This is a genomic window from Prevotella sp. S7 MS 2 (assembly GCF_000762865.1).
GTDB lineage: Bacteria > Bacteroidota > Bacteroidia > Bacteroidales > Bacteroidaceae > Prevotella.
Map to the genome: position 1 here is coordinate 57,672 of NZ_JRPT01000002.1, position 57,671 is coordinate 115,342.

At 46.0% G+C, this 57,671-nt stretch carries 50 protein-coding genes and 1 tRNA gene (2 of these 51 cut by a window edge); 27 read left to right on the plus strand and 24 right to left on the minus strand.

Translation table 11 applies throughout. The features are described 5' to 3' along the window. The 3 genes in view from HMPREF0671_RS00840 to HMPREF0671_RS00850 are tightly spaced (at most 13 nt apart) and all read right to left on the minus strand, a layout consistent with a single transcriptional unit that may run on beyond the window. Nucleotides 1-2,050 carry the 5' portion of a S41 family peptidase gene (locus tag HMPREF0671_RS00840; RefSeq protein WP_036896187.1) on the minus strand. The gene continues 1,136 nt to the left of window position 1, outside the view, so only the first 2,050 of its 3,186 coding nucleotides appear in the window; the start codon lies at nucleotides 2,048-2,050; its stop codon lies off the left edge, out of view. Between the two features lie 13 nt (nucleotides 2,051-2,063). Beyond that, entirely contained in the window at nucleotides 2,064-4,412 is a 2,349-nt protein-coding gene (locus HMPREF0671_RS00845; protein ID WP_036896076.1) for a beta-glucosidase, read from the minus strand. Next, on the minus strand, nucleotides 4,402-6,687 hold the full coding sequence (locus HMPREF0671_RS00850) for a GH92 family glycosyl hydrolase (protein WP_036896078.1): 2,286 nt from the start codon (nucleotides 6,685-6,687) through the stop codon (nucleotides 4,402-4,404). Before HMPREF0671_RS00850 ends, HMPREF0671_RS00845 begins: the two co-directional genes overlap by 11 nt. A 352-nt stretch (nucleotides 6,688-7,039) precedes the next feature. On the opposite strand from HMPREF0671_RS00850, the gene HMPREF0671_RS00855 reads away from it, so the two are divergent. Further along, on the plus strand, nucleotides 7,040-7,999 hold the full coding sequence (locus tag HMPREF0671_RS00855; protein ID WP_036896080.1) for a transporter: 960 nt from the start codon (nucleotides 7,040-7,042) through the stop codon (nucleotides 7,997-7,999). Nucleotides 8,000-8,040: 41 nt separating this feature from the next. On the opposite strand, the gene HMPREF0671_RS00860 is transcribed toward HMPREF0671_RS00855, so the two are convergent. From HMPREF0671_RS00860 to trpS, 6 genes are all read right to left on the minus strand, one after another. Next, entirely contained in the window at nucleotides 8,041-8,628 is a 588-nt protein-coding gene (locus HMPREF0671_RS00860; RefSeq protein ID WP_036896082.1) for an HAD family hydrolase, read from the minus strand. 133 nt (nucleotides 8,629-8,761) lie between these two features. Beyond that, on the minus strand, nucleotides 8,762-9,634 hold the full coding sequence (locus HMPREF0671_RS00865) for a decaprenyl-phosphate phosphoribosyltransferase (protein ID WP_036896083.1): 873 nt from the start codon (nucleotides 9,632-9,634) through the stop codon (nucleotides 8,762-8,764). A 4-nt stretch (nucleotides 9,635-9,638) separates the two neighbouring features. Beyond that, the gene (locus HMPREF0671_RS00870; RefSeq protein ID WP_052052724.1) at nucleotides 9,639-10,682 is read right to left on the minus strand and encodes an acyltransferase; all 1,044 of its coding nucleotides are present in this window, start codon (nucleotides 10,680-10,682) and stop codon (nucleotides 9,639-9,641) included. 4 nt (nucleotides 10,683-10,686) lie between these two features. Further along, nucleotides 10,687-11,739 carry an acyltransferase gene (locus tag HMPREF0671_RS00875; RefSeq protein ID WP_036896192.1) on the minus strand — a complete coding sequence of 351 codons (1,053 nt, stop codon included), beginning with the start codon at nucleotides 11,737-11,739 and terminating at the stop codon, nucleotides 10,687-10,689. A 12-nt stretch (nucleotides 11,740-11,751) separates the two neighbouring features. Continuing rightward, nucleotides 11,752-13,602, minus strand: coding sequence for a phosphoethanolamine transferase (locus HMPREF0671_RS00880; protein ID WP_036896086.1), 1,851 nt, complete (start codon nucleotides 13,600-13,602; stop codon nucleotides 11,752-11,754). A 57-nt stretch (nucleotides 13,603-13,659) separates the two neighbouring features. Further along, nucleotides 13,660-14,745, minus strand: a complete 1,086-nt coding sequence (trpS, locus tag HMPREF0671_RS00885; protein WP_036896088.1) for a tryptophan--tRNA ligase — start codon at nucleotides 14,743-14,745, stop codon at nucleotides 13,660-13,662. Between the two features lie 274 nt (nucleotides 14,746-15,019). Between trpS and HMPREF0671_RS00890 the strand changes: the two genes are divergently transcribed. Together HMPREF0671_RS00890 and HMPREF0671_RS00895 are read left to right on the plus strand one after the other, a co-directional pair. Further along, the gene (locus tag HMPREF0671_RS00890; RefSeq protein ID WP_036896090.1) at nucleotides 15,020-16,090 is read left to right on the plus strand and encodes a metallophosphoesterase; all 1,071 of its coding nucleotides are present in this window, start codon (nucleotides 15,020-15,022) and stop codon (nucleotides 16,088-16,090) included. Nucleotides 16,091-16,099: 9 nt separating this feature from the next. Beyond that, on the plus strand, nucleotides 16,100-16,423 hold the full coding sequence (locus tag HMPREF0671_RS00895) for an MGMT family protein (RefSeq protein WP_036896092.1): 324 nt from the start codon (nucleotides 16,100-16,102) through the stop codon (nucleotides 16,421-16,423). Between the two features lie 116 nt (nucleotides 16,424-16,539). Here the strand turns inward: HMPREF0671_RS00895 and HMPREF0671_RS00900 are convergent, their stop codons facing one another. Genes HMPREF0671_RS00900 through pta form a run of 3 tightly spaced genes read right to left on the minus strand, consistent with a single transcriptional unit; the run spans nucleotide 16,540 to nucleotide 18,968 of the window. Then, complete coding sequence (locus HMPREF0671_RS00900; RefSeq protein WP_156958346.1) at nucleotides 16,540-16,716, minus strand: hypothetical protein; 177 nt, start codon at nucleotides 16,714-16,716, stop codon at nucleotides 16,540-16,542. A 15-nt stretch (nucleotides 16,717-16,731) separates the two neighbouring features. Beyond that, a complete protein-coding gene (locus HMPREF0671_RS00905; RefSeq protein WP_036896096.1) occupies nucleotides 16,732-17,931 on the minus strand; it encodes an acetate/propionate family kinase in 1,200 nt (399 codons plus the stop codon). Between the two features lie 20 nt (nucleotides 17,932-17,951). Continuing rightward, nucleotides 17,952-18,968, minus strand: a complete 1,017-nt coding sequence (gene pta, locus HMPREF0671_RS00910; protein ID WP_036896098.1) for a phosphate acetyltransferase — start codon at nucleotides 18,966-18,968, stop codon at nucleotides 17,952-17,954. A gap of 163 nt (nucleotides 18,969-19,131) precedes the next feature. Between pta and HMPREF0671_RS00915 the strand changes: the two genes are divergently transcribed. Then, nucleotides 19,132-20,886 (plus strand): GNAT family N-acetyltransferase, encoded by a 1,755-nt coding sequence (locus HMPREF0671_RS00915; protein ID WP_036896100.1) that lies wholly within the window; start codon nucleotides 19,132-19,134, stop codon nucleotides 20,884-20,886. A 16-nt stretch (nucleotides 20,887-20,902) separates the two neighbouring features. Here HMPREF0671_RS00915 and cdaA read toward each other — a convergent pair whose 3' ends face one another. The 5 genes from cdaA to HMPREF0671_RS00940 form a co-directional block, all read right to left on the minus strand. After that, complete coding sequence (cdaA, locus tag HMPREF0671_RS00920) at nucleotides 20,903-21,667, minus strand: diadenylate cyclase CdaA (RefSeq protein WP_036896101.1); 765 nt, start codon at nucleotides 21,665-21,667, stop codon at nucleotides 20,903-20,905. Then, a complete protein-coding gene (gene folP / locus HMPREF0671_RS00925; RefSeq protein WP_036896102.1) occupies nucleotides 21,657-22,493 on the minus strand; it encodes a dihydropteroate synthase in 837 nt (278 codons plus the stop codon). Before folP ends, cdaA begins: the two co-directional genes overlap by 11 nt. Before the next feature lie 354 nt (nucleotides 22,494-22,847). Continuing rightward, nucleotides 22,848-23,354 carry a hypothetical protein gene (locus tag HMPREF0671_RS00930; RefSeq protein WP_036896104.1) on the minus strand — a complete coding sequence of 169 codons (507 nt, stop codon included), beginning with the start codon at nucleotides 23,352-23,354 and terminating at the stop codon, nucleotides 22,848-22,850. A 155-nt stretch (nucleotides 23,355-23,509) separates the two neighbouring features. Further along, nucleotides 23,510-24,502 carry a GNAT family N-acetyltransferase gene (locus tag HMPREF0671_RS00935; RefSeq protein WP_036896106.1) on the minus strand — a complete coding sequence of 331 codons (993 nt, stop codon included), beginning with the start codon at nucleotides 24,500-24,502 and terminating at the stop codon, nucleotides 23,510-23,512. A 20-nt stretch (nucleotides 24,503-24,522) separates the two neighbouring features. After that, on the minus strand, nucleotides 24,523-25,350 hold the full coding sequence (locus HMPREF0671_RS00940; RefSeq protein WP_036896108.1) for a glycerol acyltransferase: 828 nt from the start codon (nucleotides 25,348-25,350) through the stop codon (nucleotides 24,523-24,525). 323 nt (nucleotides 25,351-25,673) lie between these two features. Here HMPREF0671_RS00940 and mraZ point away from each other — a divergent pair, with 323 nt between their 5' ends. The 15 genes from mraZ (at nucleotide 25,674) to rhaD (ending at nucleotide 43,227) form a co-directional block, all read left to right on the plus strand. Further along, entirely contained in the window at nucleotides 25,674-26,120 is a 447-nt protein-coding gene (gene mraZ, locus HMPREF0671_RS00950; protein WP_036896112.1) for a division/cell wall cluster transcriptional repressor MraZ, read from the plus strand. A 79-nt stretch (nucleotides 26,121-26,199) separates the two neighbouring features. Continuing rightward, complete coding sequence (gene rsmH, locus HMPREF0671_RS00955; protein WP_084589694.1) at nucleotides 26,200-27,219, plus strand: 16S rRNA (cytosine(1402)-N(4))-methyltransferase RsmH; 1,020 nt, start codon at nucleotides 26,200-26,202, stop codon at nucleotides 27,217-27,219. Beyond that, nucleotides 27,216-27,665: an FtsL-like putative cell division protein gene (locus HMPREF0671_RS00960; RefSeq protein WP_156431012.1), complete on the plus strand. Its 450-nt coding sequence runs from the start codon at nucleotides 27,216-27,218 to the stop codon at nucleotides 27,663-27,665. The genes rsmH and HMPREF0671_RS00960 overlap by 4 nt, the downstream gene beginning before the upstream one ends. A gap of 7 nt (nucleotides 27,666-27,672) precedes the next feature. Then, complete coding sequence (locus HMPREF0671_RS00965) at nucleotides 27,673-29,829, plus strand: penicillin-binding protein (RefSeq protein ID WP_036896115.1); 2,157 nt, start codon at nucleotides 27,673-27,675, stop codon at nucleotides 29,827-29,829. A gap of 68 nt (nucleotides 29,830-29,897) precedes the next feature. After that, a complete protein-coding gene (locus HMPREF0671_RS00970; RefSeq protein ID WP_036896117.1) occupies nucleotides 29,898-31,349 on the plus strand; it encodes a UDP-N-acetylmuramoyl-L-alanyl-D-glutamate--2,6-diaminopimelate ligase in 1,452 nt (483 codons plus the stop codon). 61 nt (nucleotides 31,350-31,410) lie between these two features. After that, a complete protein-coding gene (gene mraY, locus HMPREF0671_RS00975) occupies nucleotides 31,411-32,679 on the plus strand; it encodes a phospho-N-acetylmuramoyl-pentapeptide-transferase (protein ID WP_036896119.1) in 1,269 nt (422 codons plus the stop codon). Between the two features lie 48 nt (nucleotides 32,680-32,727). Then, on the plus strand, nucleotides 32,728-34,059 hold the full coding sequence (gene murD, locus HMPREF0671_RS00980) for a UDP-N-acetylmuramoyl-L-alanine--D-glutamate ligase (RefSeq protein WP_036896121.1): 1,332 nt from the start codon (nucleotides 32,728-32,730) through the stop codon (nucleotides 34,057-34,059). Then, entirely contained in the window at nucleotides 34,060-35,340 is a 1,281-nt protein-coding gene (locus HMPREF0671_RS00985; RefSeq protein WP_036896123.1) for an FtsW/RodA/SpoVE family cell cycle protein, read from the plus strand. Nucleotides 35,341-35,769: 429 nt separating this feature from the next. Next, nucleotides 35,770-36,885: an undecaprenyldiphospho-muramoylpentapeptide beta-N-acetylglucosaminyltransferase gene (gene murG, locus HMPREF0671_RS00990; protein ID WP_036896125.1), complete on the plus strand. Its 1,116-nt coding sequence runs from the start codon at nucleotides 35,770-35,772 to the stop codon at nucleotides 36,883-36,885. Between the two features lie 35 nt (nucleotides 36,886-36,920). Then, nucleotides 36,921-38,294, plus strand: a complete 1,374-nt coding sequence (gene murC / locus HMPREF0671_RS00995; protein ID WP_036896127.1) for a UDP-N-acetylmuramate--L-alanine ligase — start codon at nucleotides 36,921-36,923, stop codon at nucleotides 38,292-38,294. Beyond that, nucleotides 38,291-39,085: a cell division protein FtsQ/DivIB gene (locus HMPREF0671_RS01000; protein WP_036896129.1), complete on the plus strand. Its 795-nt coding sequence runs from the start codon at nucleotides 38,291-38,293 to the stop codon at nucleotides 39,083-39,085. The genes murC and HMPREF0671_RS01000 overlap by 4 nt, the downstream gene beginning before the upstream one ends. A 15-nt stretch (nucleotides 39,086-39,100) precedes the next feature. Then, the gene (gene ftsA, locus HMPREF0671_RS01005) at nucleotides 39,101-40,564 is read left to right on the plus strand and encodes a cell division protein FtsA (RefSeq protein WP_036896131.1); all 1,464 of its coding nucleotides are present in this window, start codon (nucleotides 39,101-39,103) and stop codon (nucleotides 40,562-40,564) included. A gap of 31 nt (nucleotides 40,565-40,595) precedes the next feature. Then, complete coding sequence (ftsZ, locus tag HMPREF0671_RS01010) at nucleotides 40,596-41,909, plus strand: cell division protein FtsZ (protein WP_036896133.1); 1,314 nt, start codon at nucleotides 40,596-40,598, stop codon at nucleotides 41,907-41,909. A gap of 22 nt (nucleotides 41,910-41,931) precedes the next feature. Then, nucleotides 41,932-42,381, plus strand: a complete 450-nt coding sequence (locus tag HMPREF0671_RS01015; protein WP_036896134.1) for a GatB/YqeY domain-containing protein — start codon at nucleotides 41,932-41,934, stop codon at nucleotides 42,379-42,381. A gap of 36 nt (nucleotides 42,382-42,417) precedes the next feature. Continuing rightward, on the plus strand, nucleotides 42,418-43,227 hold the full coding sequence (rhaD, locus tag HMPREF0671_RS01020; protein WP_036896135.1) for a rhamnulose-1-phosphate aldolase: 810 nt from the start codon (nucleotides 42,418-42,420) through the stop codon (nucleotides 43,225-43,227). Nucleotides 43,228-43,536: 309 nt separating this feature from the next. Here the strand turns inward: rhaD and HMPREF0671_RS01025 are convergent, their stop codons facing one another. The 3 genes from HMPREF0671_RS01025 to fucI all read right to left on the minus strand — a co-directional run bounded on the left by HMPREF0671_RS01025 (nucleotide 43,537) and on the right by fucI (nucleotide 48,168). Beyond that, nucleotides 43,537-45,009: a rhamnulokinase family protein gene (locus HMPREF0671_RS01025; RefSeq protein WP_036896136.1), complete on the minus strand. Its 1,473-nt coding sequence runs from the start codon at nucleotides 45,007-45,009 to the stop codon at nucleotides 43,537-43,539. Continuing rightward, nucleotides 44,997-46,319 carry an L-fucose:H+ symporter permease gene (gene fucP / locus HMPREF0671_RS01030; protein WP_036896137.1) on the minus strand — a complete coding sequence of 441 codons (1,323 nt, stop codon included), beginning with the start codon at nucleotides 46,317-46,319 and terminating at the stop codon, nucleotides 44,997-44,999. Before fucP ends, HMPREF0671_RS01025 begins: the two co-directional genes overlap by 13 nt. Nucleotides 46,320-46,389: 70 nt before the next feature. After that, nucleotides 46,390-48,168, minus strand: a complete 1,779-nt coding sequence (fucI, locus tag HMPREF0671_RS01035; protein ID WP_036896138.1) for an L-fucose isomerase — start codon at nucleotides 48,166-48,168, stop codon at nucleotides 46,390-46,392. Nucleotides 48,169-48,447: 279 nt separating this feature from the next. Between fucI and HMPREF0671_RS01040 the strand changes: the two genes are divergently transcribed. Further along, on the plus strand, nucleotides 48,448-49,353 hold the full coding sequence (locus HMPREF0671_RS01040) for a YafY family protein (RefSeq protein WP_036896139.1): 906 nt from the start codon (nucleotides 48,448-48,450) through the stop codon (nucleotides 49,351-49,353). 24 nt (nucleotides 49,354-49,377) lie between these two features. Here the strand turns inward: HMPREF0671_RS01040 and HMPREF0671_RS01045 are convergent, their stop codons facing one another. Both HMPREF0671_RS01045 and HMPREF0671_RS01050 read right to left on the minus strand, forming a co-directional pair. Continuing rightward, nucleotides 49,378-50,193: an alpha/beta hydrolase-fold protein gene (locus HMPREF0671_RS01045; protein WP_036896140.1), complete on the minus strand. Its 816-nt coding sequence runs from the start codon at nucleotides 50,191-50,193 to the stop codon at nucleotides 49,378-49,380. Between the two features lie 310 nt (nucleotides 50,194-50,503). Then, nucleotides 50,504-51,232: a DNA repair protein RecO gene (locus HMPREF0671_RS01050; protein ID WP_036896141.1), complete on the minus strand. Its 729-nt coding sequence runs from the start codon at nucleotides 51,230-51,232 to the stop codon at nucleotides 50,504-50,506. A 118-nt stretch (nucleotides 51,233-51,350) separates the two neighbouring features. Between HMPREF0671_RS01050 and HMPREF0671_RS12155 the strand changes: the two genes are divergently transcribed. The 5 genes from HMPREF0671_RS12155 (at nucleotide 51,351) to HMPREF0671_RS01070 (ending at nucleotide 55,856) form a co-directional block, all read left to right on the plus strand. Further along, nucleotides 51,351-51,422: transfer RNA gene (locus HMPREF0671_RS12155), tRNA-Glu, on the plus strand. Nucleotides 51,423-51,449: 27 nt separating this feature from the next. Further along, nucleotides 51,450-51,704: a 30S ribosomal protein S20 gene (rpsT, locus tag HMPREF0671_RS01055; RefSeq protein ID WP_036896142.1), complete on the plus strand. Its 255-nt coding sequence runs from the start codon at nucleotides 51,450-51,452 to the stop codon at nucleotides 51,702-51,704. A gap of 126 nt (nucleotides 51,705-51,830) precedes the next feature. Further along, the gene (gene gyrB / locus HMPREF0671_RS01060; protein ID WP_036896144.1) at nucleotides 51,831-53,801 is read left to right on the plus strand and encodes a DNA topoisomerase (ATP-hydrolyzing) subunit B; all 1,971 of its coding nucleotides are present in this window, start codon (nucleotides 51,831-51,833) and stop codon (nucleotides 53,799-53,801) included. A 185-nt stretch (nucleotides 53,802-53,986) separates the two neighbouring features. Next, nucleotides 53,987-54,907, plus strand: a complete 921-nt coding sequence (locus tag HMPREF0671_RS01065; RefSeq protein ID WP_156431083.1) for an alpha-L-rhamnosidase N-terminal domain-containing protein — start codon at nucleotides 53,987-53,989, stop codon at nucleotides 54,905-54,907. A 70-nt stretch (nucleotides 54,908-54,977) separates the two neighbouring features. Then, nucleotides 54,978-55,856: a helix-turn-helix domain-containing protein gene (locus HMPREF0671_RS01070; protein WP_036896146.1), complete on the plus strand. Its 879-nt coding sequence runs from the start codon at nucleotides 54,978-54,980 to the stop codon at nucleotides 55,854-55,856. Here the strand turns inward: HMPREF0671_RS01070 and HMPREF0671_RS01075 are convergent. Further along, nucleotides 55,851-56,441 carry a DUF3109 family protein gene (locus tag HMPREF0671_RS01075; protein ID WP_036896198.1) on the minus strand — a complete coding sequence of 197 codons (591 nt, stop codon included), beginning with the start codon at nucleotides 56,439-56,441 and terminating at the stop codon, nucleotides 55,851-55,853. The two genes, HMPREF0671_RS01070 and HMPREF0671_RS01075, sit on opposite strands and share 6 nt — an antisense overlap. 5 nt (nucleotides 56,442-56,446) lie before the next feature. Beyond that, on the minus strand, nucleotides 56,447-57,112 hold the full coding sequence (gene ung / locus HMPREF0671_RS01080) for a uracil-DNA glycosylase (RefSeq protein ID WP_036896148.1): 666 nt from the start codon (nucleotides 57,110-57,112) through the stop codon (nucleotides 56,447-56,449). 84 nt (nucleotides 57,113-57,196) lie between these two features. On the opposite strand from ung, the gene HMPREF0671_RS01085 reads away from it, so the two are divergent. After that, nucleotides 57,197-57,445 carry a hypothetical protein gene (locus HMPREF0671_RS01085; protein ID WP_036896150.1) on the plus strand — a complete coding sequence of 83 codons (249 nt, stop codon included), beginning with the start codon at nucleotides 57,197-57,199 and terminating at the stop codon, nucleotides 57,443-57,445. A 151-nt stretch (nucleotides 57,446-57,596) separates the two neighbouring features. Beyond that, nucleotides 57,597-57,671 carry the start of a hypothetical protein gene (locus tag HMPREF0671_RS12610; protein WP_369793908.1) on the plus strand. 96 nt of this gene lie beyond the right edge of the window, so only the first 75 of its 171 coding nucleotides appear in the window; its start codon is at nucleotides 57,597-57,599; the stop codon falls past the right edge of the window.

Sequence of the window (57,671 nt, forward strand, 5' to 3'; positions counted from 1 at the left end):
CCTCAAAACCGATAGCAGAAGAACTCTTCTTTGCCACATCAAACTTCTTAATGGTAGAGTTGCACAGGTAGATATTCTTGAAATCTTTATCAGCTTGCATACCGCCACGGCCTATATTCTTCTCTACTATCTCTGTTTTACCATCACGGATCATATGACGCCACAGGTCGTAACCACCTTCAAAAGCGGCTTGATAGTACAACGTATCGCCACCGGGACTAAGAATTGCGTCACCCATGTGGGAAGAATTGACCGTCAATCTAACCACTCTGTCGCGACAATTATCAAGATCAAACTTCAAAGGTTCCACCTTCTTAGACTTCTTCTCGTCTTTCTTGGCATCGTCTTTTTTATCTTTCTTCTTCGCTTCATCAAAGAGTCCTTTCTCTTCTTTGGTCATCTTGAACTGCTCGTAAGCATCCAAATCGAAGAACATCAAGTAGGCATCCGACTCCGAACCCCAACTTCCATGGCTACGGAAACCGGCTCTATCACTCTGGAAGAGCATGGCTTTACCACCCAATACCCACTTGGCATCACCGTCGTTGTAACCGCTTTCGGTAATATCATGGATTTCTCCGGAACCTGAAGCTGCCACCAGTGCGATGTCACTGTTGTTCCATCCGCCGGTACCAATGTAACTACTGAGCAACCATTTACTATCCGGACTCCACTCAAACCACTGGTCGCCGTCACTATAAGAGTACATATACTTACCGTCCATGAGCGTACGCAGGGCGTGACTCTTCACATCTACCGCCCTCAATGTGGTGCGATTCTCCAGATAGGCCACCGATTTACCATCGGGACTATAGCGAGGTTGGAACGAAGTTTGGTCGCTCTTAACCAACTGTTCTTCCTCTATCTCGGTGGCATAAGTGAAGAGCTTCTCTTCCTTTTTCTTAATGGTAGACTGGTAAATCTGCCACAATCCACCACGCTCAGAGGCGTAAACAATGCTTCGACCGTCCGGTGCGAAGTCAATACTACGTTCCTGTTCAGGCGTATTGGTGATTTGTTTAGTCGTCTTATATTCCACAGAAGTGACGTATACATCGCCATGTAGCACGAAAGCAATTTCCTTTCCACCGGGCGAGACTGCTATTTCCGTCGCACCACGTGTCAAGGTCTGCCGGTCAAGATCGATGTCGTTACGGTCGGACACCACTGTTACAGCCACCTTTTTAGGCTGTTGTCCCTCACGAAGGGTGTAAATCTCACCGTCGTAACCATAGCACAACATGCCATCGTTGCTACGCGATAAGAATCTCACGGGGTTACCCCTATAACTTGTCAGTTGCTGTTTTCCACTGCCATCTAAATTCCGTCGGTACACATTAAAAGTTCCGCTCTCCTCACTTAAATAATAATAGGTGTCGCCACTACCCCATACAGGATTGCGGTCTTCACCATTAAAAGAGGTCAATTTGCTGTATTTACCCTCTCGCTTTACCCATATATCGCGCGTAATAGGCGATGTATGATGCTTTCTCCAAAGATCTTCATAGCCTTTTTGGTCATGATAAAGAACGTCGCCACGGCTATTGATGCTCACATCGCACATCGTTAGCTCGGAGAAGAGCGTCGGTCTAGCCATGCCTTCGGTACTCACTTGATATACTTGAGGGAATGAACCGCTTGCAAAGATAATAGATTTAGAGGTCGGCATCAAGCTTGTTGAGTACAATACATGCATACCATCGCTGAACGCCATCGGTATTTCGTCGCCGCTATTATAGGTCAATCGCGTCGGCACACCGCCGTCTTTACCCACTACATATACGTCAAGACTGCCCTCACGACTTGATGCAAAGGCTATTTTTTGGCCGTCCGGACTCCATACAGGGTATGAGTCGTAAGCCGAATTGGTTGTTATCTGACGTGCACTTCCACCCGTCGTGGGCACCGTAAAGATGTCGCCTTTATACGAGAACGCAATGGTTTGTCCATCAGGAGAGATACGACTATAACGCATCCACAATGGGTTGGTTTGAGCCGAAGCCCATAGCGATGAGGCCAAAGCCACAGCCAAGAATAGTTGTCTTTTCATATTTGCCATTTATTTATTCCTTCACTTCTATGCTACCTTTTAATAATATATTGTCAGAAGAGCTACCCACGAGCACATCGAAACGCCCCGGTTCCACACGATGCTGCATGTTTCGGTCTACAATAGAGAGGTCGTCTTGGTCTACAACGAAACAAAAATGCTTGGTCTCACCCTTCTTGATCATTGCACGTTCAAAGTGTTTGAGCTGCTTAATGGGCTGAACGGTCGACGCAACCTCATCATGTAAATAGAGCTGAGCCACTTCTTCACCGTCCCGACTACCTGTGTTGGTCACGTCAAAACTTACTTCAAATTGCTGATTTCCCATCGACTTAACAGCCAGATTGCTGTATTTGAAAGTGGTATAGCTCAATCCGTAGCCAAAAGCATAGAGCGGACGAGCCGACATTTCAACATAGTTATGGGTTTCAGGAGCCTTCTTATTATAATAAACCGGCAATTGTCCTACCGCAGCAGGAACGCTCACGGGAAGTCGACCGGCTGGATTGTAATCGCCAAAGAGCACATCGGCAATGGCACGACCGCCTTCTTGACCGGGATAATAAGCGGTCAATAGGGCATCGGCATGCTCTGCCGACCATGTCTTATCAAGCGGACGGCCTTCGATATATACCACTACTAGTGGCTTACCCGTGGCACGCAGTGCACTAAGCAACTCGTTTTGGCGTCCCAACAGCGATAAGGTAGCACGATCGAACCCTTCTCCACAGTCCATATCGCTTAGACTTTTGCTGTCGCTCACTGCTGCTCCGGTCTCTTTATAGCTTGTCTTAAAGTCGCGAGCACTAGACCCTCCGACCACAGCCACGACCACATCGGCACGCCGCGCAGCCGCCACCGCCTCGTCTATATGTACATCTACGGTGTCACGCACGCCACAACCTTTCACGTATTCCACTTTTCCGACACCTATTTTCTGTCTGATTCCATCGAGTACAGTCTTCACATTACCCTCAGCTTGCGGTGCCGTGTAGTCGCCCAACTGATTGTAATCATTATCCGCATTAGGCCCTACGACAGCCACACGCATGGTCTTCGACAGCGGCAACGTGTTGTGTTTATTCTCCAACAGTGTCACAGCAGCCTGCGCCACCCGATAAGCCACATCCATATTCTCGGCCGTCCTCACTTCCTTGGTAGCCTGTTTCGGATCTACATACGGATGTTCAAAGAGCCCCATCTCAAACTTCATGCGCAGCACTTGAGCCACAGCAGAGTCGATAAGAGCCTCATCTACCATCTTCTTTTGGCAAGCATCGACCAGTGGTTGATATGCCAACGCGCCTAAATCTACATCTACTCCGGCTTTCAAAGCCATGACTCCGGCTTCTTGACGAGTCTCCGCCACGTGGTGAGTCTGCCAAATACCATCGATACTATACAAGTCTGACACCACGAAACCGCGAAATTTCCAATCTTGTCGCAGCACTTTCTTCAAGAAATAATCGTTTGCCGTACAGGGAATACCATCGAGCGAGTTGTACGAAGTCATCACCGATAGGGCGCCGGCATCAATGGCTCTCTTGAATGGTGGGAGGAAATTCTCTTGTATCTCACGCATTCCGAGGAACGTAGGATTACCATTCTGCCCACCCTCTGTCGTTCCATAACCGATGAAATGCTTCAATGTTGCTAGCGTAGCATAGGGATTTGAAAGGTTTCCACCGCCCAGTCCGCGTACCATTGCAGCCCCTATTTCGCCCGAAAGCGTAGGGTCTTCGCCCATCGTTTCTTCCACTCTGCTCCATCGAGGGTCACGACTCAGGTCGAGCACAGGGCCATAACTGATGTGTCCACCCTGCAAACGTATCTCCTTGGCAATCACCTTTCCGGCTGCTTCTATGAGCATCGGACTCCACGTGGCAGCCATTCCAAAACCCGTAGGGAATACAGTCGTGCCGATAGCCATGTGTCCATGGGGAGCCTCTTCTGCCAAAAATAGTGGAATACCAAGCCGTGATTTCTCCATCACATACTTCTGCATGGCATTGCCGGCCTTGGCAGCCAACTCCGGATTCAAGCCGTTTGAGAGTGATTTACGAGTCCAAGGGTCGGCACGATAGGTACCCCACAGCATGCCCACATGCTCTTGTCCCACTTCTTTTTCAAACAAGGCTGAAGGCACAACCTTCTTGCCTTGTATATCATAATAGTTCCAAGCCAGCGTACAACGCAACTGCCCTACTTTCTCTTCGAGTGTCATGCGCGACAGCAAATCGCTCACACGCACACTGATAGGTAGATTAGCTTGTTGATAAGGGAATTTCTTTTGGGCAGCCATAGCGTTCCCTGCCATGCAGAGCGACACCACGGCACAAAGTAGTCTGTCTCTATTTTTCATTTTTGTTAGGTTTACTTACAGAGTACGGAGCGTCTACCTGTTGCGTTCCACGTTGCTTGTTAGGAGTAGCCGACATCGTGAATCGGATATTACCACCATTCATTAAGTCGGCATGGCGCAGGTAGTTATGTGTGTAATTTTGCCCATTCAACAGCATAGAATTGATATAAGGCTCATGACTGTCGGCCTGAATTCTCATCGTTTTTCCATTTTCTAGGTGCAGTGTCATATCGGTAAAGTAGGGTGTACCGAGCACATACTCGTTGCTACCGGGGCATACCGGATAGAAGCCCATGGCCGAGAAGACATACCAAGCAGACGTCTGACCGTTGTCTTCGTCGCCACAATAGCCATCGGGAGCTGCTGTATAGAGTTTGTCCATAGTCGTGCGTACCCACTTCTGAGCCTTCCATGGCTGCCCACTATAGTTGTAGAGGTAAATCATGTGTTGGATGGGCTGGTTGCCATGTGCATAGTTTCCCATGTTCATAATCTGCATTTCGCGAATCTCATGAATTACCTGACCGTAGTAACTATCATCGAACACGGGTGGAAGATTGAACACAGAGTCCATCATTTCATTGAATATCTGCTTGCCACCCATGAGATTAATAAGTCCTTGAGGGTCGTGGAATACCGACCAAGTGTAGTGCCAACTGTTGCCTTCTGTGAATGCATCGCCCCACTTCAGAGGGTTGAAAGGCGACTGAAACTTACCGTTCTGCAAACGCCCACGCATCAATCGGCTCTCTCGGTCAAACACATTCCGATAGTTCATAGCACGCTGTCGGTACACTTTCAACTCGCGTTCCGACTTACCTAAAGCCTTACCCAGCTGATAGATACACCAGTCATCGTAAGCATACTCCAACGTACGAGCCACGTTCTCATTGATTTTCACGTCGTAAGGCACGTAACCCAACTTGTTATAATATTCCCAACCGAGTCGGCCGGTAGACGATACGGTGGGATGAACAGCTTGTGTCCCGTGTACAACTGCTTCCCAAAGGGTCTCCACATCGTATCCACGAAGCCCTTTCAAGTAAGCATCAGCCACCACCGAAGCGGAGTTGTTGCCCACCATACAACCACGATGACCGGGGCTGGCCCATTCCGGTAAGAAACCACTTTCTTTATAAGCATTCACCAATCCGGCCTGCATCTTCGTGCTTTGTGACGGATACATCAGGTTCAGCAAGGGGAAAAGGCTACGGAAGGTATCCCAGAAACCGGTGTCGGTAAACATATATCCGGGCAACACCTTGCCGTTATAAGGACTGTAGTGCACTGGTTTTCCATCACCATCCAACTCGTAAAAACTGCGTGGGAAGAGCAACGAACGATACAAACAAGAATAGAATGTGCGCAGATGGTCGGTAGACGACTCATCGCCAACCTCTATCCTACCCAGCATATCATTCCACTGCTGACGACCTTGTGCTTTCAGTTGCGCCATATTCTTACCGTCCAACTCACGTAGATTACGCTCGGCCTGCTTTTCACTGATAAACGACGAAGCCACGCGTACGCCTACTTTCTCGCCTCGTTTGGTACTAAATGTGACGATAGCACCAGCATGATTACAGCTAGCTTCGGTCTCTCCGTTCAACAACTCGCCATCCTTAGCGATGAGATATTGACTGATAGGATGGTCAAACACCATCACAAAGTAGTTCTTGAAATTATCGGGCACACCGCCACTGTTGCGGGTTGAGTAGCCTACTATCTTATTCTCGCTCGGTATCACGCGCACCTTCGACCCCTTATCAAAGGCATCGATGACCACGTTTGCCTGATCGGTAGCAGGGAAAGTGAACTCCATCAAAGCTGCACGCTCTGTCGGTGACAATTCGGCCGTCACGTCGTAATCGGCCAAATACACCTTATAAGCATAGGGAGTGGCCTCTTCCGACTTATGAGAGAACCAACTGGCGCGTTTCTCTTCGTCGAATATGGGATTGCCAACGGTAGGCATCAACGAGAACTGGCCGTAATCATTGATCCACGGACTGGGCTGATGTGTCTGCTTCAAACCACGGATTTGGTATGCCGTATAGCTGTATTGCCATCCATCACCCATCTTTCCGGTCTGCGGAGTCCAAAAGTTCATACCCCAAGGCATGGCTATAGCAGGATATGTATTACCTGTAGAAAGTTTGAATTCTGATTGTGTACCCACAAGTACACTCACATAATCGACAGCATTTTTTACTCCTACCGCATGTGAAGCAAAAGTAAACAACGCCGCGAAAATCGCTGCGATTATTCGTTTCATCTAATATTTAGGTTTGATTGATAATTGTTACTTGCAAAGATAATCATAAAAAATGAGAGTAAAAACGAATAAAGCGAAAGAAAAACAAAGCAAAAACAAGGAATCGTAAGTGAAGAGATAAAGAAACTATCTTGGCTATCATAGATATACAACTCGTCTACTTGTCTGCTCGTTCACTTATCTGTCATCTGGCTGCAAAGGCTTGGCAGCGTCGCTGCCTCTGCCTTGCAACATTATTGTCTGCACTTTGCAGCATTGCTGTTTGGCTTTTGCAGCAAAACAGGCATGCTATATTTTGCCATGCCACAGGAATATATTACTTTTGTATAGTTACAATTTAACACGCCGATTTATGGCTTTTCTCGCTTTTATCAAGAAATGGACACTGCTCTGTGCCATCGTTTTTGGTTCTTTGGTCTACCTTTTGTTCTCCCAAGTTCCGATGCTCCAGCCCTTTGGGAACATCGTTGGACCACACTTGGTAGACGTCATGCCGATACTTATCTTCCTCATTCTGTACGTCACTTTCTGCAAGATAAGGATGGATGATTTTCGTCCTCACAAGTGGCATTTTTGGTTACAAGGCATCAGGACGGTCTTATCTGCATTGGTAGTATTGGCAATTCTCCACATCAAAGACCCAGAGCAAAAGATTTTATTCGAAGGAATTTTTATCTGCGTCATCTGTCCTACGGCCGCAGCTGCAGCCGTTATCACCGAGAAGCTAGGCGGTAGTATCGCTTCCATGACCGTTTATACCATCATAGCCAATTGCTTTACATCGGTTATTATACCGCTTTTCTTCCCTATGATAGAACGAGCTGCCAACATCACCTTTATGTTTGCCTTCTTCATGGTGCTGAAACGAGTGGTCATGGTACTTGTTGTTCCACTGTGTTTGGCACTGCTTACACGCCGATATTTGCCCAAAGTAGCCGGTTGGTTCAAACGTCGTAAGAACTTGGCTTTCTATATTTGGAGTATCAACCTATCCATATTGATGGGCTTCACGCTCAAGACGATGCTTCACGCACAACTCTCTACCCACATGCTTCTGCTCATGTTGATACTTCCGCTCTTCATCAGTCTGGCGCTCTTCGGTATCGGTAAGTTCGTCGGACACCAATATGGAGACAGCATCAGTGGCGGACAAGCACTCGGACAAAAGAACACTATCGTGGGAATATGGCTTACCATCACGTTCTTAAACCCCTTGGCGGTCATCGCACCATGTGCCTACATGATATGGCAGAACATCATCAACACGTGGCAACTGTGGTATAAAGAAAAATACGGAATACTAAAATGGTAGATTATACAGGTATAGTCGGTCGGCAAAGGCGGTGACAACGACTATACCAAATGGCCTTCATCGGCCCAAGCCAACATCTCTCGGTCGCCTCGGCTATCGCCATAAGCGGTAAGGTGAAAGGAGTTTCGGGCAGGCAACACGGCTTTCAGACGCTCTACTTTCTCTGCCCCGTAACAGTTTTTACTGCTAAAGAAGCCGGTCAACAGACCATCCTTAACCTCTATCTGCGTGCCTAATACCGTCACATCCAAGCCCTCTTCGGCCAAGAAAGGAGCTACCCAATTGTCCACACTCGCACTGACTACATACACATCGGCACCGTCTTGTAATGCCCGACGAAGGATATTAAGCATCGAAGGGCGCAAGACTTGACGGCGCTCATGGGCGTATCGACGGCAGAGGCGGTCGAACTCGTCTAGCAAAACACCTCGAAAAAAATGGGCAAACACCTTCTGTTTCGCTTTATAATTAGGGTATAGATGTAGCTTCATCAACACCAATAGCGGACTATAAAGCAAAAATCCTAGTAGGAAACGGCCTGTTCCACAGGTGAAACGTATAAAATCGATGAGCGTATCTCGTGTGGTCAAAGTGCCATCAAAGTCGAAAGCGAAGATATGTTTCATGATTTATTGATTTTTAGAAGGAGTTATAGAATTAACAGGAGTTATGGAGTTAAAGTAGTTAAGCCAATAGCAAATAAACATATGACATAACTCCGTTGAGCAACACGAAACATAACTCCCATTAACTCCATAACTCCTAATATATAATCACTAAGAAAAACAGTATCCATGCCACCACTATCAACTGCATGAAACGGTCGGCTAAAAGTATCTTTGTGGGGTCTCCACTCTTCTTATCGACCACCGTTACTTGAATATAGCGTAACAATCCCACCAATACGAGGATAGAAGTGAGATACAACGAGTCTGTTCCGAAACGCTCGGTAACTTCCGAACTCACTGTATACATGATGTAACAAACAAGTGTTACGGATGCTGTGATGGTGATAGCTTGGTTGATGAACGTGAGATTATAGCGACTGGTATTCTTGCGTGGAGCCTCTCCCGTCTCGTTCATACGCACGACATCGTCGCGCCGTTTAGCGAAACTCATGAACAAGGTGACCAAGAATGTCATCAAGACTATCCACTTACTCAACGCAACATCGGTAGCCATGCCACCGGCCAAAAGCCTCAATACGAAGCCAAAGGCCACGATGCACACATCAATGATGGCATATTGCTTGAGTCGGGCACAGTAGATGAGGTTCATCACCCAGTAAGCCAGCAACACACCACCAGTCTCGTAACGATGAGACGGGAGCAAAGCCACAAAGCCAAGACCAAGCAAAAACAGTATGCCCATAGTCATATAGGCCTGCGCGATAGACACTGCTCCCGACGCAATGGGGCGATGACACTTCACCGGATGGCGTCGGTCATCGGCCACATCATATATATCGTTGAAACAATAAATGGAAGAAGCGACCATACAATAAGCCAACACGGTGATAATACCGGGTATAAGGACATTTGGATGAAGCAGCTGACCACCGAAAAACAGGGGTAACAGCACGAAAAGGTTCTTCGTCCACTGCTTCGGACGTATTAGTTTGAGGAGTTGTTTCATGGGCTTATAATATCATTTTTTCCAATTGTCGGGCTATCCACATAACAAGTTTGGCAAACAACCAAGCCACCGGCAGGGTGATAACGACGCATACTAAGAACGTCGGCCAATAGCTCCAACGAGCCGGAATATACGCTAATACGAAATGTTGATGTACAAGATAGGCTTCCAAACTCAATGCTCCGACAAAGCTAAAGAAGCGATTGAACCACGCAGGAGTGCGTCGGAAGACACGATTCAACAGTAAAATCGATGTAATAGTGAGCGGAATATAGAGCATACGCTCAATAAAAAGAGGGAACTTTCCATGCAAGTTCTGCTCCATAAAGATACTAGAGAAGAGCGTCATAGCAAATGTCAGGAGTATCATCCAAATGGATGCACCGTCCATCGTATCCTTTCTTCGCACGCTTTCTCCCATATTGATGCCGATGAAATAGATGGGAATGCGACTCCAAAATATCTCTAAATGCCCCACAGTAGCATGAATGGGTGTCACATATTGTACCAATACACACCACAATATCATCAATACGGGCAACCAACGATAGATGGGATGGCGTCGAATCAATTCCATGTAAGAGGGCGTAAAAAGGTAAAGCATCATGATGGCAGGGATATACCAAAAGGTTAACTCGTCGTGTAACCAGAAGTCCCAATTGATGGTGATGTCGCCAATGAGGTCTATCCATGCCGCAACATCGCCTCCATGGAAGCGCGGAATATAGTAGAGCGAAGCCGCAATGAGCCATGCCGGATAAATACGGAGAAACCTTCGCACCATGAAATGACGTACCGAGGGAGTGCGAGTCCACGAAAACCACAGCCCAATTCCACTCAAAAAGAGAAACATATCGACTCCTACATTGCCCATTCTGCGCAATCCGAAGAACATATCCCAACGAGGTAACCCCACATGAAAGAGGATAATAAAGAGCATGGCAGCCCCCATCAGTTCACCACGGAATCGACTGATGTTTGAAAGTTCTATATCTTTGAAGAGATCGTCTTTCAATTTGGTCAATGAACCAAGTCTCTTTTCGCTCATAAGTTCAAGGATTTGGGATACGTTTCAAGAGTTCGCGGAAGAGCCAAGCCATGCAAATAGAAGCCACAACATAAAGAAGCAAGCCTGTATAGATGTCGCCTTGCCGGCTGATAGGAATCAATATCTTACGAGTCAACGGATGGCATATGAACAGAGCTGCGCTAATAGAGCCCACCCAAACAAAATGATTGAAGATTAGAGGGAAACGTCCCAACGACTTCACCAAACCGATACTGAAGCTGCAAATAAACACCGGGACGAAGTACCATAGCTGATAATTGTAGCTAAAAAAGACGATGCAAAGTGCCGAAACCACCATCATCATGTCGTAAGCACGGTTACTAAGCGCACGACCATAGCGAGAATAGAGCACTCCAAGGCCGAAAGGAAGCATTCCACCAATCATGTTATAACGCAAACGGTTGAGGGTTTCACCTCCCGAATCACAGAAAACCTGAAGCAACCAACACACCATGATGGCACCAACCGTCCATGTCCAAGGTCTGCGATAGATGACAAAGCGGTAGAATATGTACAATTGCAACATCAAACCAAAAAACCAATAGGGGCCCGGCCAGATGATTTTATCAGGCGACGGTAACAGATTGTTGAACATACCCAGTTGTGCCACCACATCCATGAAAGCATAATGATGCGCTCCGGGAGTGATTTGGTCTACCAAAATAAAAGCTACAAAGCCCACAATCATCATCTTGAAGAGCTTCAAGAAGTGGGTACGAACAAAGTCGTATGGTCTTCCTGCCTCCTTTACGGCATACTTCTGCTCTAGTCCGTAAGCACTCAAAAAGAGGAAAACGGGTACTCCGTAATGGCCGAAAAACGATAAAATATGCACAGGCAATAGCCCATCGGGATGCACAAGTACCCGACTCAACCAGTCTACATTATGTTGAAAATACTGATATTCATTCTCCTGTACGATGTGTCTAAGCCAATGTGAGTAGTTATGCATCACGATAGCGATAATGGCAAGGCCTCGTAATGCGGAACATTCTGCCCGCGAAAGGAGCGGCGGGGTGGCTTGTGGAGATGTCATAGGCATCACTTTTTATTTCTTTTGAAGATAGTTCAACCTCAACAAATCATAGTCGGCGGTGTTCTTGAGGATACGTTTCCGCCCCTCATCGTATTGAGGACTCAACACATTATAGGCCGCTTGATAATACGGTGTATGGATTCCAGCCAAGTAAAGCAACAAATGTGGTAGCGCATCGGTCATGTACTTACGATTGCGGGCAGCTACTATCTCCCTGTAAATCTCCGGATGTTGATGGGCATAACGGGGTGAACAATAAATCCAAAAAGGTATCTCGAATTCGTATTTTGCCAACGGATAGTCAATGGCAGAACTGTGATTACGGCATATAAAACCGCGAGTTTCCTCGTAGCACTCTTCTCCATGATCGGGCATATAAATCACAATGGCATCGCGATTTTCAAACCGTTGGATGATTTGATCGACCACCGAATCGTTGTATAGCACCGCATTATCGTAAAAACTCAGTATCTTTCGCCTGTTATCATTGAGTTCCGGACGCTTGTCTTCATAGCTGCTTGCATAGAATTTCGTTTGGTTTCGCGGGAAACGATCACGATAATTAACATGCTGTCCTAGCAAGTGAAAGATGGTCAAGTTATATTTTTTATCCTGTTGACGTAGTCTATCATAATCTCTTAACAAGTCTTCATCAAATCGATGGAGACTATCGTTGCGCGTATCAAACTGTGCTTTGCTCAACACTGGATTGTTTAAGAAGAAGCCACCACTAAAGTCGTAGACTGCCTCCTTGGCTTTCGGGAGGAACTGATTGGTGATAAACGTGACATGATAGCCGGCTTTTCTGAACAGTTCGGGGAAGAGTGGATAGTCGCACCACTCCCCTTTCTGCCCGATGACATGGGTAGAAAACACGTTCTTAAAGACGAAACTAGTGAGATTCCAACACGAGACAACATCGGTAAAAGGCACCAATCTGCCACTTTTCTCACGGGCAATCTGTCGCGGAGTGGTCGGCATGAAGTATCCATACTGCTGTGAATGATGTCTACCGAGGCTCTCACCGATAATCAACACGATCTCTGGAGAGCGATAAGAACAACTGTCCACCTGCACCTTATCAGCCGAAGCAATGAGCTTATCTATCTGTTGTGAGGCCAAAGAATTGGCATATACGCTAAAAACCAACCTCTGCATGGGGGTGAAAAGTACCGCGTGGTCTTTAGCCGTAAGTGTATGTTCCACATCACCGATGTTACTACCGGTCATCAATTCCACTGTAGCCACCTTGTTATGTGCACTCGTGATACCACCCCAAACTAGTAGAACGGTCGTCAATAAACCCATAACAGGGGCACCCCAAGGCATATTTGGCAATCCTTTAGCGGGATTATTAATGATTTCGCGAGTAAAAGTTTGCTTTACATAGCGACTCCACCACTTGCGACAAACCACCAAGATATGCACCAATATCAACAGCAATACCCACCCCACGCGACTAAACATCACGTCGGGAGAGAGTGTTGAAGTCAAGAATTCGCGTGCTTCGCGGCCGTTAGTCTCATCTACCAGCAACAGCATTGTGGGCGTAATGGTCGAGTCGTACTTCACAAAACAGTAGGTATCTACAAGAGTTACCGCATACATCACGACATAAAACACAGCCCTTGCCACCGCTCTGAACTTGCGAGGAAGCAGTGCCAACACCACACAAGCAGCATAAACTTCGAGCAACATTTCCAAATAGAGGTTATCATAGACCCTTGCCCAACTCGTATTAGGCAATGTGAGCCATGCGCTGAGAATTCCCAACGCATACATGAAAACAAAAAACAGCGCGTTCAAGCGAATCGGTAAGAAGACGACCTCAAACATTCGCCGTAGCAAGTTAACGATTTTCATCGGCTACCTATATTTAATATAGACATCTATTTGGATATTTCGAGTTTCTCGTCTCGTTTATTTGCGGAAACGTTCTGCTTGCTGACGTATCAGTTCGGCATCGTTGAAATAGTCTATACGCATAGCTTTACGCACCTCATCCATGGTCTTTGCTGCCACTTCACGAGCATCTTCCGAACCTTTTTTAAGGATGTCGTAGATGGCAGGAATATCTTGTTCAAACTCATGACGGCGCACCCGAATAGGCTCCAACATCTTATTGAGAATCTGATTCAAGAACTTCTTGCATTTCATATCTCCTAGTCCACCGCGTGTATAATGGTCTTTCAGTTCCTGAAGATTCTTATATTCCGGCCAAAACTCAGCGAAGTCATCATCGGTAGAAAATGCATCAAGATAAGTAAACACTGCATTTCCCTCCACTTTTCCAGGATCGTCGACACGTAAATGGTCAGGGTCAGTATACATCGAACGAATCTTCTGCCATACCGTGTCGGCATCATCGCTCAGATAGATACAGTTACCAAGGCTCTTACTCATCTTCTCTTTGCCGTCGGTACCGGGCAAACGGCGAGCCGTAGCATTCTCCGGCAGCATGATATTGGGTTCTACAAACACCTCAGAATAGGTCTGATTGAAGCGACGAGCAATCTCGCGGGTCACTTCCAACATCGGTTCTTGGTCTTCACCAGCAGGAATCGTCGTGGCATTGAAAGCCAAAATATCGGCTGCCTGACTCACGGGATAACAGAAAAAGCCCAATGGTATGTTGGCTTCAAAGTTGCGCATCTTAATCTCTGTCTTCACCGTAGGATTGCGCTGAACGCGAGATACCGTGATGAGATTCATCAAATAAGTAGTCAATTCGGCCAATTCAGGTATCTGACTTTGTACATAGAGTGTACACTTATCGGGCGACAAACCTGCTGACAAATAGTCCAATGCCACTTCAATCAAGTTCTGTCTAATCTTCTCCGGGTTATCGGCATTGTCCGTCAATGCCTGTACGTCGGCCATAAACACAAACATACGGTCGTAGTCTCCGGCCTCTTGAAGTTGCACACGACGACGCAATGAACCAATATAATGACCGAGGTGTAATTTTCCGGTGGGTCGGTCGCCCGTCAAAATAATTTTTCCCATTATCTATGCTTTATATTTTTCTCTTTGTCTATTCTGCAAAGATACGGCTAATTCAAATAAATCCCAAACATAACGAATAAAAAAGGGGCATACAAGATTCTACATCATCAGAATACATCTGAATCTTACAATTGCAATAGGAGCCCTTAATCCTAGCCCCATACCATATAAACTAACATAAGCTAGACTAATTATAAGTATCCACAAATTTGGTGAACATCTAGATTCTTTGTAACTTTGAGGCTCTTCATTTATAATCATATACCTATTTAACATGAAACATAGCTTATTACTTACGCTTTTATCAGCCTGTTTCCTTACAGGCATGGCGCAGCAACGAGCAGACCGCCAATCGCTCAACGACCCCAATTCATTCTCTTTCATACTCATGGGCGACCCGCAAGGATATACCAAGTACGATGTCAATCAGCCGCTGTTTGAGCTTTGTACAGCATGGTGTGCCGACAATATAGACCATCTCAACACAAAGGCTGTACTCCTGACCGGCGATTTGGTGGAACAAAACGAGAATTATGTGCCCATTCCAAGGATAAGCAACCAAACGAGTAAACAGATGTGGGAGTGGGCTTCGCACTGCATGAAGCGTCTTGACAACCGCGTTCCCTACATTATCTCTACCGGAAACCATGAATATGGTTACGTAAGAGGAGACGAAGGATTCACCCATTTCCCAGAATATTTCCCCATGGAACGCAATTCCAAATGGAAAAACTGCGTGGTTGCCACCTATCCCAATCGCGAAGGTAAGGTATCACTCGAAGATGCTGCGTATGCTTTCCACGAGAAAACATGGGGAGACATCTTAGTGATTGCCTTAGAATGGGCACCACGCGATGAGGTATTAGAGTGGGCTAAGAAACTTGCAGCAGACAAAAAATACAAGGATTACAAAGTATTTGTAATCACACATTCATTCTTGAAAGGACGAACAGCCGAGCGAACAGCTAACGAGAATTACAAAATCAAGCCGGCAAACTACGGCAAGGATATATGGGAGAAGTTGATTTTCCCCTCATCCAATATTCGTCTTGTTATCTGTGGACATACCGGTCAACCGGGGTCATTTGAAGATAATGTAGCCTACCGATGCGATAAAAACACTGCAAACAAGTCGGTTCACCAGATGATGTTCAACGTACAATGCCTTGGTGGTGGTTGGGAAGGAAACGGAGGAGATGGATGGCTCCGCATATTAGAGTTCAACCCCGATGGAAAGACTATCAGTGTTAGAACCTATTCTCCATTATTCGGCATCTCGTCTACTACCAAACAATTTGCTCATCGCAAAGGAAAATGCGATGAATTCGACATAAAGATAGACTAAAAACAGATAATGCCACGCCCTCAACACGATACTTTCTACAGCGACATATATAGTATGGTAACGCAAATACCGGCAGGACGTGTCGTCACTTACGGCGAACTGGCACGTCTAGCCGGTTGGCCTCAACATGCTCGCATGGTGGGACGAGCACTTAGAGAAGTCCCTCCAGCCCTGCATTTACCTTGTCACAGAGTTGTCAATGCGGCCGGTCGAACGGCTCCGGGATGGGTCGAACAGCCTCAACTCTTGCGTTCCGAAGGTGTCGCTTTCAAATCTAACGGATGCGTAGATATGCGAGTCTCGGCATGGAAACCATTGGAATCATTCGTCTGAAGCGCCTCAACTACGTGTCACTAAGAGGGTACCTGAAAGAACATCAATAGCAAAAAGGACTCTTATATATCATACAAAGAAAATAGCGGAGGGCGTTTAACGTTCTCCGCTATTAATTATTTGAGCAGATTCAACTTATGTTTAGGTTCCAGAATCTGATGTACTTTCACAGTGTTACCCTTTTGTTTGAGAGTAGCGCTATCTTTGATGTCGCGGCTGGAAGCACCCACCTTAAATGTATATACGCCCGAATCAGTTACCCAAGCATTTGGCTTCTCATTGAAAGAAGCCAACTCCAACTCACTTATTTACTTTCCTTGAACCAATGACATGGTATCGCGAGCAATCACAATCTCCTCGTCTGTCGGGATCACGCAGACTGTAACCTTACTGTCGGGGGCAGAGATGATAGCCTCTTTACCACGCACATTGTTGGCCTCGGCATCCATCTTAACACCCAAGAATTCCAAACCTGAGCAAGACTGCAAACGAGTTCCAACTTGGTTTTCACCTACACCGGCTGTCCAAACGATGATGTCGACACCACCCATTGCTGCTGCATAAGCACCGATATACTTCTTAATACGATAGTCGTACATCTTCAAAGCCAACTGAGCACGCTCGTTTCCTTCCTTGGCAGCGCTTTCTATTTCGCGCATATCGCTAGAGATACCGGTGATACCGAGTACTCCGCTCTCTTTGTTTAAGAAATCGGCCATCTCTTGCGGCTTCTTTCCGAGCTTGTCCATGAGATAAGTTACAGCCGACGGATCAATATCGCCGGAGCGCGAACCCATCATCACACCTGCCAAAGGAGTAAGTCCCATAGAGGTATCTACGCACTCGCCATACTTCACAGCAGTTACACTCGCACCGTTACCGATATGGCATGTAATGATTTTCTGGGTCTTGATGTCGCGTCCCAAATACTCACACACACGCTGAGAAACGTAGCGGTGGCTAGTTCCATGGAAACCATAACGACGTACATGGTACTTCTCGTAGAGCTCGTAAGGCACGCCATACAAGTAAGCGTAGTCGGGCATGGTAGAATGGAATGCGTTGTCGAAGACGCAAACCTGCGGAGTTCCGGGCATCAAAGCGTCTACAGCGCGGAGTCCACGTAGGTGTCCAGCGTTGTGAACAGGTGCCAAATCGCACAGTTCTTCGATTCCCTCTTCCACCTTTTCGTCTACGATGACGCTCTGGCAGAACTTATCTCCACCCTGCACGATGCGATGTCCGACAGCATCTATTTCCTTCAAATCCTTGATAGCACCTATTTCCGGGTCGAGCAAGCACTTGAATACGAAGTTCACGCCTTCCTTATGGTCGGGCATGTCATGCATAATCTTCTTCTTATCACCGCTAGGTAACGTTACTTTGATGAAAGCCTCGTCGAGACCGATACGCTCTACACCACCCTGAGCCAGCACGGCTTCGGTATCCATGTTGTACAACTTGTACTTGATAGAAGAGCTACCACAGTTCAATACTAAGATATTCATATATTCTACTTTTATTTGATTTAACGAGACTTTACGGCATCTTGTGCCTGACAAGCAGTGATGGCAACCATGTAATAAATGTCTTCTACAGAACAACCACGGCTCAAATCGTTCACCGGACGAGCAATACCTTGGAGGATTGGACCGATGGCGATGGCGTTACCCAAGCGCTGAACGAGTTTATAACCGATATTTCCAACTTCCAAGTTGGGCACTACGAGCACATTGGCATTGCCTGCAATAGCACTACCGGGAGCTTTCTTCTGACCTACGGAAGGTACCAAAGCAGCATCAGCCTGCAACTCTCCGTCGACTTTCAACTCCGGACAACGCTGCTTTACCAAGCGTGTTGCCTCAACCACCTTATCTACTACTTCGTGCTTAGCACTTCCCTTGGTAGAGAAACTCAGCATCGCTACACGTGCTTCTTCAAACCCTGCCACGCTTTGAGCGGTTGCTGCGGTACACACAGCTATCTGTGCGAGCTGGTCGGCATCGGGCATTGGCGTCACGGCCACATCTCCCATAACGATGACACCATCTTCTCCATACTGCTTCTGCTCTGTTACGAGTAGCATAGCACCACTGACACAGGTGATACCGGGAGCACATTTAATAATCTGTAGAGCCGGACGAAGGGTATCACCGGTCGTACTTAATGCACCGGAAATCTGTCCGTCGGCACCTTCGGTCTTGATAATCATACAGCCAAGATACAAAGGATTCTTCACCAACTCGCGTGCCTGCTCAATGGTCATACCTTTTTTCTTGCGTAGCTCTGCCAACTGTTCGGCATATTCTTCGCACTTGGGATTGTTCAACGGGTCAATGATGGTAGCCTTATCAATATGGGTTAAGTCCCATGCCTCGGCTAGTTTATGTATTTCATTGGGATTACCAATGAGGATGATGTTAGCGATGTCGTCGGCCAAAACACGGTCGGCTGCTCTCAAGGTGCGCTCTTCAGTGGCTTCAGGAAGCACAATACGTTGCTTATCTGCTTTTGCTCTGGCAACGATTTGTTGTAATAAATCCATAGTTTTATGTTATGATAATTCTATAATATGTTCTGTGGGATGGCGTCACACAGCCCGTTTTGCCACTCCCACTTTGCAAAATTAACAAAAATAAATGACACAGTATTTGTCTATCGGATAAAAAAACATAATTTTGTAAGAACGAAACTATCATTTCGATTACATGTTAAAATTCAAAGCTTTGACCACTGCCGACAAGCAGATTATTCAGGATTATACCCTCTTGGGGGAACGCCAAAACTGCGATTTGTCATTTGCCAACATCTTCAGTTGGCGATTTCTATATAACACCGAGTGGACAATCGTAGACGATTTCCTTGTTTTCAGATTTTATACAGGTCAGCATTTGGCCTATATGATGCCTATTCCACATGCTAAAATCGACGCCGATGGAAAACGGAAGGTAGAGATTTGCGATGAATGCTCGGCTCATGTGATTCGCGAAATACGCAACGATTCCATCGCTATGGGTCATCCTTTCTTGATGTTAGGAGTGTGTAACTTCTGCGTAGACATCATTGAAAATGCATTTCCAGATACATTCAGCATCACCCCCGACCGCGATTACTCTGATTATATCTATCTGCGAAGCAAGTTGATAACGCTTTCCGGCAAGAAATTACAGAGCAAACGAAACCACATCAACAAGTTTAAAAGTCTCTATCCCGACTACGAATATCGTGCACTCACCACCGACATGATACCTGAATGTCAACGACTGGCGGGTGAATGGCGAGCCGGCCAAGAGGATGATACCGAAGGACATAGCATCTATAGCGAGATGCGTTCGATGACAAGGGCGTTCGACCACTGGGACGAACTGGGCTTAATGGGCGGCACGATATGGGTAGATGACAAGTTGATAGCTTTCACTTACGGCACGCCTATCAACCAAACGACGTTCGATGTATGCGTAGAAAAGGCAGATACCAACTACGAGGGAGCTTTTACCATCATCAATCAAGAGTTTGCCAAACATATTCCAGAACAATATATCTATATCAATCGCGAAGAAGATATGGGCGACGAGGGACTCCGTAGAGCCAAACTGAGCTACAAACCGGATATTCTCTTGGAAAAGAACGTCATCATGGAAAAACGTCCACTGGCTCAGTTTGAAGACCAAGGTCGTATCAAGGAAGAAGTAATGAAGCTGTGGAAAGACACTTTCCACGACTCCGACGCGTTCATCAAACTCTATTTCGACCGCGTATATCGCCCCGAATACAACATTTGTTGCCAACTCGATTACCATGTTTCGGCCGCTCTACAAACCTTGCCTTACCCACTTCTCTATCACGGAACGGAGGCTAAGACGGCTTATATCAGCGGAGTGAGCGTGGAAGAGGAATCGCGAAAGCAAAATATCGGCAGCAACTTGATGGCTCAAGCCCACTTCAATCTGTTCCATCACGATGTAATCTTCGCCACATTGATACCTGCCGAGCCATGGCTCTACGACTGGTATGGCAAACAAGGCTACGCCCGTTGCATCACATGTAAGCCCAACCCGACCGATGCGGCAACTGTTTCTTTCGCTGAATACGACAAGCGTCAACGCGAGCGTACATGTACATTATTACATAGTGAAGAACAACTGGCCGTGGCACAAGAAGACATTCGACTGGCAGGCGAACACTACAAGCCAACCACAGAACCTATTCCCGGTATGCTACGCATCATCAATGCCAAACTGGCATTGCAATTATGGGCCGAGCAACATCCCGATGCCAAGTGCTCAATACGTGTCAAGCACGACCGAGACATACCGATGAATAATGCTTATTACATCATCGAGAATGGACAAGTAAGAAAGACCGATGAACCGGATTCAAACGCAACGGTTATGCGAATGGCTCAACTGGCAGAATTCATTTTTGCCGATGAAATGGCGGAAATGGAGCTTATGTTGAACTAAAATACCGAGAGCATCTTTACATCTCTTGTGTTAAGATGCTCTCCAATTCCTCTGCCGAGAGTCGAAGATGGAACTCTCCCTTGATAGCAACGGATATACGACCTGTCTCTTCAGACACGACTACGGCAATGGCATCGCTGCTTTGCGATATACCCATGGCCGCCCGGTGGCGCAATCCCAACTCCTTGGGAATATTCAAGTCGTGAGAAACAGGCAAGATGCACCCCGCAGCCTTGATGCGCTTCTTCGATATAATCATGGCACCATCGTGTAATGGCGAGTTCTTGAAAAATATATTCTCTATCAACTGTTGGTTGATATTAGCATCAATCTCATCGCCCGTAGCCACAATATCATCAAGAGGAGCCCCACGCTCTATCACCATGAGGGCACCAACTTTACCGCGCGACATGCTCATACAAGCCAAAACAATCGGAATTATCGACTCTTTATCTACCTTCGTCTCATCCCTGCTGGTAAAAAACTTAGTGATTCTCTTGAATCGTTGATGTGCTCCAAGGGTATAAAGAAACTTGCGTATCTCTTCTTGAAAGAGCACAATAAGTCCGATAACACCCACACTCACCAACTTATTGAGGATAGCTCCGAGCAGACGCATCTCTAATACCTGACTCACAAAAAGCCAAACGAGTACGAATACCATGATTCCGATGAACACATTCAGCGAACGGCTCTCCTTCATCAAGGTGTAGATATAGTAGAGTATCAGCGCTACTAGAAAGATGTCAATTACATCTTTTATTCCAAAGTCAAAGGGCATAAGACATATTTAGTTCATTTACAATTTTTACCGATTCCATCGCTGCTTTCACATCATGTACGCGTAAGATGCCGGCACCTTTCATGAGAGAAATCGTATTCAGCACCGTGGTACCGTTCAACGAGGTCAATGGTGTTCCACCTATCAATTTATAAATCAGCGTTTTACGCGATATTCCTACCAAAATCGGTAGTTCCAAGACCTGTAACTTTTCTGCTTCTTGCATCAATTGATAGTTTTGTTGCAGCGTTTTCCCAAACCCATAACCGGGATCAAGGATAATATCTTTCACTCCAAAGTCGCGTAATTGCTGTACTTCATCGGCGAAAGCTATCAACATTTCTTTCAATGTAGGCTTCACAGACATCAAGATATAAGGTACTTTCAACTCTCCAACAGTAGCAAACATACTCTCATCTTCGTGGATAGGTTGATTTACGATACCTGTCAATCCGCCTTCCGATACATCGTTGATAATGTCGGCTCCCCACTCTTCTACACACTTTCGCGCCACACGGGGGCGATAAGTGTCTACCGAAATAGGTAGTTCCGGACATTCGCGATGTACAATTTCCAATGCAAACTGTAGTCGACGCGCCTCCTCTTCTTCACTTACTTCCGATGCTCCGAGACGTGTAGAAAAAGCTCCTACATCCACGATGGAACCGCCCTCTTTTGCAATTTGTTGCACACGTTCGGCTATCTCAGCCTCCGTTTGTTTCCTGCTTCCTTCAAAAAAAGAATCAGGTGTGATGTTCACAATGCCCATCACTTTCGGCGTAGAAAGGTCCATGAGTTGACCACGTACATTGATTGTATAGTCCATGACAGCTTTTTTATTTGACTTTCGCAAGTTTATACATAGCTTAGAATTGATGGGAGATAACGGAAAGTAACCGGAGATAACGGACATTTGTCCGATAACTCCTCCTAACTCCCTTTAACTCCCGATAACTCTAAAGTTGAGCATACATGCGAAACTTAAATCTTTTATATAACGACAAAAGTAAGAAAAAAGCACGAAAACAACAAAAATAATTCACTGCAAAGGCACTTCAGCGATACTGCGAAGCCCAAACAGCATTACTGAAAAGCCGAGACAGCAATATTGCCGAGCCGCTGCAGAAACCTCTCCCCATCCCTCTCTCAAGGAGAGGGAGCCGCCGATAGACTATCATCATTACTTTTTAATCAGCGAAGTCTCTTTATCCGGCATACGCAACCTAATGGTATCGCACTTCCAAGTTTTTACTTTCCATATCAAACGTTGCATACAATGACGGTATTCTGCAGGATAATAGAGTGCGAGAGAATAGAGTTTACCACCTCGTTGAATACCATGTAAATAGTAACGATAATCTTTTAAATCCTCCATTTCGCCCTCACGAATGTATTCCAATCGCCGTTGATCGTCCGCATCAGACACCTTGCTTTCCAATATGACGTTCATTTCGTGGGCATGATAGCCAAAAGCCACAGAGCCATCCGTTCGCTCTTCGCGTACAAAGAAGGAAGGATACATAAAGGTATAACAATAATTAGAATCTACAAATTTAACCCATTTCACCGCATTCATACCTTCTCGAAATGCCTGAGGAAACGGTCTTCTATCACCTATGGGCATCAACCATTGCACCAATAGACATATAACAACAAACAAAGTAAAGGCTATTAAAATCTTTTTCATTTGCAAATCACTAAGGAACTATTTGCAAATATAAGAATTTCCAATACAAATCACAGGACGAGCCTGTATTAAAAATCAGGAAACAAACTTAATAATAGTTCCCTATCAAAACAAATAGGGGTGATGGACATCCACGTACCATCACCCTTATTTATTTAATCTTTATCTTTATAAATCACATTGTTTGCACCACTTGTGATTTTTAGAGCTTCCGGATGTTCCTTGATGAAGCTATCAATATGTCGAACTCGCTTATCTTCCAATATTTCATCGACTGCTATCAAGATACCGGTCTCTTCCACATCACCGAATCCATAATTGATAGCAGTGCCGAATAACTTCATTGTCGGACTGAGATTCATATAAGCATTTACCAATGGAGGAATATTATAACCTAACTTGCGAATCTCGCGATTCAATATTCTATAATCTGCACGGAAATCAGTTTCTGTGAATATTGCCTTTAGTTCTTCATCAGAAGTCTCTATTTTGAGCGGTTTCATCGGTAATATGAGACGCTCTTTATCATCGAAATGCTTCTTCAAGAAGTAAAGTATCATATCGCGACCACGACGGATATAAGAAGGATACATCGTCATCTTACCGAAGAAATATTTCAGTTTGGGATTGATAACCGTCAACGCGCCTAGCCCATCCCACAGATTATCGAGTGCAAAAATAGATTTCGTGTTCGTACGAACATTCTGATATTCAAGCGAAACAAACGATCGTCCTAGCTCAACCGTGTACGGCATATAGTTTTTGATGAACTCATCAGAGAAGTGGAACATATGACTTGTGGCCAAAGCCGGTTGCCCATTATCGTTCAATTTCCAGTCAGCCCCATACTGATAACGGTATCCTCCGATAATCTCATCGGCATCGGGATTCCACACGATCAACTGTTTGTAGCAATTATCGCCTACATCAAACTCATCGATATCCATCGACTTACCCGTTCCACCACCTGCAGTACGGAAAGCAATTTCACGTAATCGCCCTATCTCGCGCATTACATAAGGAGAGTCGTTGCCCGTAACAATGTAGATTTCATTGTGACTCTTATTGGTCATACGGAACTGCTTGTCGGGCGTTAATTCGCTCTTGAGCAACTCTTTACTGACAGGCTGGATAATCTCTTCTTCCATTTGCTCTTATTTGGTCTTTATTATAGTTCATAAACACGGTCTTCGACAAATTTCGCCCATTCCATCGAAGATTTGCTTTTATCAAAAGTTTGCCAAGGAATAGGTTTTCCTATAGCTACCCGAAAAGTCTTATGCACATTCTTGTACATCTCGTCGACCAAAAACAACATGGCTACATTGAATTTCAATCCGAGCGCTTTACAGGTATTAGCAATGCGATAAAACTTTTCAGAATTTTGTCCACCGAAGTGAATAGGCACTACATCTCGCTGATATTCCACACTCTTTGAGATGAATGTTTTTTTCCACGGGATGTCGTGTATCTGCCCATCTATCTTGCGACTACAAAGTCCTGCAGGAAACATCAACATGTGATTATCGCTTTGGAAACCCGCTTCTACCATCGCGGGAAAGTTGCGACTCTGACCTCCTGTCTTATTAATACCAATGCTTACAGGCTTCAATCCCGGCAGATTGAGCAGCAAATCGTTTACCAAATAGCGGAAACGACCATCATAATGCCGCCCGATGATAGAACCTAATGCTACCCCATCGGCACCTCCCAAGGGATGGTTGGATACGAAAGTGTAGAGTTTTCCATCGTCTTTATCGGGTAAGTTCTCCACGCCAACGATGTCGAGTGTCATATCAAGATACCGAACACATTCTTCAAGCCACTCGGTTCCCACTTTATCCCGGCTTTCCCAAAGATAACGGTTTACCTCGTCTTGATGAACAATGTGCTTGAGCCACGAAACAACAAAGCCGGGAACATACTTAACCTTTGCTCCCATCTTGCTTTTCAGAATATCATCAATATCGATAGTATTCTCTATACTTTCACTCATTCAACTAACACTAACTACATGCAAAAATAACATAAGTTTTTTAAATAAGTTACATTTAGTCTGTTTTTTATTATTATTTTTTGACGAATGTAAGATGTACGACATCACCACACACAAAAAGCTAAGCATTAACAGCAAAGTAAGCGCCTTTTCACCTATGGAGAATGGTGTTTTCAACCACAAAAAATCAAAGCTTTCAAAGCGCGTCACTACAGCATTAAAAACAAAAAACGAGAGTTTAAAAAAGATTTGTGGGGAAAAGTGGAGAATAATGGGGAATTTTATGTATCTTTGATGCGAAATTTCATATTATATAAGAACGCATGCGCTTTTTAGGTAACATAGAGGCTAAAACCGACGCCAAAGGCAGAGCTTTTCTGCCGGCTACATTCCGCAAGGTGCTTCAAGCATCGGGCGAAGAAAGCCTCATTATGCGCAAAGATGTATTCCAGCCCTGCTTGGTATTGTATCCAGAATCTGTTTGGAACGCACAACTTGACTTCTTACGTCAACGTTTAAACCGCTGGAACGCGAAAGACCAGCAAATCTTTAGACAGTTCGTATCCGACGTAGAGATACTGACGCTCGATGGGAATGGGCGTTTTCTGATTCCAAAACGGTATCTGAAGTTGGCCGATATTGAGCAAGAAATCAAGTTTATCGGCATGGATGATACCATCGAAATATGGAGTAGACGCACTGACGACAGGCCTTTTATGAACAGCGAAGAGTTTGGAAAAGCGCTGGAAGCTATGGGAAAAGAAGAATAAAGATACAAAATACCACCCATAGCAATTTTCTCCGGTTCTCTCACCAAAAGAGATAGCAAAGGACATAAGAAACAAATATATGGCAAAAACCAAATATCATCAAACAAGATCAACAACCAATAACCCCCCTTCCTCCTTGGGAGAAAAAGAGGGAGAGGTGTTATATCACACCCCTGTATTGCTCCATCCCAGCATCGATGGGCTAAACATTCACGATGGCGGGGTGTATGTTGATGTTACATTTGGCGGTGGTGGTCATAGCAGAGAGATTCTTTCGCGATTGCCACAAGATGCTCATTTATACAGTTTCGATCAAGATGCCGATGCCGAGCAAAACATCTACCAGTCAGAAGATGGGAATGAGGCACAAGCTATAAGATTCACCGACGACCCACGATTCACCTTTGTACGTTCCAACTTCAGATATTTGAAGAACTGGATGCGCTATTATGGTGTGGAACATATAAACGGACTACTAGCCGACTTGGGCGTTTCGAGTCACCACTTCGACGATGAGACCCGCGGATTCTCATTCCGTTTCGACGGTCCGCTCGATATGCGAATGAACAAAAGAGCTGGTATGACGGCCGCAGACATTGTAAATGACTACCCGGAAGAGAAGTTGGCTGATATCTTCTATTTGTATGGCGAATTGAAAAGCTCGTATCGTATCGCCTCAGCCATCGTCAAGAGCAGAGCTACGAAACGCATTGATACAACACAAGATTTTCTAGCCGTGATGGAGCCCTTGTTCAAACGCGAACGTGAAAAGAAAGATATGGCACGCTTGTTTCAAGCCCTACGCATAGAAGTGAATCACGAAATGGATGCACTCAAAGAAATGTTGACAGCCGCAAGCGAACTGCTATGCGAAGGTGGAAGACTGTCGGTCATTACCTATCACAGTTTGGAAGACCGTATCGTAAAAAACTTTATGAAGGCCGGGAACGTAGAGGGGAAAATTATACAAGACTTCTATGGTTGCATAGAGACACCTTTCACACTCGTCAACAACAAAGTGATAGTACCCGACAACAATGAACAAACAGTTAACCCACGTAGTCGTAGCGCCAAATTAAGAATTGCTGCAAAGAGATGAACAAGACAGAACAAGACATAGACATAAAGAAGAAAGAGGCTATAGAGAACACCGATACAGGTTTATCTCTTAAAGAAACCATTGAGGAGCAGGCCAATGAAGACGAAGCTCCCCACTCTTCCGACTTCACACTGCGCAAAGTGTTGGGTGGCGACATATTGACTACACAAGCCATTCGACGCCAAATATGGGTATTTCTGCTTATCACTTTCTTTGCCATCGTGTACACAGCAAATCGCTACAGTGTACAGAAAGACCTGATAGAGATAGACCGTTTGAACAAACAACTGCAAGATACGAAGTATAAAGCCTTATCGAGCAGCAGTAATCTGACGGAACTTTGTCGCGAAAGTCATGTACTGGAGATGCTCAAAAACAGCAACGACAGCACACTAAAGATAGCTAGCCAACCCCCATATATCATCAATGTGCCCGACGGGAAATAAGTGATTCATGAGTAAATTTGAATATAAGAAGATAATGCCTCGCTACAGTGCCATCGCCATCGTGATGACATTGATAGCTCTTGCGGTGATTGGGAAGACGCTATACCTCATGACTGCGAAGCGAGACTACTGGATGCGGGTGGCCGAACGCGTCAAAAAAGACAGTGTAAGCGTGAAGCCTGTCAGAGGAAACATCCTAAGTTGCGACGGTCAACTGATGGCTAGTTCGCTTCCGGAATTCAAGATTTACATGGATTTCAAGGCACTAAGCGACGCCGGTAATGATTCACTGTGGGATGAAAAAGAGGATTCTATCTGCCAAGGATTAGCTGCTATCTTCTCCGAAAAACCTGCATCGGCATTCAAACGCGAGTTGGCTGAAGGCAGAAGCAAGCAGAGTAGGAACTGGCCGATATGGAGTAAGCGCATTGACTACAACACTTTTACCGAGGTGAAAGCTCTCCCTGTATTCAAACTTACATCTTATAAAGGTGGATTCCATTACGAAGAATTCAACGCTAGAAAGCGGGCTTTTGGTTCTTTGGCAGGCCGTACCATCGGTACGATGTTTGGTGCTAAAGATACCGCGCGATTTGGATTGGAACTCTCTTATGACTCCATCCTACGTGGAACAAACGGTATCATCCACCGTCGCAAGGTGCTTAACAAGTTCCTTGACATCATGGACACACCTCCAATAGATGGTGCCGACATCGTAACAACCATCGATGTGGGTATGCAAGACTTGGCCGAACGCGCCTTACTCGACGAGTTGAAGTTCATCAATGCCAATGTCGGTGTAGCCATCGTAATGGAAGTAGCTACCGGCGACATCAAAGCTATCGTGAACATGGAGAAATGTGTGGATGGCGAATACCGCGAAATACACAACCATGCAGTGAGCGATTTGCTCGAACCCGGTTCTGTTTTCAAGCCCGCTTCCATCATGGTAGCTCTCGAAGACGGCATGGTAGACACCTCATATACCGTAGAGACGGCCGGCGGAGTGTGGCCTATGTACGGCAGAGAGATGAAAGACCATAACTGGCGACGCGGCGGTTACGGGCTCATCACACTTCCCCAAACACTGATGTACAGTTCAAACATCGGTGTAAGTCGCATTGTTGACGACCATTACCATAACAATCCGGAAAAGTTTATACGTGGAATATACCGTACAGGACTTGCCGACAATCTGCATATACCGCTTGTCGGTGCCACCACGGCACGTATACGAATGCCTAAAAAGAACAGCCGTGGACAGTATACCAACTGGAGTAAAACCTCATTGCCATGGATGAGCATCGGTTACGAAACGCAGATACCGCCTATTTCGACCCTTACATTCTATAATACGATAGCTAACAACGGTCGAATGATGCGTCCGCGATTCGTCAAACAAGTCGTAAAAAATGGCGAAGTCATCATGGATTTCCCACCACAAGTGATGCGTCCACGTATTTGTAGCGACAAGACCTTGCACGAAATACAGACTATATTGGATCACGTTGTGAGTCAAGGACTAGGTAAGAAAGCCGGTTCGCCATCTTTCAGAGTGGCAGGTAAGACTGGTACGGCACAAATTTCGCAAGGTGCAGGAGGCTATAAGACCGGTCAAACCAACTATCTGTTGAGCTTCGCAGGCTACTTCCCCGACGATGCACCGCGCTATAGTTGCATCGTTTGCATCCAAAAGAGTGGCCTACCGGCATCGGGTGGCGGCATGAGCGGAGTAGTATTCCACGATATTGCAGAAGGTATTATGGCTCAAAGTCTGAAACTTCACGTGACGGACGCACGCGATTCGGCCTCCATCTTCGTCCCCGATGTAAAGGCAGGCAATATATTGGCCGCTGATTATGTGCTGTCTCATCTAGGCATTAGCGCCAATAAAGGATGGGGAGGATCGTATGCTGACGGGAATCCTATATGGGGAAAGGCTCGTATTCAAAGCAAGAACAGTGTGAATTTGACACGCGAGAAGACCTACGGACATCGCGTTATACCCGACGTACACAACATGGGAGCCCGCGATGCGGTATTCTTATTGGAGAGCAGAGGGGTGAAAACCTACCTCATCGGACGCGGAAAAGTAGTGAAACAATCACTCGAGCCCGGTCACAAGATAGCCAAGAAAGAAAAAATTGTACTGACTTTAGAGTGAATATAAATATAAGGTGAGAGACAGAAACCAAAACATCTGCACACTCATCTACAATGATAAGAAAGATAATGAAACTAACAGAATTACTGAAAAACGTCAAGCCTATCCGCTTGGAAGGCAATGCCGACGTTGACATCACAGGAGTAAACATCGACTCACGACGCATTGCAAAGGGTCATTTGTTCGTTGCAATGAGGGGCACACAGGTCGACGGACACAAGTTTATACCCAAAGCCATTGAGCTAGGGGCAGTTGCCGTGCTCTGCGAAGACATGCCCGAACAACCCACCGAAGGCATCACTTATGTGCAAGTGGAATCTACCGAAGATGCAGTAGGCAAAGTAGCGACCTTATTTTACGGCAATCCTTCGCACAAACTGAAGCTCGTCGGTGTCACCGGAACAAACGGGAAAACCACCATAGCCACCTTATTATATAATATGTTTCGTAAGTTAGGCTATAAATGTGGGCTTCTCTCGACCGTTTGTAACTACATAGAAGACGAGGCAATTCCTACAGATCATACCACTCCCGACCCCATTGAGCTGAACATGTTGCTCGGTAAAATGGTCGAAGCCGGCTGTGAATATGCATTCATGGAGTGCTCTTCTCACGCCATTGCACAGAAACGTATCGGAGGATTGAAGTTCACTGGCGGCCTATTCACCAACCTTACACGCGACCATTTGGACTATCACAAGACTTTCGAAAACTATCGTGATGCCAAGAAAGCATTCTTCGATGGTCTCGGTAAAGACGCTTTTGCCATTACCAATGCCGATGATAAGAACGGCATGGTGATGGTTCAAAACACCAAAGCGACTATCAAAACCTACAGCACGCGCAGCATGACCGACTTCAGAGCGCGTATCTTAGAGTGCCACTTCGAAGGAATGTATCTCGAAATCGACGGCCGTGAAGTAGGCGTACAATTCATTGGCAAATTCAACGTGAGCAATCTGTTGGCCGTTTATGGCGCCGCCATCATGCTAGGACAAAAACCTGAAGACGTATTGGTGGTCATGAGCACACTCCATAGCGTTAGCGGTCGCCTCGAACCCATCCATTCTCCCGAAGGATTTACGGCCATCGTAGACTATGCCCATACCCCCGATGCCCTCGAAAATGTACTCAACGCCATCCACGAAGTGCTCAATGGAAAGGGACAAGTGATTACCGTTTGCGGTGCAGGTGGTAACCGTGATAAGGGCAAACGTCCACTAATGGCGCAAGAAGCTGCGAAACAAAGCGACAAGGTCATCATTACAAGCGACAACCCTCGCTTTGAAGAGCCACAGGATATCATCAACGACATGCTCGCCGGACTTAATAATCAACAACTCAAGAAAGTTGTCAGCATCGTAGACCGGAAAGAAGCCATCCGCACAGCATGCATGATGGCGAAAAAAGGCGATGTGATTCTCATTGCCGGAAAAGGTCACGAAGACTATCAAGACATCAAGGGCGTAAAGCACCACTTCGATGATCGCGAGATTGTAAAAGAGATTTTCAACAATTAATAAAAACGATTAGCCCCATTAGACCAATAGGACTAAGTATCAACCCAAGAAACAATACACTATGCTATACTATCTTTTCAGATTTCTAGAAGAATATGGTATCTCCGGTTCACACCTCTGGGGCTACATCTCTTTCCGTGCCTTACTGGCTCTCATATTCTCTTTGGCCATCTCAGCATGGTTCGGTGAGAAGTTCATTGCTTACCTGAAGAAGAAGCAAATCACCGAGACCCAGCGAGATGCAAGCATCGACCCGTTCGGCACCAAGAAAATTGGTGTTCCCTCAATGGGCGGTATCATCATCATTGTTGCCATACTTATCCCCGTATTATTACTCGGTCGACTCCGCAACATCTACCTCATCTTGATGATTATCACCACCCTTTGGCTCGGTTTCCTCGGTGGAATGGACGATTTTATCAAGATTTTCCATCGCAACAAAGAGGGTCTCAAAGGTAGATACAAGATTATCGGACAGATTGGTATAGGCCTTATCGTAGGATTGGTATTATGGATGTCGCCCGACGTCAAGGTCAATGAGAATATCGCAATAAAGAAACAAGGACAGGAAATCGTGGTCAAACACCGTGCCGACAGTCGTAAATCGCTCAAGACCACCATTCCTTTCTTCAAGGGACACAACCTCGACTATTCACGTATCATGAGTTTTTGCGGTCAATATAAAACTGCAGCCGGCTGGATACTCTTTGTCATTATGACTATTTTAGTGGTCACGGCCGTGTCCAATGGAGCTAACTTGAACGATGGAATGGACGGAATGTGCGCCGGCAACTCGGCCATCATAGGCGTCGCACTGGGTATCTTAGCCTATGTGAGCAGTCATATCGAGTTTGCCTCCTACCTCAATATCATGTATATTCCCGGCTCCCAAGAGTTGGTGGTATTCATGTGTGCTTTCGTCGGAGCACTCATCGGATTTCTTTGGTATAACGCTTATCCGGCTCAAGTATTCATGGGCGACACCGGTTCACTCACCATTGGAGGTATCATCGGAGTTGGTGCCATCATCATACACAAGGAGTTATTGCTGCCTATCTTGTGCGGAATATTCTTTGTTGAGAGCCTCAGCGTCATTATACAGGTGTACTATTTCAAGTTAGGTAAGCGTAAGGGTATCAAGCAGCGCGTCTTCAAGCGCACGCCGATACACGACAACTTCCGCACCACCGACGACCAACTAGACCCTGAATGTCGCTACCTCATCTCGCGACCACATGGTGCCAAGCACGAGGCCAAGATTACAATACGCTTTTGGATTATCACTATTATCCTCGCAGCATTGACTATTATCACATTAAAAATCAGGTAACAATCCACTAGACTCTACAGTCTAAGCAGACTAATAAGTATTAGCAACATGAGCAGAATCGTAGTTTTAGGAGCAGGAGAAAGCGGCGCAGGAGCAGCCGTACTAGCTAAGAAAGAAGGATTCGACGTATTTGTATCGGATATGTCGGCCATCAAAGACCGATATAAGAAGATGCTCGACGACCACGGAATAGAGTGGGAAGAGGGCCGACACACCGAAGAGAAGATACTCAATGCCGACGAAATCATCAAGAGTCCGGGTATTCCGAAGGAAGCACCCATGATTCAGAAGATTCTCAAGCAGGGCATTCACATCATCAGCGAGATTGAATTTGCCGGTCGTTACACCCAATCCAGAATGGTATGTATCACCGGTAGCAACGGCAAAACCACCACCACGTCGCTCATCTACCATATTTTCAAGACAGCAGGTTACGATGCTGGACTGGCAGGAAACATCGGTAAGAGTCTGGCTTTGCAGGTAGCCGAAGACCCACACGAATATTATATCATCGAATTGAGTAGTTTCCAACTCGACGATATGTACAATTTCCGTGCCAACATCGCCATCTTGCTCAACATCACACCCGACCATTTGGATCGCTACGAGTTCAATATGCAGAACTATGTAGACGCCAAGATGCGCATATTGCAAAACCAAACCGAGGAAGACAGCTTCATCTTCTGGGGCGACGATCCCATCATTAAGCGCGAACTAGAGAAATACGACATCAAAGCCGTGTTGTGTCCGTTCTCCGAGATCAAGGAGAAAGGCTCTATCGGATATATCGAAGAGGGACAATACAAGATAGAATATCCCACTCCGTTCAACATGGAACAAGAGGAACTATCGCTCACCGGCAAGCATAACATATACAATAGTTTGGCCGCCGGCATCGCTACCAACATCGCAGGTATCAAGAAAGAGATTATCAGAAAGAGCCTGAGCGACTTCCCCGGCGTCGAGCATCGCTTGGAAAAGGTTTGTAAGGTGCGTGGCGTACAGTATATCAACGACTCCAAGGCCACCAACGTAGATGCTTGTTGGTACGCACTTGAGAGCATGAAGACACCTACCGTACTCATCATCGGAGGCAAAGACAAGGGTAACGATTACGACCAAATCAAGGCATTAGTAAAACAAAAATGCCGTGCCGTAGTCTATCTAGGTGCCGACAATCAAAAACTCCACGACAACTTCGACACCCTCGGAGTAGAGATTCGCGACACCCACAGCATGAAAGACTGCGTAGCTGCCTGCTACGAACTGGCTCAACCGGGCGACACCGTACTCTTAAGTCCCTGCTGTGCAAGCTTCGATTTGTTCAAGAACATGGAAGACCGAGGCAAACAATTCAAGACATTGGTAAGAAATCTATAAATGGATAAGAAACTAGCAAACATCTTCAAAGGAGACAAGGTGATATGGATGATATTTTTCTTCCTCTGTGTCATCAGTGTCGTCGAGGTGTTCTCGGCGTCCTCTTCGCTCACATACAAGGGCGGAAGTTACTGGACTCCGATGATTAAACACTTGGGCATCCTGTTGATGGGTATCTTTTTCATGGTCGTTACCCTCAACATCAAATGCAAATATTTCAAGATTCTGACTCCTTTCCTTTTAGGTATTTCGCTCATCACACTGCTATGGGTGATTATAGCCGGGCAGTCTACCAATGGTGCCCAACGCTGGATAGGATTCCTCGGCATGCAGTTCCAACCTTCAGAGATAGCCAAGGGAGCACTCATACTGGCCACGGCTCAGATACTTAGTGCCATGCAAACACCCACAGGAGCCGATAAAAACGCGTTCAAATACATTCTCATCGTGTGTGCATTCATCGTCCCGCTCATCATGGTCGAGAATCTTTCCACAGCTGCACTCATCTGTCTAGTCATCTTCATGATGATGGTCATAGGACGCATACCCATGCCACAGCTAGGCAAACTGCTAGGTGTCGTGGCGTTGGCAATAGTCGGTGTCTTCACACTGGTGATGTTATTGGGTCATGCCAAGAACACCGAGAACACGAAGAAGAACCTCACCGAGGAGGTAGAAACGGCAGAGACAGAGAAGACCGCCCCCGGAATGCTAGGCAAAGTGTTCCACCGTGCCGATACTTGGAAGTCGCGTATCATGAAGTTCTCCGACAACAAAGAAATTAAGCCGAGCGAAGTAGATCTTGACAAAGACGCACAGGTAGCGCATGCCAACATCGCCATAGCCTCGTCAAATGTCATCGGTAAGGGCCCCGGAAATTCTGAAGAGCGCGACTTTCTGTCGCAGGCTTTCTCCGATTTCATCTACGCTATCATCATCGAAGAGATGGGTATCACGGGAGCTATCTTTGTAGCTGCACTCTATATCTTCCTGCTCTTCCGTACAGGTTACATCGCCAACCGGTGCGAGAACAACTTCCCTGCTTTCCTAGCAATGGGATTAGCACTGCTTTTAGTGAGCCAAGCGCTCTTTAATATGTGCGTGGCCGTAGGACTAGCCCCTGTTACCGGGCAACCGTTACCGCTGGTTAGCAAGGGTGGAACGTCGTCTATTATCAACTGTATCTACGTGGGTGCCATCCTCAGTGTGAGCCGTTCGGCCACCAAGAAGAAAGGAATTATCGACGAAAACAATGTCGCTAAGGCTACACAAATGGCTTGACCACAGACTGTAGGAATCTACATGGAATTGCTGCAATGCAAGAGCAACACTGCTGTTCGGCCTATGCAGCATCGCAGAAAAGCCCATGCAACATTACTGACAAGCCCTTGCAGTAATCTGCGAAAACCACGGTCAAAAGGCCAATATATAAAAAATATCAGGGCACTAAGGCCCATCCTAATAAAAAAAGAACAAAAGCGGAGAATCATAAAAAAAATGATTACTTTTGCAATATAGCTCATAAAGCTTCGCAAGTTTGCTCAGCTTTTGAAATTATTGGGAGTTAATCGCCTTTTGGGGGCGATGGAGTAACAAGGGAAGTTAATAGACAGATGTCGGCTAACTTCTAGTCTCAAAGAGACTTCTACTCCAGCTTACTCCTATTTACTTCTAAGTTAGAGAAACTTTAACATCGTATATTAAGAAAGAATGGATAAAGAATTAAGGGTTATCATCAGCGGTGGCGGCACCGGAGGACACATCTTCCCGGCTGTTTCCATAGCCAATGCCATCAAAGCAAAGTATCCCGAAGCAAAGATATTGTTCGTGGGTGCGCAGGGCAGAATGGAGATGCAGCGCGTTCCGGCAGCCGGATATGAAATCAAAGGACTGCCCATCTGCGGATTCGACCGTAAACATCTATTCAAGAACTTTGCCGTACTCTACAAGATATGGAAGAGTCAACGCATGGCCAAACGCATCATACGCGACTTCAAACCGATAGTGGCTGTGGGCGTTGGGGGCTATGCCAGTGGTCCTACGTTGAATGTTTGTGCCAACAAGGGTATCCCCTGCCTCATCCAAGAGCAGAACTCTTATGCCGGCGTCACCAACAAATTACTAGCTAAAAAGGCCGACAAGATATGCGTGGCTTACGATGGAATGGAACGCTTCTTCCCTGCCGAGAAGATTATCAAGACCGGTAACCCGGTTCGCCAGAACGTATTAGAATCTCCGATGAGTCAAGCAGAAGCTCGCCAGTCGTTCGGATTGGAGCCCGACCGTAAAACTATCCTCTTCATTGGTGGCAGTTTGGGAGCGAGAAACATCAACAATAGCATTCTCCAACACCTCGACATGGTGAAAGAGAGCGATGTACAAATCATCTTGCAAACAGGTAAAGTGTACCACAAAGCCATCTGCGAGCAACTGGAAGGAAACAAGAAACCGGCACTATTGCACGTCACCGACTTCATCAGCGACATGGGAGCAGCCTACAAGGCGGCCGACTTGGTTGTCAGCCGTGCCGGTGCAAGCAGTATATCCGAGTTCTGTCTCATCGGCAAACCGGTCATCTTGGTACCTTCACCCAATGTGGCTGAAGACCATCAGACACAAAACGCCATGGCGCTCGTGAACCGTAACGCAGCTATTTTCGTAAAAGACAGCGAGGCAACCGACGTTCTTTTAAAGACAGCCATCAATGCAGTATGCGATGACGAAAAACTAACTTCACTCGAAGCAAACATCAAACAAATGGGATTACAGAACTCTGCCGACACCATCGCCGACGAAGTGGTGGCATTAGCATGGGGAAAGAAGTAATCCGATATAGAGAAACAAGACATTGAAACCATAGTATGGAACTGAAAGATATTAAAGCAGTATATTTCGTTGGAGCCGGCGGAATCGGCATGAGTGCTATTGCCCGCTACTTCATCAACAAAGGATTGGTAGTTGCCGGATACGACAAAACTCCGTCGGAACTCACACGCCGTCTTGAGAAAGAGGGCATGCTCATCCATTACGAAGAGAATATAGACGAGATTCCTCACGCATGTAAGAAGCCCGAATCTACGTTGGTCATTTTCACACCGGCCATCCCTGAATCACACAAGGAGCTTGCTTACTTCCGTGCAAACGGATTTGAAGTACAAAAGCGTGCACAAGTATTGGGCACACTTACCCACAGTCATAAAGGATTGTGCGTAGCCGGCACACACGGAAAGACTACTACGTCGACCATGTGTGCCCATATCATCCACCAGAGCCACGTGGATTGCAATGCGTTCTTGGGCGGTATATCCAAAAACTACGGCACCAATTATATCCTCTCCGACAGCGAATACGTTGTGATAGAGGCTGATGAGTTCGACCGTAGCTTCCATTGGTTATCACCATGGATAAGCGTTATCACGTCGACCGACCCTGACCACCTCGATATCTACGGCACCAAAGAGGCTTATTTGGAAAGTTTCCGTCACTATACAGAGCTGATTCAACCGGGGGGAGCACTAATTTTGCGCAAGGATTTAGAAATGAAACAGCACGTAGCCGAGGGAGTAAAGGTGTATGAATACAGCCTCGACGAAGGAGATTTCCATGCTGAAAATATCCGAATCGACAACGGTGAGATTACATTCGACTTCGTTTCGCCCATCGAGAATGTCAAGGATGTGCAGTTGGGACAACCTGTTCCCATCAATATAGAGAATGGAGTGGCCGCTATGGCTATGGCTCAGCTGAGTGGATGCAGCGCTCAAGAGTTGAAATACGGTATGTCTACCTATCATGGAGTGGAACGTCGCTTCGACTTCAAGATAAAGAACGACAAGCTCGTATTCCTCTCCGACTATGCTCATCACCCCAAAGAGATTTACCAAAGTGCCAAGAGCATTCGCGAACTCTATCAAAATCGTAAGATTACGGCTATCTTCCAGCCGCATCTATACACGCGTACACGCGACTTCTACAAGGACTTTGCCGATGCATTAAGCCTGTTGGACGAAGTGATTTTGTGCGACATCTACCCGGCACGCGAGCTTCCTATCGAGGGGGTTACGAGCCAATTGATATACGACAGTTTGAAACCGGGCGTGGAAAAGAGCATGATACACAAGGAAGATGTGCTCTCGTTGGTAAAGGAACGCGACTTCGACGTGCTCATCGTATTGGGTGCCGGCGACCTAGACAACTATGTTCCACAAATGACTAAAATCTTGGAAAGTAAGTGAGAATACGTTGGAAGAAAACGCTCACCATCGTTCTGGATATTGTACTAGCTGCATATTTGGGACTCGCTTTCACCGCTTTTAACAAGCCCGATGAAACAGTCCACGTGTGTACGAAGGTTAGTATCGACATCAAAGATGAGGCTACCAACGGCTTTATAGACACAAAGGAAATCAAAAAGCGATTGGAACACTACCATCTCTATCCTTTGGAGAAGCCTATACGTTACATTGATGCACGCAAGATAGAAGAAACTTTAAAGTCCAGCCCGTTCGTTAAGACGGCCGAATGTTACAAGACACAAGACGGACAAGTATGCATTAGCATCACCCAACGGTTGCCGGTCATCCGTATTAAATCGGAAAGAGGCGATGATTATTACCTAGATGATAAAAACTGTATCATGCCTAACTCGCATTATACATCCAATCTCATCATCGCAACTGGCCACATCAACCGTCTGTTCGCGACTAAATATGTCGCCACACTTGGCAAGGTGATGATGGAAAACGACCTCTGGCGCAACCAAATAGAGCAAATCAACGTGCTGCCAAACCTTGGTATTGAGTTGATACCACGCATTGGCGACCACGTCATCTACATAGGCCAACTGCCCGAAGGCAAAACAGCTACCGACCGAGAGCAGCTTGTAAGAGACTATGTAACAAAGAAGATGAATCGCTTGGAGAAGTTCTATCGCCACGGACTATCCCAAGCCGGTTGGAACAAATACTCCTATATAAACTTGGAGCTCGACAACCAAATAATCTGTAAAAGAAGAATGTTGAATTGATAAGAATATAAACCTATGGCAGAATTTATTGTAGCTATCGAATTGGGATCATCAAAGATCACCGGCATCGCAGGCAGAAAGAACCTCGATGGAAGCATTTCGGTGCTCGCTGTAGTAAAAGAAGACTCCACAGCATGCATCAGAAAGGGCGTAGTCTACAACATAGATAAGACTATGCAGTGCTTGACTAACATCATAGCACGACTCAAAACCACTCTCAAATCAGAGATTGCTTATGTATATGTGGGCGTTGGTGGACAATCCATCCGCAGTATCCGGAACAACATTGCAAAAGACTTTGTAGAGGAAACCATCATCACGCAGGAGATGGTAAACGAACTCATGGATACCAATCGCAACATGGAATACCCCGACCAACAGATACTTGACGCTGCCACACAGGAGTATAAGGTAGACCAACAACTACAACTCGACCCCGTAGGTATACAGTGTCGCCGACTAGAGGGCAACTTCCTCAACATCATTTGGCGCAATTCATACTATCGCAACCTCAACAAATGCTTTGAAAAGTCGGGAATTGCCATAGCCGACATGTATCTTTCGCCATTGGTTTTAGCCGATAGTGTACTCACAGAAGCAGAGAAACGTACCGGTTGCGTGCTTGTTGACCTAGGCGCAGACACCACTACCGTATCAGTATACTTCAAGAATATACTCCGCCACTTGGCAGTTATTCCACTCGGTAGCAACAATATCACCAAGGATATCACCTCTCTCCAGATGGAAGACAAGGATGCTGAGCGCATGAAATTGAAGTATGGAAGCGCTTATACCGACAATGCCGACATCGATACTACCCTCATGCTGCCCATCGATCAAGACCGTCAGGTAGAGAACCGGCGCTTCGTTGAGATGGTAGAAGGTCGAATTGAGGAAATCATCGAGAATGTTTGGTATCAGGTTCCGAGCGAGTTTACCGACAAACTATTGGGCGGAATCGTCCTCACCGGTGGCGGTTCAAACATGAAGAACATTGATGTGGCCTTCCGTAAGTACACTCATATTGAGAAGATACGCATTGCCAAGTTCGTCACCACAACTATCAATTCAAGCAATAGCGACATCAATGCCAAGGATGGAACCATGAATACCGCGCTTGCCTTGCTGGTTAAGGGCGATATGAACTGCGCCGGAAAAGAGATTTCAAGCGATCTTTTTGGCACATCAGAACCTATAACAGCGGCTACAAGCACCACGCTGCATACGCCGGATGACATCAAAAAGTCGCGCGATCCGAACGAAATAGCCGGTACAGGCGTTGTCCTCACTCCCACAGAAAAGGAGAAAGCCGAGGAAGAAGCACGTAGAAAACGCCTTGAGAGAGAGGCTGCTGAGCGCAAAGCTGCCGAAGAAGAGGCTGAACGCATTGCCAAAGAGAAGCGCGAAAACAGCACTCTCCACAAGATGGGACGCAATCTTAAGAAGTTCTTCCAGACCATGGTAGCCGAAGACGAATAACATATTAGACTCATACATAAAGAAAGATATTATGCCAGATAACAGAGAAATACTGGATTTCGGGGAACCCGAAAAGTCCAACAGCATCATTAAAGTAATCGGTGTTGGTGGTGGTGGCGGCAACGCAGTGAACCATATGTATCGCGAAGGCATCCATGATGTGTCGTTCGTACTCTGCAATACCGACAATCAAGCACTCAACGACTCGCCTGTTCCCGTGCATCTGCAACTGGGAAAAGAAGGCCTTGGTGCCGGTAACAAGCCTGCCAAAGCGCGTCAAGCAGCCGAAGAGACACTGGATGAAATCAACAATATGCTCTCCGATGGTACCAAAATGGCATTCATCACAGCCGGTATGGGCGGTGGAACCGGTACAGGTGCAGCCCCCGTCATTGCTCGTGTGTCCAAAGAAATGGGCATCTTGACAGTCGGCATCGTGACCATTCCGTTCCGCTTTGAGGGCGATAGAAAGATAGACCAAGCACTCGATGGCGTAGAGGAAATGGCTAAACACGTAGACGCTTTGCTCGTTATCAACAACGAACGGCTACGCGAAATCTATCCGGAACTGACTGTCCTCGACGCTTTTGGCAAAGCCGACGACACACTAAGCATCGCAGCCAAGAGCATCGCAGAGATTATTACAAACCACGGACTCATCAACCTCGACTTCAACGATGTAAAGACAGTGCTGAAAGATGGTGGTGTTGCTATCATGAGCACGGGATATGGCGAAGGCGAAGGACGCGTCAAGAAAGCGATAGATGATGCTCTCAACTCCCCATTACTCAACGATAACGACATCTTTAATTCCAAGAAAATACTGCTCAGCATCAACTTCTGCAACGAGAAGAACGATAACTCAGGCCTCATGATGGAAGAGATGAACGATGTCAACGAGTTCATGAGCAAGTTCGATAGCAACTTCGAGATTAAGTGGGGACTCGCTATTGATCCTGAATTAGGCAAGAAGGTGAAGGTAACCATCCTCGCTACAGGCTTCGGTATAGAAGATGTGGACGGTATGGACAGTCACATCAAGAAACACACACAGGAAGAAGCGCGTCGAATAGCCGAAGAAGAAGAGAAGGCAGCAGAGCGTCGTGACCGTCGGGCAAGGTACTATGCTGTCGACGGAAAGAACACTCAATTCAAGCGCCGGCCACATATTTTCCTCTTCCATCCGGAAGAATTGGACAACGAGGACGTCATCTTGGCCGTAGAGACCACACCTACCTACAAGCGTACAAGACAGATGCTGGAAGCTATTCGCAGCCAAGTTCCAACCACAGAGGAAAAAGAAGATAATGCCATCGAGACACCGGGCATTATCAGTTTCACATAAATCAGATAAAAAAGGAGATATCATGGCACTATTTGAACAAATTAGTGAGGACATTAAGAACGCAATGAAAGCACGCGACAAGGTGCGTCTCAACACCTTACGCAACGTCAAGAAAGTATTCTTAGAGGCAGTCACAGCCCCCGGAGCTAACGAGACATTGGAAGATTCCGATGCTTTGAAGATTATCACCAAGTTGGCTAAGCAAGGCAAAGAGACCGCTAAGACTTATATAGACAACAACCGTCAAGACCTAGCCGATGAGGAATTGGCACAGGTATCCGTGCTCGAAGAGTACCTGCCTAAGCAACTTTCCGAAGCCGAAATCACCGAAGTCGTAAAAGCCATCATCGCTTCTACCGGTGCCGAAGGCATGAAAGACATGGGTAAGGTAATGGGTATAGCCAGCAAGCAAATGGCCGGTAAAGCCGACGGAAAAATCATTTCGCAAATCGTAAAAGGCTTATTGGGATAATCCCCACAGCCTAAATATTCTTTTAAACCACGAACAATGACATCTATTCTAGAAAGAAGACCGGCTCTCAAACGCGAGATTGACAACATAGCCGAGGTAGCCGGATACCTCTGGCAGAACGGTTGGGCAGAACGCAATGGCGGTAATATCACCGTCAACATCACCGATTTGGTAGACGACGAAATTCGCAGTATGCCCGCCATCAGCGACCCTGTATCGTTCGGAACAACGCTTCCTCACCTCAAAAGTTGCTATTTCTACTGCAAAGGTACGGGTAAACGCATGCGCGACTTGGCTCGCTGGCCTATGGAGAATGGCTCCATCGTCCGCATTACCGACGATTGTGCGCACTACGAAATCATTGCCGACAATCCCATAAAGCCCACTTCAGAGATAAGTTCCCACCTTTCGGTACACAACCGCAACCTAGAAAAGGGCAACGGATATAATGCTGTGGTTCATACCCACCCCATTGAGTTGGTTGCCATGAGCCATAACGACAAGTTCTTGCAAAAGGATTATATGACCAAACTACTATGGAGCATGATTCCGGAGACCAAGGCTTTCTGTCCATTAGGCCTCGGTATCGTACCCTACAAGATTTCCGGAAGTCTCGAACTGGCCAATGCCACTCTCGAACAGCTCGAAGAATACGACGTCGTGATGTGGGAAAAACATGGCGTATTGGCGCAAGGTCCCGACGTCATGCAGGCTTTCGACCAAATCGACGTACTCTCCAAGAGTGCCAAGATATACATCAGCGCACGCTGTATGGGCTTTGAACCCGACGGCATGAGCGACGAACAGATGCAGGAACTCACCGATGTGTTCCATCTGCCAAAGTAGGATTTAGAAGCATAGAAATAACAGAGAAGGCATGATAGGATGTAAGTGTACATCTTATCATGCCTTTACTTTTTCCAAATTCAAAGACTTATAAAAGTAAAAAACTAAAGACTTATCCAGCAACTGAACCGCTCATTAACTCAAAAACTCACACACTTAAACTCCATCTTGTTCACTTGTCAACTCGTATACTTTAAACTTAGATAACTGCAAGGGCTCCGCAGCATTGCTGCAAAGGGCAAACAAAAACGCTGCAAAGCCCAAACAGTCATGCTGAAAAGACTTTGCAGCGCCATCAAATAAACTTTTTTACGCCCTACATATCTGTAGATAGCGTGCAAAAGCATTATCCCAAACGGTTCGGTCTTGCGGTTCAAATCGCTTCGGGCTGGTATTTTGCCCGATAACACGGCGCATATCCCACACGTCTTTCACCATCCCAGCCGCCTTGGCTTGTAGCATGATGTTGCCAATGGCGGTGGCTTCTTGCAGTCCGGCAAGCACGGTGATACCACAACTATTGGCTGTAAATTGGCTCATACAATCGTTGATCGACCCTCCACCAATAATATGTAGTACGTCAATCTGTACTGGCGACAGCCGCTTCAGCGTGCCTAAGACCTCTCGATAACGCAAAGCGAGCGATTCAAAGATGCAGCGACAGAACTCGGCAGCAGTCTGTGGAACTGGCTGCCCGGTCTTCCGACAATAATTACAAATGGCTTCCGTCATGCTACGAGGATTGGTAAACGAAGCGTCATCGGGGTCAATGATGCTTCTAAAAGGCTCTGCCTGCATCGCTTCAGCTATCAGTTCACCATGCGACTTCCTCTCTGAGAACTCTTTCCGGCAACGCTCGTAAATCCACATACCACAGATATTCTTCAAGAAGAGAGTCGTGTTATCTACCCCACCCTCATTGGTCATATTCTCGGAATAGCTCTCATTGCTTATCAACGGATGCGACAACTCCACGCCCATCAGACTCCATGTACCGCTACTCAAGTAGGCGAAGTTGGCATCAGAAGCCGGAACGGCAGCCACAGCCGAGGCAGTATCATGTCCGGCAACAGCCACTACCGGAATGTCACCAATACCTGTTATCTGCTTGATTTCTTCGGTTACAGAACCTATAATGGTTCCGGGAATCACCATCCGACCAAACTGCGACCGCTTCAGACCAACACTTTCGAGCAGCCGTTCGTTTAAATCGTGCTTGTAAGGATCGAGTATCTGCGATGTCGAAGCCTCTGTATACTCGCATACCGCCTGTCCCGTGAGCATATAACTCAAAGCATCAGGCATAAAAAGTATCTTATCGGCCACAGCCAAAGCAGTGTTTTGAGCCTTCCGCATGGCGTGTAATTGGAACAAAGAATTGAATGCCATGAGCTGGATACCAGTGAGTCGATACACTTCGTCGCGCTCCATGACATTGGCAAAATAGTCGTCCATCATGCCGACAGTATGCGGATCACGATACGACAGAGGGTTACGTAACAGCGCACCATCGCTACCTACAAGAGCAAAATCGCATCCCCACGTGTCGATACCGATGCTCTGAATTTCGTAACCTTGTTCCACTGCCAGTTTCAACGCAGTGATAATCTGATTATAGAGGGCGTAGATGTCCCAATAAAAGTGTCCTCCGGTTTGAATGATAGGATTCTCGAAGCGCGTAAGTTCTTGCATGGTAAGGTGGTCACCTTCCAACGCGCCCAATACCGTTCGGCCACTCGTGGCACCCAAATCAACTGCAAATATGCGCTTTAATTTCTCCATGTGGCTTTCGTTGCTTGATACATTCGCACTCCATACGTGATGATAACGAGGAAGCAAATGAGTGGTAAGACGAATGAAATATTTACGGCCGGCATGCCAAAGATGGTGCCCAAGTCGATAATAGAAGCCTGTAAAGGCGGTAAAACACTTCCTCCAAGAATAGACATTATCAATCCTGCCGCACCAAACTTAGCATCATCGCCGAGTCCTTGCAACGCTATACCGTAGATAGTAGGGAACATAAGCGACATGCAGGCAGAGATACCAACGAGACAGTACAAGCCTTTGATGTCTTGGAAGAAAATGACTCCGAAAGTCAACGCCGTGGCAACGGTCGACAGGATGGCCAACAGTTTACCGGCATTGATATACTTGAGGAAGAAAGTACAGATGAACCGACTACAGCAGAAGATAGCCATGGCAATGATGTTGTAGCGCTGTGACAACACTTCGGCAGCCTGTTCGGTCATCCCCTCACCCACCAATACGCGTGTACCGTATTGGATAACGAAAGTCCAACACATGATTTGGGCACCTACATAGAAGAATTGTGCAATAACACCTTCGCGATAATGCTTGATGGAGAAGATACGCTTCAGGGTCGGAACGAAGTTAATATCGTGTTGTTGGTCGCCACCTTTCGGCATCTTTGTAAAGAAGATGACCAAGAACATCACCACAATGACCATCCCAATGACAAAATAGGGAGTAATAAGAACCGATAAGTCATATTCTTTCACAGCCTCGAATTCAGCTGGAGAGAGAGTAGCACGCGTGGCTGTATCCATGGGATTAAGCTTAGCTTGAATGAAAGCCATCGCAGTAAACATACCACACAACGAGCCCATTGGGTTGAACGACTGCGCTAGATTCAAGCGTCTTGTGGCCGTAGCTTCCGTTCCCATCGAGAGAATATAGGGATTGGAACTGGTCTCCAAGAACGATAATCCGCACGTCATGATAAAGTATGCTATCAAGAAAGGATAGTAAGCACCCGTCAACTTAGCCGGGAAAAAGAGCAAAGCGCCGGCCGCATAGAGGCCAAGTCCCATGAGTACCCCACTCTTATACGAGTACTTGCGGATGAAAATAGCCGCAGGAAACGCCATTGCAAAGTATCCACCATAGAACGCAACCTGCACCAATGCACCGTCGGTGACGCTCATTCGGAATATCTTAGAGAACGCTTTCACCATCGGATTGGTAATATCATTGGCGAAACCCCATAGGGCAAAGCACGAAGTGATGAGGATAAAAGGAATGAGATAGCTCACTCCGTCCTTAGAAAGGATTGATTCTTTGCTTTTCATTCATCAGGTTTTAAAGTGTCGAATAGAAATAGTTATCCCCCTTACCGATAGCAAGGGGGATAGCGTCATATTAATAAATAGGGCCAAAATTCTGACAAGCACGGTAGTCAGCACCCTCTTTATCCATACCAAATGCATTCCATGCCGACGGACGGAATATATTTTCGTCGGCTACATTATGCATACATACAGGAATACGAAGGATAGAACAGAGCGTGATAATGTCTGCACCGATGTGACCATAAGCGATGGCACCGTGGTTAGCTCCCCATGTATTCATCACAGAATAAACGTCCTTAAAGGCATCTTTGGTTGCATCGAGACGTGGAACGAACCATGTAGTAGGCCATGTACGGTCGGTACGGCCATCGAGGATAGCATTGATTTCGGGATCAAGATCTACCGTCCAACCCTCAGCCAACTGTAAAACAGGACCCAATCCCATCACTCTGTTCACACGAATCATAGTCATTGGCATGCCACCACGAGTGAGGAAGTTAGACGAAAAACCACCTCCGCGGAAGTAATTGCGGTCGGCCGGATACCAAGTAGTGGCATTCAAACAAGCCTCAACCTCTGCATCGGTCAACTCCCAGTGGTGCTTCATCGTAGGATTACCCTCGCTATCGCTCACTGCTCCTGTCGCATCGAGTGTGGTAGCACCTGAATTGATTAAGTGTATAAAGCCTCCTGCGGCTGCTCCTGTAGGCTTCTTGCCTGCCACCCGCTCCACAGCTTCGGGACTCCAATAGGTACGAATGTCTGAGAACATCACACCCTTATTGGTCAGCAAGTGACCGAAAAGCATTGCTATACCGTTCAAAGAGTCATTTTCGGTAGCCAAGACACCTGCCTCACGCGTACCGTTCCAGTCGAAAGAAGAGCAAACCAACGACTCAGGGAAGTCGAAATTTGGCTTATAGTCGGTCCACTGGCGCTGTCCTTGAACACCTGCCAAGATAGCATTATGACCTAAAGCCTCTTCCTTGAAGCCCAGTTCCTTCAGTCGAGGATTACCATGCATCAAGTCTTTAGTGATGAGCATACACTTCACTGTGAACTCCCAATCCTTGTCAAGTTCCTCTCTACTCTTCTGTTTACCATTACGTTCGATGTTCCAGTCGTGTCCTTCCTTAGGCATACAATATTTCTTTGTCCATGCCATAGCCTTCTCAAACTCTTCCGGATCGTATATTCCTTCGTCGATACGACGCATTACTTCCACCATATCTACATACTCCGTACGCAGTCCAAGATACTTCTGCATGAAGTCAGGATCTACGATTGAGCCGGCAATACCCATACAAGTGGTACCCATAGAGAGGTAGCTCTTACCGCGCATGGTAGCAACTGCCTGTGCTGCACGGGCAAAACGCAGAATCTTCTCAGCCACGTCTGCAGGGATAGTATTATCGTCCAAGTCTTGTACATCGTGTCCGTAGATACCGAAAGCGGGTAATCCTTTCTGTGCATGAGCGGCCAATACGGCAGCTAGATATACGGCTCCCGGACGCTCGGTACCATTGAATCCCCACACAGCCTTGGGATAATAAGGATTCATATCCATCGTTTCCGAACCATAGCACCAGCAAGATGTGACGGTAATCGTAGCACCGACACCCTCACGCTCGAACTTTTCGGCACAAGCAGCCGACTCAGCTACGCGTCCAATCGTACTATCGGCTATCACACATTCCACGTGACTTCCGTCGCCATTGTAAACATGTGAACTGATTAACTCGGCCACAGCTTTGGCCAAACTCATTGTTTTCTCTTCGAGACTTTCGCGTACTCCGCCTTGGCGGCCGTCGATTGTTGGTCTGATACCAATCTTAGGATAGTTTGTCATAGGTTTTGTTATTGTTTGACAGCGCTTTCGGCATCTCGCAACTTGCTTCTGATCGCGCCATGTCCATCACACTGTCGATATTAGAATTAGTTATTTTGTTTATTTAAAAGATTCTTTAGGAATGTTCTTCCAACAAGAAGTCGGACTTCTTCAATCCTTTAGCAAAGGTACTATTTTTATCTTTTAGAGAGAAGTAAACAATGAAAATATTCAGTTCTTTTTATAGTTTAACACTATTATAAAAAAACTTTGTATATTTGCTAAGCTAACCAATAGAAGATGGAGAAATTATCAAAGGAACTCAAACTCATGTTGCTCATGACCGATGGGCACGACTATACTGCTGCAGAGTTGTGCAAACAAATAGGCACAACACGCCGACAACTCTATAATTACTTGAAGTTTTTCCGCGAAAACGAGTTCATCGTGGTTCATGAAAACAGCCATTACCGACTGGATACCGACTCACCTTTCTTTCAAGAGATAGCACGGTCGGTCAACTTCTCCGACACCGAAGCTACCTTCATGCACCACCTGCTGGAAGCTGCCGACGCCAAAAATCCTGTCGTAGGCATCCTCAAACGCAAGTTGGAACGCTTCTACCATCTCCGTTTCTATACCGATACCCGCTTTAAAGCCCACACCATCGACATACTCAACAAGTTACGCGATGCCATAAACCATCGTCAAACGGTCTGCCTCAAAGACTATTCGTCACCCCACAGTCGCAGTGTTTCCGACCGTGTAGTAGAGCCTTACATGTTCTTAAACGACAATCTGGACGTGCGGTGTTACGAACTCAAGAGCCATACCAACAAGACTTTCAAACTTTCGCGCATCGGTGACGTGGAAACATACGACGCACCTTGGATTCACACAGAGCGTCACCGCCAGCTCTTTACCGATATCTTCATGTTCAGTAGTGAGCAACGCCTACCCATCTGTCTGCGTATGGGGCAACTCTCCCACAACCTGATGATAGAGGAATATCCAGCTTCCACCGACGCGTTCACACCCGATGACTCAGAGCATTGGCTGCTAAACATTGACGTGGCAAGCTATGTGGGTATCGGAAGATTCGTACTTGGACTCTACGACGATATAGAAGTATTAGGTGGAGAAGAATTCAAAAACTACATCCAACAGAAAATTCTGACCATGAATGCTTCTGCTATCCTACAATAATACTAACTATATTCTCACTCCAAATCACTCCTTATCATAGTCTTCCGACAGCATTCGGAGCTCTTGATACGTCGTATTGATGTCTTCACGAGTAATGTCGAACGACCTGTCCACACCTCTTGGCTTGTCTTTCAACGTATGAGAGAAAAGCCAATCATACGTCTTCTGCAAATAGAAAATACGCGCCAATAGTCCGTGAGAGCCTCCTGCTATCCAGTCGTAACGTAGCAAATGGTCGTTACCGGCACTCTGTAAACTCTCCACAACCTTCTTCGACTCCCTCACATTCACCGCTCTATCAGCCGTACCGTGCATAATCCAAAGCGGCACACGCCCCATTCCTTGCACGTCGTGTAGCGTCGTTCCGCCACATAAAGCCATCGCTGCGGCCACCTTTTCAGGATAAGTACCCACAAAATCAAGCGTACCATAGCCGCCCAAACTCATACCCAAGACAAACACGCGCGACGCATCGACGGGATAATTCTTCTCCATCCACTCCAACAAATCGTTGAGTTTACGCGGATTCCACGACCCTCCCGGATTCTGAGGGGCTACCACAAAGGCAGGAATTATTTTACCTTTCTCTAGCGCATCCAGCGTTCCGTAGCGACGCACACGGTCGAGATTGTTGCCACACAAGCTTGCCCCATGCAAAAAGAGCACCACTGGGAGCGCGTGTCCATGGGGCTCATACTCTTCAGGAGTATACAACCAAAAGTTGTATCCCCCATCAATGACGTTACGCTTTGCTTCTATCTTTCCCGCTTTCTGAGCCGATACTCCCAACGAAAACAAAACCATCAAGAACAATATATATAGGTGTCTCGTTTTTCTCATGACCACAAATATAAAGATAAGTTATCAAGTAGACAACTCTCTCCACCTCTCCATTGACATTATTTATACACTCTCCGTCCTCGTTGTAGTTTTTTCACGGAAATAAAAAGTCATCAGTCCCGCCCCCGTCCATTACCTTCCGTCTCTACTATTGCCTACCTTTATTCCCAAAACTTTGTTAACTTGTTTACTCGTTAACTAGTCTACTTGTCATCCAGCCTAATAATAAACTTTTAAATAGTCTCCCTCCCCCCCCTTGGGGAGGGTGGGGTGGGGCTATAGAGGGTAAAGATAAGGCTTTTACTCCCCATTATTCATCGAACAAACTCTCCAACACACTGAGCGATTTCAATTCGGGAAATCCGGGAGTATGCAGTCGATAGTATAATAATATAAGGTGTAGACATCGACTACGCTCACTACGTGACATGGCAAAAAGGTGCATATTCTCATAATTCATACGCATCAGCAAGGTGATACGCGAGGTCTCTTCGGCAGACAGATAGTCGGAATGGAGCGGAATGGTGAACAGAAAGCGACTTTCGCGAAGGTCGAAGAGGCTGCCCGGTACATAGTCGTCGAGATTGGGGAAGAATCCGATGAAGCGACTCAGACGCATGGTAAAGACCAAATGAAAGTTGGCAAACGACGCCGGACAAAGGTCGAGCCACGACATACTGGAACGTAAATAGTTATAAAGAGCGGGATTTTCTTGCTCCCCACGAGTGGCATATAACAGGAATTCGGCAATAAACAGCGCCACCGTAGACTTATAAGGATTGAACGGGATGGATGAATAAGGAATATCTACACGCACATCGTGCAAAGAAAACAAGGAACCACGAGCTTTGTCATCGAACTCAATAGCAAGGAGTGTGAGCGGTTGGAAAAGTTGCTTCTTAAACTTTCCACGCCCCGAAAGCGACAAACTACAAACCAAAGAGATACGCCCCTGCCATTCAGAGAACACATCGACAATTATTTTAGTGTCTCTGAATTTGAACGCGCGAAGTACGATAGCCCTTGTTTTGATGAGCATAATGAGACAAAGGTAGTGCAAAAACGCGAAAAAACGCGGCTTTTATTAAAATTTCTTCACGAATATTTGGCGGAATAAGAAAAAGTGTCTAACTTTGCACCCGCAAATTAAACGCGATGGTCCCTTCGTCTATCGGTTAGGACGAGAGATTTTCATTCTCTAAAGAGGAGTTCGACTCTCCTAGGGACTACAATAAGAAATAAAAGAAAAAGTAAAGATGGCAAATCACAAATCATCCATTAAGAGAATCCGTCAGACAAAGACAAGAACTCTTCATAACAAATATTACGCAAAGACCATGCGTAATGCAGTGCGTAAATTACGCGCAATGACAGATAAGGATGCAGCTGCCCAGTTGTACCCATCTGTACAGAAAATGCTGGACAAATTAGCCAAGACCAACATTATTCACAAGAATAAGGCAGCTAACTTGAAGTCAAGTTTGGCTTTGCATATTAGTAAATTAGGATAATATTCCGATTTACAAGTAAGTAAGGGCGCATTCTTCAAAGAATGCGCCCTTACTTTTTTTGACACTAAATATTTCTGTTTTTCACGGCAATTTTGTATCTTTGCAGAAATATTACTAATCGAGAAAATGGCAGAAAATCTAAATGCCGAGGCTAATTATTCAGCTTCGAATATCCAAGTTCTAGAAGGACTGGAGGCTGTGCGTAAGCGCCCGGCCATGTATATCGGCGACATTAGTGAAAAAGGATTGCACCACTTGGTCAACGAAACAGTGGACAACTCTATCGACGAAGCTATGGCCGGATACTGTACAGACATTGAAGTAACCATTAACCAAGATAATTCTATCACTGTACAAGATAACGGTCGTGGTATCCCTGTAGACATGCACGCCAAGTTGCATAAGTCGGCTTTGGAGGTCGTTATGACCGTATTGCACGCCGGTGGTAAGTTTGATAAGGGTTCATATAAGGTCAGCGGTGGTCTGCATGGTGTAGGTGTGAGTTGCGTGAACGCACTCTCGTCTCACATGATGTCTCAGGTATTCCGCGACGGAAAGATTTATCAGCAGGAATACGAGAAAGGAAAGCCCCTCTATCCAGTTAAGGTTGTGGGCGAAACAGAGCTTCGTGGTACACGCCAACAGTTCTGGCCAGATCCTGCTATCTTCACAACGACTACCTATCGTTGGGACATCATCGCATCGCGTATGCGCGAATTGGCCTACCTGAATGCAGGTATCCGCATCACATTGAGAGACCTTCGCGCTGACGAGGAAGGCAAGACACGCGAGGAAGTATTCCATGCCAAAGACGGATTGAAGGAGTTTGTGCGCTACGTAGACCGTCATCGTACCCACCTGTTCGACGATGTTATCTATCTCAAAACAGAGAAACAAGGCATCCCTATCGAGGTAGCTGTGATGTATAACACAGACTATTCGGAGAACATCCACTCATACGTGAACAACATCAACACCATAGAGGGTGGTACACACTTGACTGGTTTCCGCGCAGCATTGACTCGTACATTGAAGTCGTACGCTGATTCGGAGCCGACCATATCCAAGCAAATAGAGAAAGCCAAGATAGAAATTGCGGGCGAAGACTTCCGCGAAGGTTTGACAGCCGTTATCTCTATCAAAGTGGCAGAGCCTCAGTTCGAGGGTCAGACCAAGACCAAGTTGGGTAACAGTGAGGTTTCCGGAGCCGTTCAACAGGCTGTGGGCGAAGCGCTGGCAAACTATTTGGAAGAGCATCCTAACGAAGCGAAGAAGATTTGCGAGAAGGTAGTATTGGCCGCTACGGCACGTATTGCAGCCCGCAAGGCTCGTGAGAGCGTTCAGCGCAAGAGCGTAATGAGTGGCGGTGGACTGCCCGGAAAGCTGGCCGACTGCTCTAACAAGGATCCAAAGAGCAGCGAGATATTCCTAGTCGAGGGTGATTCAGCAGGTGGTTCGGCTAAGCAGGGACGCGATCGTTATACACAAGCCATCCTACCCTTGCGTGGTAAGATTCTGAATGTTGAGAAAGTACAGTGGCATCGCGTATTTGAAGCCGAATCTGTAATGAATATCATCCAAAGTATCGGTGTACGTTTTGGTGTAGAGGGCGAAGATGATCGCGAGGCAAACATCGACAAGTTGCGCTACGACAAGATTATTATCATGACCGACGCCGACGTCGATGGCTCACACATCGACACACTGATTATGACGCTCTTCTATCGTTTCATGCCGAAAGTCATCGAAGAAGGACATCTTTACATCGCTACTCCGCCTCTCTATAAATGTTCATACAAGAACAAGAATAGCGAATATTGCTATACAGAACAGCAACGACAGGCTTATTTCGACAAGTATGCTACCGGTCCGGACGATAAGAATATCCATACCCAACGCTACAAAGGTTTGGGTGAGATGAATCCCGAACAGCTTTGGGAAACAACAATGGATCCAACTACTCGCTTGCTCAAGCAGGTAACGATAGAGAATGCAGCCGACGCAGACGAGATATTCTCGATGCTCATGGGCGACGATGTAGAACCTCGTAGAGAATTTATTGAGAAGAATGCTACGTACGCTAACATCGACGCATAATACTGTACACGTACATATAATATAAAAGAAGGAGAGCATCATTTGCTCTCCTTCTTGCATTTCGATGTGATTTTTTATATCTTTGCAAACGGAAACCTAATCGCTAAACACCTCATGAAGAAATATATATCGCTGTTCTTTGCGGTTGGTATTGATACCTTGGTTATAAAACAAAGCGATACCAGATGAGGAAGTGGATGCTATTTGCAACTTTATGCTACTTCCTTGCAATCTCGGCACAGGACTTCGGAATGCAATGGATGTCGGCTTCTCAGGCAGACAAAGCCGACATGGTATGGTTTCGACATACCTACTCGCTCCACGAACGCCCCACACAAGCTTCTATCAGCATTGCTACCACAGGGTATTTTCGGCTTTATGTCAATGGTTACGATGTATCTACTGCTTATCGTTTACCTTATCGGGAGAAAGGAGATACGGGCAGTATAGGACATATTTTCGATGTCACCCGATTCTTACAAGCGGGAGATAATATCATCGCCGTATACTGTTCACCCCTCGCCTATGACCTTGATAGGGCTCTGTTTGCCTTTCGTTTTGATGGAAAATGGGTCAATGGGCAGCGTTTTAGTTACGATGGAAGCGAGGGATGGTTATGTCGTAGCGCTTCATTTTCACTCATGCCCGATGGTCGACAAGTACAAAATGGATTGTCAGAGGAATATACTTACTCCACAGCCGACGAGTCATTAGCTTGCTGGTATCCTGCCACCATGATTCCATCTCCACAGAATCGATCTACCCGATGGCACCAATCATTCTATCAAGAAGAAGTTGTTGCAGAAGAAATACGGCCGCTATATTTCAATGTAGAGGGCGATTCGGTATTTTATGAGTTTGGAACAGGCTTTCAAGGCTATGTCCGCGTCACGCTCAGAGATGCCATACCAGGCGAATGTATCTATATAAATGGTTCCCAATATATCTGTAGTGGACAAATGGATGAGCAGATATTCCAACGCCTACAGATAACAAATTGCCGACAAGTATGTATCAGCGGAGACACCAATTTTCGTCGGTCACAAATACAAAAAATAGAGGGTATCGGCATCAAAAGCCGTTGGCATGAAGATTGGAACTATTAAAAATATTGATAAAACACTTTTTCTTCAATGTTATTTTGTATCTTTGTGAAATCAAGTAATATCATGAAGTATGGAGAGTAAACGCCTAGAAGAAATCACTATCCCATCTATTAAAAAGCTATACCAAGGAAGTCATATAGAAGATGACATACTCCTAGTAGACGATCTAGCCAATATCCCATTCCCCAATGAGCCTCGCCGAATGCATTGTTTGTTCATGGCACTGTGTACAAAAGGGGTAGCTCACTATACCATTGATACGGTTGCCCACACCGTTCAAGTAAACGATGTCATCATCGTAAGTGAAGGTCAGGTGGCAAACAACTACGTATTGAGCGATGATTTTAAAGCCATAGCCATTGTATTGTCCTACGAGTTCTTCTACGAAATCGTTGCTAACATTCGTGAGCTATCCTATCTATACCTCTTTGCACGTAACCATCCAGTCTTCCACTTGAGACAAGACGAAGCCCAAACACTACATAATTACTTCAATATTATCAAGCGTAAGGTAGAGAACAAGGAACATCAATTCCGTCGCGAGACCACTAAATCAATGCTAACAACAATGATTTACGACATCAGCAACGTGATTTATCACCTTCAAACATCACCTAATAATCGCCAACCACGCGCCAACGAGATTTTCAGCGACTTCATTAAACTTGTAGAACAACATTATCGAAAGGAGCGACGGGTAAGTTGGTACAGCAATCAGATGTGCATTACGCCCAAGTATCTCTCTGAAGTTATCAAACAAGTAAGCCATCGTACACCCAACGAATGGATTGACCAATACGTTGTTTTAGAAATTCGTGTATTGCTGAAGAATACAATGAAGAGCATTAGAGAGATTGCCGAAGAGATGAATTTCAACAATCAGAGCTTCTTCGGTAAGTACTTTAAAGAGCATGTAGGTTTGTCCCCTACAGAGTATCGAAAGTCATAAGCCCAACAACTGTTCGGCTACTGCGCACAATTCCTTGTACCAGTCCTCACCAAACCGACGTATCAATGGTTCTTTTAAGAACCGGTATATCGGCAAGTCAAGCGCTTTACCTTTGGCAACAGCATCCTTACACACTTCCCAACGATGGTAGTTTAGTCCTACAGTACCATCGTTGAAAGTCTTTTCACGTATAGGATAAAGTGCACAAGAGATGGGTTTCACGAATCGCGTAGTCCCTTTTCTATAGGCACGTTCCAATGCACAGAGGCACGTACCGTTCTCATAACAAGTAAATACACAATCTTTTCCCCCAACAATGCTTGTCACCAAGTCGCCATCACGGTCGCTATAAGCCACTCCTTGACGGTCTATTACCGACTGAGCCGAGGCAGATAAGTCGTTCCAAACAGTATCCAACGAGTCTTCTATGCCCCCTATCTCGTCTAAAGTCACTGGTGCTCCGGCATCACCTTCAATGCAACAGATACCTTTACACTTCTCTAAATCACAGCAAAACTTCTCTGTCAGGATGTCGGGAGATACCAATACATCCCCTATTTGTATAATATGTAATTCGTTATCCATGCTTTTTACCATTGTATAGGTGCGATACCATGCTCTTGAAGATAAGCATTACACCGCGAGAAATGATGATTCCCGAACCACCCACCACGATTAGCGGAGAGCGGAGAGGGATGTACCGACTCCAACACAAAGTGACGCGAACGGTCTATCAGCGACACTTTGCTACGTGCATATCCCCCCCAAAGAATGAAAACCAAATGTTCTCTATCACGATTCAAGGCCTGAATCACAGCATCGGTAAACGTTTCCCATCCTCTACGCTGATGACTTCCGGCAGCATGGGCACGCACTGTAAGCGTAGCATTCAGCAACAATACGCCTTGTTCTGCCCATCGTGTGAGGTTTCCCGAAGACGGAACAGGGCACCCTAAATCCAATTCTATCTCCTTAAAGATATTCTGCAAAGACGGCGGAAACGGCACTCCATCGTTCACAGAGAAGCTGAGTCCATGCGCCTGACCGTATTCGTGATACGGATCTTGACCAATAATGACCACCTTCACCTTGTCGAATGGGCACAAATTAAAGGCATTAAAAATAAATCGTCCCAGCGGAAAACAAGTGCCTTGAGCATATTCCTGCCGAACAAAATCAGTCAGATGCGAGAAATAAGGCTTCTCGAATTCCTCACCAACATGCGTTTTCCACGACTCTTCTATCTTTACATTCATCGCATTTCTTTTGTCCACAAAGTTACTAAAAATATTTGCTGCACCAATAAAGAAGCATTATCTTTGCCTGCAAAGAGGAAGACTATGGACAAGTCATTAGAATTACAGCAATCGATTTTACACGATGTTGCATCCTTATTTGGAAATACGGATGCACTCAATAAATTGCACAAGTACCTTAACAAACTAAAAAGAGAGGAGAAACAGGAAATGAGTAAAGCTGAGAAAAAAGAAATTCTAGATGATATTAGAGATGGATTAAGAGAGATGAAATTAGTAAAAAAAGGCAAAAGTACCAGTCGACCATTAGCTTCTTTATTGAAAGAATTATAGCATAGAAACTATTATTCCCTTTGATAAGCAGTTAAAACGGCTTGCCAAAAAGTACAGAAACATCAAAGAGGATTTATTAAATCTCGAACGTTCCTTACTATCCAATCCTACTCAAGGAGTAGATTTAGGAAATGGAATTCGCAAAATCAGAATGCAAATTTGTGATAAGGGGAGAGGCAAAAGCCATGGGGTACGCATCATAACCTACACTACTATCATTGATATT

Coding starts and splice junctions, on each gene's coding strand:
- HMPREF0671_RS00915 (WP_036896100.1), top strand. CDS start 19,132: ATGTTAAAATTCAAAGCTTTGACCACTGCCGACAAGCAGATTATTCAG.
- rsmH (WP_084589694.1), top strand. CDS start 26,200: ATGGCAAAAACCAAATATCATCAAACAAGATCAACAACCAATAACCCC.
- trpS (WP_036896088.1), bottom strand. CDS start 14,745: ATGGGAAAAATTATTTTGACGGGCGACCGACCCACCGGAAAATTACAC.
- HMPREF0671_RS00890 (WP_036896090.1), top strand. CDS start 15,020: ATGAAACATAGCTTATTACTTACGCTTTTATCAGCCTGTTTCCTTACA.
- HMPREF0671_RS00985 (WP_036896123.1), top strand. CDS start 34,060: ATGGATAAGAAACTAGCAAACATCTTCAAAGGAGACAAGGTGATATGG.
- cdaA (WP_036896101.1), bottom strand. CDS start 21,667: ATGCCCTTTGACTTTGGAATAAAAGATGTAATTGACATCTTTCTAGTA.
- gyrB (WP_036896144.1), top strand. CDS start 51,831: ATGGCAGAAAATCTAAATGCCGAGGCTAATTATTCAGCTTCGAATATC.
- HMPREF0671_RS00895 (WP_036896092.1), top strand. CDS start 16,100: ATGCCACGCCCTCAACACGATACTTTCTACAGCGACATATATAGTATG.
- murC (WP_036896127.1), top strand. CDS start 36,921: ATGGAACTGAAAGATATTAAAGCAGTATATTTCGTTGGAGCCGGCGGA.
- HMPREF0671_RS01050 (WP_036896141.1), bottom strand. CDS start 51,232: ATGCTCATCAAAACAAGGGCTATCGTACTTCGCGCGTTCAAATTCAGA.
- HMPREF0671_RS01070 (WP_036896146.1), top strand. CDS start 54,978: ATGGAGAGTAAACGCCTAGAAGAAATCACTATCCCATCTATTAAAAAG.
- HMPREF0671_RS00870 (WP_052052724.1), bottom strand. CDS start 10,682: ATGAGCGAAAAGAGACTTGGTTCATTGACCAAATTGAAAGACGATCTC.
- HMPREF0671_RS00845 (WP_036896076.1), bottom strand. CDS start 4,412: ATGAAAAATAGAGACAGACTACTTTGTGCCGTGGTGTCGCTCTGCATG.
- murD (WP_036896121.1), top strand. CDS start 32,728: ATGAGCAGAATCGTAGTTTTAGGAGCAGGAGAAAGCGGCGCAGGAGCA.
- HMPREF0671_RS01085 (WP_036896150.1), top strand. CDS start 57,197: ATGGACAAGTCATTAGAATTACAGCAATCGATTTTACACGATGTTGCA.
- rhaD (WP_036896135.1), top strand. CDS start 42,418: ATGACATCTATTCTAGAAAGAAGACCGGCTCTCAAACGCGAGATTGAC.
- HMPREF0671_RS00965 (WP_036896115.1), top strand. CDS start 27,673: ATGAGTAAATTTGAATATAAGAAGATAATGCCTCGCTACAGTGCCATC.
- folP (WP_036896102.1), bottom strand. CDS start 22,493: ATGGACTATACAATCAATGTACGTGGTCAACTCATGGACCTTTCTACG.
- HMPREF0671_RS00905 (WP_036896096.1), bottom strand. CDS start 17,931: ATGAATATCTTAGTATTGAACTGTGGTAGCTCTTCTATCAAGTACAAG.
- HMPREF0671_RS00940 (WP_036896108.1), bottom strand. CDS start 25,350: ATGAGTGAAAGTATAGAGAATACTATCGATATTGATGATATTCTGAAA.
- ftsZ (WP_036896133.1), top strand. CDS start 40,596: ATGCCAGATAACAGAGAAATACTGGATTTCGGGGAACCCGAAAAGTCC.
- HMPREF0671_RS00865 (WP_036896083.1), bottom strand. CDS start 9,634: ATGAAACAACTCCTCAAACTAATACGTCCGAAGCAGTGGACGAAGAAC.
- pta (WP_036896098.1), bottom strand. CDS start 18,968: ATGGATTTATTACAACAAATCGTTGCCAGAGCAAAAGCAGATAAGCAA.
- HMPREF0671_RS00875 (WP_036896192.1), bottom strand. CDS start 11,739: ATGACATCTCCACAAGCCACCCCGCCGCTCCTTTCGCGGGCAGAATGT.
- HMPREF0671_RS00930 (WP_036896104.1), bottom strand. CDS start 23,354: ATGAAAAAGATTTTAATAGCCTTTACTTTGTTTGTTGTTATATGTCTA.
- HMPREF0671_RS01015 (WP_036896134.1), top strand. CDS start 41,932: ATGGCACTATTTGAACAAATTAGTGAGGACATTAAGAACGCAATGAAA.
- HMPREF0671_RS00970 (WP_036896117.1), top strand. CDS start 29,898: ATGAAACTAACAGAATTACTGAAAAACGTCAAGCCTATCCGCTTGGAA.
- HMPREF0671_RS01025 (WP_036896136.1), bottom strand. CDS start 45,009: ATGGAGAAATTAAAGCGCATATTTGCAGTTGATTTGGGTGCCACGAGT.
- HMPREF0671_RS01040 (WP_036896139.1), top strand. CDS start 48,448: ATGGAGAAATTATCAAAGGAACTCAAACTCATGTTGCTCATGACCGAT.
- ung (WP_036896148.1), bottom strand. CDS start 57,112: ATGAATGTAAAGATAGAAGAGTCGTGGAAAACGCATGTTGGTGAGGAA.
- HMPREF0671_RS01065 (WP_156431083.1), top strand. CDS start 53,987: ATGAGGAAGTGGATGCTATTTGCAACTTTATGCTACTTCCTTGCAATC.
- murG (WP_036896125.1), top strand. CDS start 35,770: ATGGATAAAGAATTAAGGGTTATCATCAGCGGTGGCGGCACCGGAGGA.
- HMPREF0671_RS01045 (WP_036896140.1), bottom strand. CDS start 50,193: ATGAGAAAAACGAGACACCTATATATATTGTTCTTGATGGTTTTGTTT.
- ftsA (WP_036896131.1), top strand. CDS start 39,101: ATGGCAGAATTTATTGTAGCTATCGAATTGGGATCATCAAAGATCACC.
- HMPREF0671_RS00855 (WP_036896080.1), top strand. CDS start 7,040: ATGGCTTTTCTCGCTTTTATCAAGAAATGGACACTGCTCTGTGCCATC.
- HMPREF0671_RS00850 (WP_036896078.1), bottom strand. CDS start 6,687: ATGAAACGAATAATCGCAGCGATTTTCGCGGCGTTGTTTACTTTTGCT.
- HMPREF0671_RS00960 (WP_156431012.1), top strand. CDS start 27,216: ATGAACAAGACAGAACAAGACATAGACATAAAGAAGAAAGAGGCTATA.
- mraZ (WP_036896112.1), top strand. CDS start 25,674: ATGCGCTTTTTAGGTAACATAGAGGCTAAAACCGACGCCAAAGGCAGA.
- fucP (WP_036896137.1), bottom strand. CDS start 46,319: ATGAAAAGCAAAGAATCAATCCTTTCTAAGGACGGAGTGAGCTATCTC.
- mraY (WP_036896119.1), top strand. CDS start 31,411: ATGCTATACTATCTTTTCAGATTTCTAGAAGAATATGGTATCTCCGGT.
- HMPREF0671_RS00880 (WP_036896086.1), bottom strand. CDS start 13,602: ATGAAAATCGTTAACTTGCTACGGCGAATGTTTGAGGTCGTCTTCTTA.
- HMPREF0671_RS01075 (WP_036896198.1), bottom strand. CDS start 56,441: ATGGATAACGAATTACATATTATACAAATAGGGGATGTATTGGTATCT.
- fucI (WP_036896138.1), bottom strand. CDS start 48,168: ATGACAAACTATCCTAAGATTGGTATCAGACCAACAATCGACGGCCGC.
- rpsT (WP_036896142.1), top strand. CDS start 51,450: ATGGCAAATCACAAATCATCCATTAAGAGAATCCGTCAGACAAAGACA.
- HMPREF0671_RS00935 (WP_036896106.1), bottom strand. CDS start 24,502: ATGGAAGAAGAGATTATCCAGCCTGTCAGTAAAGAGTTGCTCAAGAGC.